Annotated in this window: 49 protein-coding genes and 1 tRNA gene (1 of these 50 running past the window's edge); 38 read left to right on the top strand and 12 right to left on the bottom strand. The window is 74.0% G+C overall.

Features of this window, described 5'->3' with window-relative positions; translation table 11 throughout:
• Nucleotides 1–28: 28 nt before the first annotated feature.
• Nucleotides 29–2,137, bottom strand: coding sequence for a DUF349 domain-containing protein (locus H9624_RS02770; protein WP_251838372.1), 2,109 nt, complete (start codon nucleotides 2,135–2,137; stop codon nucleotides 29–31).
• Nucleotides 2,130–2,915 (bottom strand): peptidylprolyl isomerase, encoded by a 786-nt coding sequence (locus H9624_RS02775; protein WP_251838373.1) that lies wholly within the window; start codon nucleotides 2,913–2,915, stop codon nucleotides 2,130–2,132. The genes H9624_RS02770 and H9624_RS02775 overlap by 8 nt, the downstream gene beginning before the upstream one ends.
• A gap of 151 nt (nucleotides 2,916–3,066) precedes the next feature.
• Between H9624_RS02775 and H9624_RS02780 the strand changes: the two genes are divergently transcribed.
• Genes H9624_RS02780 through H9624_RS02795 form a run of 4 tightly spaced genes read left to right on the top strand, consistent with a single transcriptional unit; the run spans nucleotide 3,067 to nucleotide 8,456 of the window.
• Nucleotides 3,067–3,777 carry an MBL fold metallo-hydrolase gene (locus H9624_RS02780; RefSeq protein WP_251838374.1) on the top strand — a complete coding sequence of 237 codons (711 nt, stop codon included), beginning with the start codon at nucleotides 3,067–3,069 and terminating at the stop codon, nucleotides 3,775–3,777.
• A 38-nt stretch (nucleotides 3,778–3,815) separates the two neighbouring features.
• Nucleotides 3,816–5,141 (top strand): histidine--tRNA ligase, encoded by a 1,326-nt coding sequence (gene hisS, locus H9624_RS02785; protein WP_251838375.1) that lies wholly within the window; start codon nucleotides 3,816–3,818, stop codon nucleotides 5,139–5,141.
• 1 nt (nucleotide 5,142) lies between these two features.
• Nucleotides 5,143–6,888 (top strand): dynamin family protein, encoded by a 1,746-nt coding sequence (locus H9624_RS02790; RefSeq protein WP_251838376.1) that lies wholly within the window; start codon nucleotides 5,143–5,145, stop codon nucleotides 6,886–6,888.
• Nucleotides 6,885–8,456, top strand: coding sequence for a GTPase (locus H9624_RS02795; protein WP_251838377.1), 1,572 nt, complete (start codon nucleotides 6,885–6,887; stop codon nucleotides 8,454–8,456). Before H9624_RS02790 ends, H9624_RS02795 begins: the two co-directional genes overlap by 4 nt.
• 189 nt (nucleotides 8,457–8,645) lie before the next feature.
• On the opposite strand, the gene H9624_RS02800 is transcribed toward H9624_RS02795, so the two are convergent.
• Nucleotides 8,646–10,418 carry a DEAD/DEAH box helicase gene (locus H9624_RS02800; RefSeq protein WP_372435085.1) on the bottom strand — a complete coding sequence of 591 codons (1,773 nt, stop codon included), beginning with the start codon at nucleotides 10,416–10,418 and terminating at the stop codon, nucleotides 8,646–8,648.
• 219 nt (nucleotides 10,419–10,637) lie between these two features.
• Nucleotides 10,638–11,996: an MFS transporter gene (locus tag H9624_RS02805; RefSeq protein ID WP_251838379.1), complete on the bottom strand. Its 1,359-nt coding sequence runs from the start codon at nucleotides 11,994–11,996 to the stop codon at nucleotides 10,638–10,640.
• A gap of 114 nt (nucleotides 11,997–12,110) precedes the next feature.
• On the opposite strand from H9624_RS02805, the gene aspS reads away from it, so the two are divergent.
• Together aspS and H9624_RS16805 are read left to right on the top strand one after the other, a co-directional pair.
• Nucleotides 12,111–13,898 (top strand): aspartate--tRNA ligase, encoded by a 1,788-nt coding sequence (aspS, locus tag H9624_RS02810; protein WP_251838380.1) that lies wholly within the window; start codon nucleotides 12,111–12,113, stop codon nucleotides 13,896–13,898.
• Between the two features lies 1 nt (nucleotide 13,899).
• Nucleotides 13,900–14,634, top strand: a complete 735-nt coding sequence (locus H9624_RS16805) for a GNAT family N-acetyltransferase (RefSeq protein WP_251838381.1) — start codon at nucleotides 13,900–13,902, stop codon at nucleotides 14,632–14,634.
• A 117-nt stretch (nucleotides 14,635–14,751) separates the two neighbouring features.
• On the opposite strand, the gene H9624_RS02820 is transcribed toward H9624_RS16805, so the two are convergent.
• Entirely contained in the window at nucleotides 14,752–17,013 is a 2,262-nt protein-coding gene (locus H9624_RS02820) for an MMPL family transporter (RefSeq protein ID WP_251838382.1), read from the bottom strand.
• A gap of 85 nt (nucleotides 17,014–17,098) precedes the next feature.
• On the opposite strand from H9624_RS02820, the gene H9624_RS02825 reads away from it, so the two are divergent.
• The 17 genes from H9624_RS02825 to nusB all read left to right on the top strand — a co-directional run bounded on the left by H9624_RS02825 (nucleotide 17,099) and on the right by nusB (nucleotide 32,765).
• Nucleotides 17,099–18,559, top strand: coding sequence for a threonine/serine exporter family protein (locus H9624_RS02825; protein WP_251838383.1), 1,461 nt, complete (start codon nucleotides 17,099–17,101; stop codon nucleotides 18,557–18,559).
• Nucleotides 18,560–18,796: 237 nt separating this feature from the next.
• The gene (locus H9624_RS02830; protein ID WP_251838384.1) at nucleotides 18,797–20,134 is read left to right on the top strand and encodes a replication-associated recombination protein A; all 1,338 of its coding nucleotides are present in this window, start codon (nucleotides 18,797–18,799) and stop codon (nucleotides 20,132–20,134) included.
• 460 nt (nucleotides 20,135–20,594) lie between these two features.
• Nucleotides 20,595–21,227 (top strand): 30S ribosomal protein S4, encoded by a 633-nt coding sequence (gene rpsD / locus H9624_RS02835; protein ID WP_152191075.1) that lies wholly within the window; start codon nucleotides 20,595–20,597, stop codon nucleotides 21,225–21,227.
• A gap of 108 nt (nucleotides 21,228–21,335) precedes the next feature.
• Nucleotides 21,336–21,683, top strand: coding sequence for a DUF948 domain-containing protein (locus H9624_RS02840; RefSeq protein WP_251838385.1), 348 nt, complete (start codon nucleotides 21,336–21,338; stop codon nucleotides 21,681–21,683).
• A complete protein-coding gene (locus H9624_RS02845) occupies nucleotides 21,683–21,916 on the top strand; it encodes a hypothetical protein (RefSeq protein ID WP_251838386.1) in 234 nt (77 codons plus the stop codon). Before H9624_RS02840 ends, H9624_RS02845 begins: the two co-directional genes overlap by 1 nt.
• 36 nt (nucleotides 21,917–21,952) lie before the next feature.
• Nucleotides 21,953–24,649, top strand: coding sequence for an alanine--tRNA ligase (gene alaS, locus H9624_RS02850; RefSeq protein WP_251838387.1), 2,697 nt, complete (start codon nucleotides 21,953–21,955; stop codon nucleotides 24,647–24,649).
• Nucleotides 24,646–25,140, top strand: coding sequence for a Holliday junction resolvase RuvX (gene ruvX / locus H9624_RS02855; RefSeq protein WP_251838388.1), 495 nt, complete (start codon nucleotides 24,646–24,648; stop codon nucleotides 25,138–25,140). The genes alaS and ruvX overlap by 4 nt, the downstream gene beginning before the upstream one ends.
• On the top strand, nucleotides 25,137–26,306 hold the full coding sequence (mltG, locus tag H9624_RS02860; protein ID WP_251838389.1) for an endolytic transglycosylase MltG: 1,170 nt from the start codon (nucleotides 25,137–25,139) through the stop codon (nucleotides 26,304–26,306). The genes ruvX and mltG overlap by 4 nt, the downstream gene beginning before the upstream one ends.
• Nucleotides 26,307–26,308: 2 nt before the next feature.
• Complete coding sequence (locus H9624_RS02865) at nucleotides 26,309–27,244, top strand: shikimate dehydrogenase (protein ID WP_307784913.1); 936 nt, start codon at nucleotides 26,309–26,311, stop codon at nucleotides 27,242–27,244.
• A complete protein-coding gene (locus tag H9624_RS02870) occupies nucleotides 27,234–27,821 on the top strand; it encodes a prepilin peptidase (protein WP_251838390.1) in 588 nt (195 codons plus the stop codon). Before H9624_RS02865 ends, H9624_RS02870 begins: the two co-directional genes overlap by 11 nt.
• Before the next feature lie 59 nt (nucleotides 27,822–27,880).
• A complete protein-coding gene (gene aroC, locus H9624_RS02875; RefSeq protein ID WP_251838391.1) occupies nucleotides 27,881–29,092 on the top strand; it encodes a chorismate synthase in 1,212 nt (403 codons plus the stop codon).
• Nucleotides 29,089–29,634 carry a shikimate kinase gene (locus tag H9624_RS02880; protein ID WP_251838392.1) on the top strand — a complete coding sequence of 182 codons (546 nt, stop codon included), beginning with the start codon at nucleotides 29,089–29,091 and terminating at the stop codon, nucleotides 29,632–29,634. Before aroC ends, H9624_RS02880 begins: the two co-directional genes overlap by 4 nt.
• The gene (gene aroB / locus H9624_RS02885) at nucleotides 29,631–30,710 is read left to right on the top strand and encodes a 3-dehydroquinate synthase (RefSeq protein WP_251838393.1); all 1,080 of its coding nucleotides are present in this window, start codon (nucleotides 29,631–29,633) and stop codon (nucleotides 30,708–30,710) included. The genes H9624_RS02880 and aroB overlap by 4 nt, the downstream gene beginning before the upstream one ends.
• 47 nt (nucleotides 30,711–30,757) lie before the next feature.
• On the top strand, nucleotides 30,758–31,375 hold the full coding sequence (locus H9624_RS02890) for a hypothetical protein (RefSeq protein WP_251838394.1): 618 nt from the start codon (nucleotides 30,758–30,760) through the stop codon (nucleotides 31,373–31,375).
• On the top strand, nucleotides 31,372–31,743 hold the full coding sequence (locus H9624_RS02895) for a hypothetical protein (RefSeq protein ID WP_251838395.1): 372 nt from the start codon (nucleotides 31,372–31,374) through the stop codon (nucleotides 31,741–31,743). The genes H9624_RS02890 and H9624_RS02895 overlap by 4 nt, the downstream gene beginning before the upstream one ends.
• Nucleotides 31,744–31,771: 28 nt before the next feature.
• Nucleotides 31,772–32,335, top strand: coding sequence for an elongation factor P (gene efp, locus H9624_RS02900; RefSeq protein ID WP_251838396.1), 564 nt, complete (start codon nucleotides 31,772–31,774; stop codon nucleotides 32,333–32,335).
• 1 nt (nucleotide 32,336) lies between these two features.
• Nucleotides 32,337–32,765, top strand: coding sequence for a transcription antitermination factor NusB (gene nusB / locus H9624_RS02905; protein ID WP_251303245.1), 429 nt, complete (start codon nucleotides 32,337–32,339; stop codon nucleotides 32,763–32,765).
• A 55-nt stretch (nucleotides 32,766–32,820) separates the two neighbouring features.
• On the opposite strand, the gene H9624_RS02910 is transcribed toward nusB, so the two are convergent.
• On the bottom strand, nucleotides 32,821–33,681 hold the full coding sequence (locus tag H9624_RS02910; RefSeq protein WP_251838397.1) for a GNAT family N-acetyltransferase: 861 nt from the start codon (nucleotides 33,679–33,681) through the stop codon (nucleotides 32,821–32,823).
• Nucleotides 33,682–33,909: 228 nt separating this feature from the next.
• On the opposite strand from H9624_RS02910, the gene gltB reads away from it, so the two are divergent.
• The 3 genes from gltB (at nucleotide 33,910) to pyk (ending at nucleotide 41,466) form a co-directional block, all read left to right on the top strand.
• A complete protein-coding gene (gene gltB / locus H9624_RS02915) occupies nucleotides 33,910–38,481 on the top strand; it encodes a glutamate synthase large subunit (RefSeq protein ID WP_251838398.1) in 4,572 nt (1,523 codons plus the stop codon).
• Nucleotides 38,474–39,970, top strand: a complete 1,497-nt coding sequence (locus tag H9624_RS02920) for a glutamate synthase subunit beta (protein WP_251838399.1) — start codon at nucleotides 38,474–38,476, stop codon at nucleotides 39,968–39,970. The genes gltB and H9624_RS02920 overlap by 8 nt, the downstream gene beginning before the upstream one ends.
• Before the next feature lie 71 nt (nucleotides 39,971–40,041).
• Nucleotides 40,042–41,466 (top strand): pyruvate kinase, encoded by a 1,425-nt coding sequence (gene pyk / locus H9624_RS02925; RefSeq protein WP_251838400.1) that lies wholly within the window; start codon nucleotides 40,042–40,044, stop codon nucleotides 41,464–41,466.
• A gap of 118 nt (nucleotides 41,467–41,584) precedes the next feature.
• Here the strand turns inward: pyk and H9624_RS02930 are convergent, their stop codons facing one another.
• A complete protein-coding gene (locus tag H9624_RS02930) occupies nucleotides 41,585–42,295 on the bottom strand; it encodes a hypothetical protein (protein WP_251838401.1) in 711 nt (236 codons plus the stop codon).
• Nucleotides 42,296–42,375: 80 nt separating this feature from the next.
• Between H9624_RS02930 and H9624_RS02935 the strand changes: the two genes are divergently transcribed.
• The gene (locus H9624_RS02935) at nucleotides 42,376–43,233 is read left to right on the top strand and encodes a DUF1353 domain-containing protein (protein WP_251838402.1); all 858 of its coding nucleotides are present in this window, start codon (nucleotides 42,376–42,378) and stop codon (nucleotides 43,231–43,233) included.
• A 68-nt stretch (nucleotides 43,234–43,301) separates the two neighbouring features.
• Here H9624_RS02935 and H9624_RS02940 read toward each other — a convergent pair whose 3' ends face one another.
• The 3 genes from H9624_RS02940 to H9624_RS02950 all read right to left on the bottom strand — a co-directional run bounded on the left by H9624_RS02940 (nucleotide 43,302) and on the right by H9624_RS02950 (nucleotide 45,554).
• Nucleotides 43,302–43,520: a hypothetical protein gene (locus H9624_RS02940; protein ID WP_251838403.1), complete on the bottom strand. Its 219-nt coding sequence runs from the start codon at nucleotides 43,518–43,520 to the stop codon at nucleotides 43,302–43,304.
• Between the two features lie 125 nt (nucleotides 43,521–43,645).
• Complete coding sequence (locus tag H9624_RS16810; RefSeq protein WP_251838404.1) at nucleotides 43,646–44,332, bottom strand: response regulator; 687 nt, start codon at nucleotides 44,330–44,332, stop codon at nucleotides 43,646–43,648.
• Complete coding sequence (locus tag H9624_RS02950; protein ID WP_251838980.1) at nucleotides 44,316–45,554, bottom strand: sensor histidine kinase; 1,239 nt, start codon at nucleotides 45,552–45,554, stop codon at nucleotides 44,316–44,318. The genes H9624_RS16810 and H9624_RS02950 overlap by 17 nt, the downstream gene beginning before the upstream one ends.
• Nucleotides 45,555–45,659: 105 nt before the next feature.
• Between H9624_RS02950 and H9624_RS02955 the strand changes: the two genes are divergently transcribed.
• From H9624_RS02955 to H9624_RS02965, 3 genes are all read left to right on the top strand, one after another.
• On the top strand, nucleotides 45,660–46,373 hold the full coding sequence (locus H9624_RS02955) for a hypothetical protein (protein ID WP_251838405.1): 714 nt from the start codon (nucleotides 45,660–45,662) through the stop codon (nucleotides 46,371–46,373).
• A gap of 76 nt (nucleotides 46,374–46,449) precedes the next feature.
• Nucleotides 46,450–47,331 (top strand): manganese catalase, encoded by an 882-nt coding sequence (locus H9624_RS02960; RefSeq protein WP_251838406.1) that lies wholly within the window; start codon nucleotides 46,450–46,452, stop codon nucleotides 47,329–47,331.
• 80 nt (nucleotides 47,332–47,411) lie between these two features.
• A complete protein-coding gene (locus H9624_RS02965; RefSeq protein WP_251838407.1) occupies nucleotides 47,412–48,593 on the top strand; it encodes an FAD-dependent oxidoreductase in 1,182 nt (393 codons plus the stop codon).
• A gap of 16 nt (nucleotides 48,594–48,609) precedes the next feature.
• On the opposite strand, the gene H9624_RS02970 is transcribed toward H9624_RS02965, so the two are convergent.
• Nucleotides 48,610–48,683, bottom strand: a tRNA-Leu gene (locus H9624_RS02970).
• 185 nt (nucleotides 48,684–48,868) lie between these two features.
• On the opposite strand from H9624_RS02970, the gene H9624_RS02975 reads away from it, so the two are divergent.
• Entirely contained in the window at nucleotides 48,869–49,489 is a 621-nt protein-coding gene (locus tag H9624_RS02975) for an ANTAR domain-containing response regulator (RefSeq protein ID WP_251303383.1), read from the top strand.
• Nucleotides 49,490–49,503: 14 nt separating this feature from the next.
• Here the strand turns inward: H9624_RS02975 and H9624_RS02980 are convergent, their stop codons facing one another.
• Nucleotides 49,504–49,926: a PaaI family thioesterase gene (locus tag H9624_RS02980; protein ID WP_251838408.1), complete on the bottom strand. Its 423-nt coding sequence runs from the start codon at nucleotides 49,924–49,926 to the stop codon at nucleotides 49,504–49,506.
• Here H9624_RS02980 and polA point away from each other — a divergent pair.
• From polA to H9624_RS03015, 7 genes are all read left to right on the top strand, one after another.
• On the top strand, nucleotides 49,925–52,687 hold the full coding sequence (polA, locus tag H9624_RS02985) for a DNA polymerase I (protein ID WP_504740229.1): 2,763 nt from the start codon (nucleotides 49,925–49,927) through the stop codon (nucleotides 52,685–52,687). The genes H9624_RS02980 and polA overlap by 2 nt on opposite strands.
• Before the next feature lie 29 nt (nucleotides 52,688–52,716).
• Complete coding sequence (locus tag H9624_RS02990) at nucleotides 52,717–53,541, top strand: class I SAM-dependent methyltransferase (RefSeq protein WP_251838409.1); 825 nt, start codon at nucleotides 52,717–52,719, stop codon at nucleotides 53,539–53,541.
• A 59-nt stretch (nucleotides 53,542–53,600) separates the two neighbouring features.
• Nucleotides 53,601–54,629 carry a 6-phosphofructokinase gene (locus H9624_RS02995; protein WP_251838410.1) on the top strand — a complete coding sequence of 343 codons (1,029 nt, stop codon included), beginning with the start codon at nucleotides 53,601–53,603 and terminating at the stop codon, nucleotides 54,627–54,629.
• A 174-nt stretch (nucleotides 54,630–54,803) separates the two neighbouring features.
• Complete coding sequence (gene rpsA / locus H9624_RS03000) at nucleotides 54,804–56,306, top strand: 30S ribosomal protein S1 (protein WP_251838411.1); 1,503 nt, start codon at nucleotides 54,804–54,806, stop codon at nucleotides 56,304–56,306.
• A 70-nt stretch (nucleotides 56,307–56,376) separates the two neighbouring features.
• A complete protein-coding gene (locus tag H9624_RS03005) occupies nucleotides 56,377–56,991 on the top strand; it encodes a pyroglutamyl-peptidase I (RefSeq protein WP_251838412.1) in 615 nt (204 codons plus the stop codon).
• A gap of 1 nt (nucleotide 56,992) precedes the next feature.
• Entirely contained in the window at nucleotides 56,993–57,598 is a 606-nt protein-coding gene (gene coaE, locus H9624_RS03010) for a dephospho-CoA kinase (RefSeq protein WP_251838413.1), read from the top strand.
• Between the two features lie 40 nt (nucleotides 57,599–57,638).
• Nucleotides 57,639–57,671, top strand: partial view of a PadR family transcriptional regulator gene (locus H9624_RS03015; protein WP_251838414.1) — the start only. The gene runs 321 nt beyond the window's last position; only the first 33 of its 354 coding nucleotides appear in the window; the start codon lies at nucleotides 57,639–57,641; the stop codon falls past the right edge of the window.

Here is a 57,671-nt window from a genome sequence, read left to right on the forward strand (position 1 = left end):
GTCCATGACGCCGCCGCCTCGCTCGGGCTCAGGCTCCCGCGGAGCGCAGGATCTGGTCCAGCCAGGACTTGCGCGCCTCGAGGGCGGTGGCCGCCTCCTTCTCGGCGCGGGCGTCGCCCGCGGCGCGGGCCTGGGCCAGCTGCTGCTCGAGGGCGTCGATCGCCTCGTAGAGCTGGGCCGCCGCGCCCTCGGCGCGAGCCTTCTTCTCCGGGTCGCTGCGGCTCCAGCGCTCCTGGTCCGCCTCACGGACGGCCTGCTCGACCGCCCGCATCCGGCCCTCGACCCGCTGGACGTCGTTCCGCGGGACCTTGCCCGCCTCGTCCCACTTGTCCTGGATCGGGCGCAGCGCCGCCTTGGCGGCCTCCGGGTCGGTGACCGGGAGCAGTGCCTCGGCCTGCTCGAGCAGCGCGAGCTTCACCTCGAGGTTGGCCGCGTACTCCGCGTCGATCTGGGCGTTCTCGCTCTCGCGAGCCTCGTAAAAGGCCTGCCGGGCAGCGCGGAAGCGCGCCCACAGGGCGTCGTCCTCCTTGCGGCTGGCGCGGCCGGCCGCCTTCCAGCGGTCCATGAGCTCCCGGTAGGCCGCGGACGTGCGCCCCCAGTCGGTCGAGGTGGACAGCGCCTCGGCCTCGGCGATGAGCTGCTCCTTGGCCCGCTTGACCTCCGACTGGGTGGCGTCCAGCTGGGAGAAGAAGTGACCCCGGTTGCGGTCGAAGGTCGTCCGCGCCCGCGAGAAGCGCTTCCAGAGCGCGTCCTCGGTGGGCCGGTCCAGACGCGGCCCCGAGCGCTGGGCCTGCTTCCACTGGTCCAGGAGGGTGCGCAGCTCGTCACCGCTGGAACGCCAGTGGGTGCTGGCCGGGTCCGCGGCGGCGATGGCCTCCGCGCGCTCGACCACGGCGGTGCGCTCCTCGAGCGCCTTGGCCTTGGCAGCCTCGCGCTCCGCGCTGATCTCCTTGCGCCGGGCCGCGGCGCGTTCGCGCAGGACCTCGACGCGGGCACGCAGACCGTCGAGGTCACCGACGGCCGCCGGCTCGGCCAGGGCCTCGATGAGCGTCGTCAGGGTCTGGTCGATCTCCTTGGTCTGCAGCTGGGGCAGCCGGGTCTCGAAGAGGAGCACCTGGGCCTGGAGGTCGAGGAAGCGGCGCACGTAGAAGGCCAGGGCCTCGTCCATGTCCGCACCGGTGTACTGGCCCACCGTGCGCTCCCGGGCGGCCTCCCGCACCCAGACGGTGCCGTCGGGGTCCACCCGGCCCCAGGCGGCCGCCGCGGCGGCCTCCTTGGCGTCGTCGAGGACAGGGGTGACCACGGCCGGCGCGGGCGCGGCGCCCTGCGGCGCGCGGGCCGCGGGCTTGCGCAGCGCCGAGGGCTTGGGCAGCGGCCGCGGGACGGCCGCCGGCCGGGGCGCGGGCGCGGCCGCCTGCGCGGCCTCCGCCTCGATCGTGCCGCCAGGCTCGGCCGTGGCCGGCTCGGCGGACGCGTCGGCCTGCTCGGCGGGAGCCGGTGCCTGGTCCGTGGGAGCCTCCGCCTGCTCTGCGGACGCCTCGGCCTGCTCGGCGGGAGCCGGTGCCTGGTCCGTGGGAGCCTCCGCCTGCTCGGCCGGAGCCTCGGCCTGCTCGGCGGGGGCGTCGGTCGGCTCGGCGGGAGCCTCGGTGGACTCTGCAGCAGCGTCAGCCTGCTCGGGTGCCTCCGCTGCTGCGTCCGCCTGCTCGGCGGGCGCCTCCGCCTGCTCGGTGGGCGCGTCGCGCTGCTCGCCAGGAGCCTCGGCCGGCTCGGACGCCTCGGCCGGTGCCTCCGGCTGCCCGGTGGGGGTGTCAGCGGCTGCGGTCGCCGCCTCCGGCTGCTCGGCCGGTGCCTCGGGCTGCTCGGCGGGGGTGCCAGCGGCTGTGGTCGCCGCCTCGGGCTGCTCGGCCGGTGCCTCAGCCGGCTGCTCGCTGGGAGCAGCGGCCTGCTCGGCAGCCTCGGCGGGGGCCTCGGCCTGCTCGCTGGGGGCCTGGGCCTGCTCGGCCTCCGTCTCCTCGACGGGAGCGTCCTGCGTGGCAGCAGGCGCAGGCGGCAGTCCCCCCTGCTCCGTCAGCGCAACGCTCTCGATCGCGTCCGCTGTCGGCTCGTCCGCGGGGTGCGGGGTCTGCTGCTCAGTCAATGGTCACTCCTTCGATGGTGACGGGAAGGGCCGGCTGCTCAGTGCCCTCGACGGTGCCCGCCGAGCCGACCTGCTGGAGGATGTCCAGCCCTTCGGTCACACGACCGAAGACGCTGTAACCGCCGGCGGTGTCCGACGGAAGTGGGACGTCGGCGAACACCATGAAGAACTGGCTGCCCATCGACTCTGCATTGTTGCTCTGACGCGCCATGGCGAGGGTGCCCGCCGGGTAGACGTCGTCCTCGGGCGCGTTCTCGACCGGCCCGAAGCTGTACCCCGGTCCGCCCGTGCCCGTGGCGGTCGGGTCACCGCACTGGAGCAGGGAGTCGGGAAGCAGCCGGTGGCAGGCGGTGCCGTCGTAGAAGCCGTCACGCGCCAGGCGCAGGAAGTTCGCCGCCGCCTGGGGCGCGTTCTCCCCGTCGATCTCCATCGCGATGTCGCCGGCGCTCGTCTGGATGGTCACGTCCCACGTGCGGCCCTCGGCCTCGGCCGGGTCCGGTGCGGCGTCGTAGAGCTCGGGGTCTGTCGTCGGGAGCGCAGCGGGCGCCTCGGTCGGTGCGGTGGTGGCCGTGTCCGTCGGCTGGGCCTCCGGCTCCTCGGCGTCCGGCCGGTTGATCAGGAGGAGCGCGATGACCGCGGCCACCACGGCGAGGCCGACGATCGTGGCGACGACCATCGTCGTGCGGCGTCGGCGCGCGGCCTTCTCGCGGCTGCGCTTGTCCCAGCTCTCCTGGCGGCGCTTCTGGTACGCGCGCTCCTGCTTGCTGCTGCGGGTCACGAATTCTCCTGGTGGTGGTGCCCGGCGGCACCGCGACGAACGAACGCCGACAAGTCTAGGCGGAACCAGGCCCGGCCGTGACCGTCCTCACGCCCGAGTGCTGCCCGGCTCGTCGGCAGGCGCCCCGGAGACCGCTGGCTAGGGTGGTCGGATGCTCCTCCACGGCCTGCGTTCGCCGGTCTTCGGCACCAACACCCTGGTCCTCGCGGCGGGTGCCGACGGGCCCGCCGTCGTCGTCGACCCCGGCGCCGGCTCCGCACCGCTCGTCCACGACGTGCTGCGCCGTCACGGCCTCCACGTGGGCGCCGTCGTCGTCACCCACGGGCACGCGGACCACCTGTGGGACTGTGCTGCCGTCGCGGGGGAGGCGCCGGTGCTCGTCGGGGCGCAGGACGCCGACCGCTTCACCGACCCGGCCGGCCACCTCGGCGCCGTCGGCGGTGCCTTCGCCACGCTCGCGGGCACACCGTGGCAGCCGGTGCGCGACGTCCGTCCGGTCGGCCCCGGCGCCCACGAGCCCGTCCCCGGCGTCGTCCTCCACGCCGTCGCGGCACCCGGCCACACGCCGGGCAGCACCCTGTGGCGGCTCGACGGCGTCACCGCCCTCACCGGGCCGGCCTTCGCCGAGGCGGGTGTCACCGCCCACGACGGCCCCGTCGTCCTCACCGGCGACGTCGTCTTCGCTGGGTCCGTCGGACGCACCGACCTCCCGGGCGGGGACGAGGCGACGATGCGCCGTACGCTGCGTGAGCTCGCCTCCTCGCTGCCTGCGGACGCCCTCCTCGTGCCCGGCCACGGACCCGCGACGACGACGGCGCGCGAGCTCGCGACCAACCCCTTCATCGCCCGCGCGCTGGCCTGAGCCCGGCCCAGCCGCCGAACCTCACTAGGATCGCTCCCATGGCCCGTCCCACCCCCCTGTCCGGATTCCCCGAGTGGCTGCCCGCCGAGCGCGCCGTCGAGACCCACGTCCTCGACGTCCTGCGCCGCACCTTCGAGCTGCACGGCTTCGCGGGCATCGAGACCCGCGCCGTCGAGCCCGTCGAGGAGCTCCTGCGCAAGGGGGAGACCTCCAAGGAGGTCTACGCGGTCAGCCGCCTCCACGACGAGGGCGGCTCCTCCTCCGAGAAGCGCCTGGGCCTGCACTTCGACCTCACCGTGCCGCTGGCCCGGTACGTCCTCGAGCACGCCGGCAAGCTCGTCTTCCCCTTCAAGCGCTACCAGATCCAGAAGGTCTGGCGCGGGGAGCGCCCGCAGGAGGGCCGCTTCCGGGAGTTCACGCAGGCGGACGTCGACGTCGTCGGATCCGAGACGCTGCCTTTCCACTACGAGGTCGAGCTGCCGCTCGTCATGGCCGAGGCGCTGTCCGCGCTGCCCGTCCCGCCGGTACGCATCGCCGTCAACAACCGCAAGATCGCCGAGGGCTTCTACACCGGCATCGGGCTCACCGACGTCGAGGGGGCGCTCCGCGCCATCGACAAGCTCGCCAAGATCGGACCCGACGCCGTCGCCGAGCTCCTCGAGAAGGACGCCGGCGCCACCCCCGAGCAGGCGCGCCAGGCACTCCAGCTCGCCGCGATCAGCGGCAGTGACGCGGGCGTCGCCGAGCGCGTGCGCGCCCTCGGCGTGAGCACCCCGCTCCTCGAGGAGGGCCTGTCCGAGCTCGTCGCGCTCGTCGAGGCGGCCGAGGAGCGCGTCCCGGGCACCGTCGTCGCCGACCTCTCGATCGCCCGCGGCCTGGACTACTACACCGGCTCGGTCTACGAGACGACGCTCGTCGGGCACGAGGACCTCGGCTCGATCTGCTCCGGTGGCCGCTACGACTCCCTCGCCTCCGACGGCTCGCGCACCTACCCCGGCGTGGGCCTGTCCATCGGCGTGTCCCGGCTCGTCGCGCGCATCCTCGGCGCCGGCCTGGCCACCGCCAGCCGCGCGGTCCCCACCGCCGTCCTCGTCGCCGTCGGCTCGGAGGAGGAGCGCCGCCGCAGCGAGGACGTCGCCGCCGCCCTCCGCGCCCGCGGCATCCCCACCGACGTTGCCCCCACCGCCGCGAAGTTCGGCAAGCAGATCCGACACGCCGACCGGCTCGGGATCCCCTTCGTCTGGTTCCTCGGCGCGGAGGGGCACGAGGTCAAGGACATCCGCTCCGGCGACCAGGAGGCCGCCGACCCCGCGACCTGGACCCCGCCCGCGGAGGACCTCCTGCCCACGGTGCAGCGGACCTGAGATGACCCACGCCTCCGGGGAGCCGCGCGACGACGTCGTCACGCGCCTGCGCACGCTCGACGAGCGGCTCGCGCACACGGCGCTGCCGCTCGCCCTCCCCGGCGTGGAGGAGGCCCGCCGGCTGCAGCGCGGCCTCGTCGACCAGCTGGAGGACTACGTCCTGCCCCGGGCCGAGCGCCTCGACGCGCCCCTGCTCGCCGTCGTCGGCGGCTCCACCGGGGCGGGCAAGTCGACGCTCGTCAACTCCCTCGTGGGCCAGGAGGTCTCGCGCGCGTCGGCGATCCGGCCCACGACCCGGCGCCCCGTCCTCGTCCACCACCCCGACGACGCCGCCTGGTTCACCGGCGACCGCGTGCTGCCCGGGCTCGCCCGTGTGCAGGGCTCGGCACCGGCCGCGCCGCAGGTGGAGGAGGAGCAGCCGATCACCGAGCTCGGCCTCGTCGGGGCCGGGTCCGTCCCGCGCGGCCTCGCCCTCCTCGACGCACCGGACATCGACTCCGTCGTGTCGGCCAACCGCCGCCTCGCCACCCAGCTCCTCGCGGCCGCCGACCTGTGGATCTTCGTCACGACGGCGGCCCGCTACGCCGACGCCGTGCCCTGGGAGCTGCTGCGCGAGGCGGCGGCCCGGCGCGTCGTCGTCACCGTCGTCCTGGACCGCGTGCCACCCGGCACGGCCGGGGAGATCCGCGCCGACCTCGCCGACCGCCTCGAGGCCGAGGGCCTCGCGCACGCGCCGCTCTTCGTCGTCTCCGAGCAGCCCGCAGGGGCGGCGCGCCGCCTGCCCGACGCCGACATCGAGCCCGTGCGCACCTGGCTCACCGGGCTCGTCGCCGACGCCGGCACCCGCGCGAGCGTCGCCCGCCAGACCCTGTCCGGGGCGGTCGCCGGCGTGCTGCGCGGCACCGCCGACATCGCCGGCGCCGCGGACGCCCAGGCCCAGGCCGTGGACGCCCTCACGGCAGCCGCCGTCGAGCACCACGCGGCCGCGTCCCAGGAGGTCATGGCGGCCACCGAGGACGGCACGCTGCTGCGCGGGGAGGTCCTCGCCCGGTGGCAGGAGTTCGTCGGCACGGGGGAGTGGCTGCGGGGCGTGGAGGCCGCCGTCGGCCGCCTGCGCGACCGCGTGGCGGGCTTCCTGCGCGGGCGCCCGCCCACCCAGGCGCGCGCCGAGGAGGCGATCGAGAGCGGGCTCGTCACGCTCGTCGTCTCCGAGGTGGAGCGCGCCGAGCGCGAGACCCGCCGCGCCTGGCAGGGCCTGCCGGGCGGGACCACGGCCCTCGAGGGCCTGCCGCCCCGGCCCGCCGCCGCCGACCGGCCCCGCCTCGCCGAGGAGGTCTCCGCCGAGGTGCGTGACTGGCAGCGCGCCCTCCTCGAGCGGGTACGCGCCGAGGGCGAGGACCGGCGCGTGCGCGCCCGGATGCTCTCCCTGGGCGTCAACGCCTCCGGCGTCACGCTCATGCTCGTCGTCTTCGCCTTCTCCGGCGGCCTCACCGGCATCGAGGTGGGCGTGGCCGGCGGTACGGCCGTCGTCGGTCAGAAGGTGCTCGAGATGGTCTTCGGTGACCAGGCGGTGCGTGAGCTCGCGCGCCACGCGCAGCGCGACCTGGGTGAGCGGGTGGACCGGCTCCTCGAGGAGCACCGCCGCCCCTGGCTCGAGCGTGTCACGGCGCTGGGCGTGGACGCCGGCGCCGGGGACGGGCTCCGCGCGGCCGCCGACGCGGTGCGGTCCATCGAGGGGGGCCGATGAGGCGCCGCTCCCGGGCGCCGCTCCTCGAGGAGCGCGTGAGCGCCCTGACGACGGCCGTGGAGCTGGGCGAGGGCACCGTGCCACCGGCCCGTCTGCGGCCGGCCCGCGAGGTCCTCGAGCGCGCCGGCGCCCGCAGCGCCCTCGCGCCCGGCGTCACCGTCGCGGCCCTGCTCGGTGCGACGGGCTCGGGCAAGTCGAGCCTGTTCAACGCCCTCGTCGGTGAGCCGCTGTCCGCCGTCCACGCACGCCGCCCGACCACCACCCAGCCGCTGGCGGCCGTCTGGGACGCCCCCGGTGCCACCGGCCTCCTCGACTGGCTCGAGGTTCCCGACCGGCGGCTGCGGCCCACCGACCCGGCACTGTCCGGCCTCGTCCTCCTCGACCTCCCGGACATCGACTCCACCCGTGTGGAGAACCGTGCCGTCGCCGCCCGCCTCGCCGAGCGGGTCGACGCCCTCGTGTGGGTCCTCGACCCGCAGAAGTACGCCGACGCCGTCGTCCACGAGGAGTACCTGCGCCCGCTGCGCGAGCACGCGGCCGTGAGCGTCGTCGTCCTCAACCAGGCCGACCGGCTGCCCGCCGACGAGCTGCCCGGCGTCCTCGCCCACCTGCGCCAGGTGCTCGCCGACGACGGGATGGGCGACGTCGAGCTCCTCACCACCTCCGCCCGCACCGGCGCCGGCGTGCCCGAGCTCCGCAGCCGGCTCGCCCGGCTCGCGGGGGAGGGGCGCGCGGCCCGGGAGCGGCTCGAGGCGGACGTGCGCACGGTCGCCGGCAGCCTGCGCGACACCGCCGGCGGTGGGTCCTCGGCGCCGGACGCCGGTGACCTCGTCGACGTGTGCGCCTCGGCGGCCGGGGTGAGGGAGGTCGTCACCGCCGTCGAGCGCTCCTACCGCCGTCGCGCCGGCCGGCACGTGGGCTGGCCGCCGCTGCGGTGGCTGGGTCGACTGCGCCCGGACCCCCTGCGGCGCCTGCACCTCGAGAGCCCCGCGGCCGGTGCGTCGTCGCTGCCCGCGCCGACTCCGGCGCAGGAGGCGGGTGTGCGCACCGGCGTCCACGACCTCGCGTGGGGCGCCACCGAGGGCATGGCCGAGCCCTGGCGGGGCGCGGTCACCCAGCGGACCGAGGACCGGGTGCCGGTGCTCGTCGACGCGCTCGACACCGCCGTCGCCGGCACCGACCTGGGCGCCGAGCACCGTCCGTCGTGGTGGCGGCTGTGGTCGGTGCTCGGGCTGCTCCTGTTCACGACGGCGCTGGCCGGGGCGGCGTGGCTGGGCGCCCTGGCCGTGCTCGGCTACCTCCGCCTGCCGGAGCCCGAGACACCGATGGCCGGGCCGCTGCCCTGGCCGACGGCGCTGCTCCTCGGTGGTCTCGTCGCTGGGCTGCTGCTCGCCCTCGCGGGGCGGCTGCTCGCACGGGTCGGGGCGCGACGCGCGGCCCGGCGCGCCCGCGGTCGCCTGTCCGCCGCCGTCGAGGGCGCGGCCACGCGGGTCATGGTCGAGCCGCTGCGCGCCGACCTGGACCGCTACCGGGAGTTCTCCGCCGCGGTGGAGCTCGCCGCCCGGTAACACCGAGAGCCGGCTGCCCGCGAGACGTCGCTGTCCACCTGCCGGCCTACCCGCGTGTCGTCCGAGCTCCCTCGCCCGCTCAGCCCTGGCTGAGGTGAACCGGGTAGCTCACGGCGCCGCTCCGCCCACCAACGCCGAGAGCCGGCCGCCCGCTGCTGCGGACGACCGGCTCCCAGGGACGCTGACGTGTCAGCGGCGGGGCTTGCGCGGGCCGGGGCCCGTGTCGGGACGGATCTTCAGCGGGCGGCCGGCGACGCGCGCGGCGGCGATGCGCCGGCTCGTCTCCGGGCTCAGCTCCTGGCTGATCTCCACGAGGGAGAAGCTCGGGAAGATGTCGATCTTGCCGAGGTCCTGGCCGCGGAGGCCACCCTCGCCGGTGATGGCCCCGACGATCGCGCCCGCCTGGACGCCGTCGCGGTGGCCGACCTCGACGCGGTAGCGGGTGCCGTTGCCGTCGCGGTGACGCGGGCGGGTGCCGGCGCGGCCGGTGCGCGGGCCGGCGTGACGGTGGGCGTTGTCGCGCCCCTCCTCGAAGGTGGCGCCGACGAACTCGCCGGAGGAGTCGTAACGCTCCTCGCGACGCTGGCGGGGGCCGGAGTCCTCGAAGCCGCGCTCCTCGCGGGGCGCGGGGCCGTCGTCGCCGACGGCGATCGCGAGCAGGGCGGCAGCCATCTCGCGCAGGTCGTGCTCGGACCCGTCGAGGATCTCGCGGTAGAGGTCGAGACGGCCGGCGGCGAGCCGGTCCCCGACCTTGGCGAGCATGGAGTTGGCCCGGTGGGCGGAGACGTCCGCCGGGCTGGGGATGTCGGCCTCCTTGAGGCGGCTGCCCGTCGCGCGCTCGATCTGGCTCAGCTGGCCCCGCTCGCGGGGGGTGAGGAAGGTGAGGGCGCGACCGCTGCGGCCGGCGCGGCCGGTGCGGCCGATGCGGTGGACGTAGGTCTCGGTCTCGCGCGGCACGTCGAAGTTGACGACGAGGCCGATGCGCTCGACGTCGAGCCCGCGGGCGGCGACGTCGGTCGCGACGAGCACGTCGAGCGTGCCCGAGCGGAGCCGGTCGATGAGCTTCTCGCGGTCCTTCTGCGCGACGTCACCGGAGATCGCGGCGGCCTGGATGCCGCGGCCGGCGAGCTCGATGGCGACCTCGTCGGCGGCGGACTTGGTCCGGACGAAGACGATGGCGGCGTCGACGTCGCTGACCGCGAGGACCCGGGCCAGCGCACCGGTCTTGTGACGGAAGGGCACGACGGCGTAGGTCTGCTCGATGTTGCTCACCGTCGAGGACGCCGGGGTGACGCTGACGCGGACCGGGTCGTTGAGGTGGGTGGCGGCCACGCGCTTGATCGCGGCCGGCATGGTCGCGGAGAAGAGGGCGGTGCGGCGGCCGGCGGGGACGCGGGCGGCGATCTGCTCGACGTCCTCGGCGAAGCCCATGCGGAGCATCTCGTCGGCCTCGTCGAGGACGAGGAAGCGCACGTGCGAGAGGTCGAGGCTGCCCTTCTCCATGAGGTCCATGACGCGGCCGGGCGTGCCGACGACGACCTGGGCGCCGTCACGCAGCCCGCGCAGCTGCGGGGTGAAGCTCGAGCCGCCGTAGATCGGCAGGACGGTGAGGCCACGCTGGTGCGAGGCGAAGGTCGCGATGGCGTCGCTCACCTGGAGCGCGAGCTCACGGGTGGGGGCCAGGACGAGGGCCTGCACGGCGCGCAGCTTGGGGTCGACGGCGGCGAGGAGCGGCAGCCCGAAGGCGGCCGTCTTGCCGGTGCCGGTCTGGGCGACGCCGACGACGTCGCGGCCGGCGAGCAGCAGCGGGATCGCCTCGGTCTGGATGCCGGTGGGGGTGGTGAAGCCGAGGTCGACGACCGCGGAGAGCAGGTCGTCGGGGAGCCCGAGATCGGCGAAACCGGTCTCCGGGCGTGCGGGGGCAAGGTCAGTGAGGACAGCAGTCAAGAAAAGACAACCCATCAGATAGCGGAGTGGGGCTTACACGCACGCCAGGCAGGCGACGCACCCTCCGCGATGGGCCCCGACCAGCGACACTTCCGCACGGGACCTGAGGCGGCACATACACACTCCAGGAGCCATCAGACTACCGGCTGGACGGCCTCCGGCGTGGGAGAGGGCGCGGTGACGCTCCGCACACGCACGCGCCCTGCCCGCCGAGAGCCGAGTCCCGCCCCGCGCTCAGCGGTCCCGCGTGCGGGCTCCGGCGGCCGTGGCGAGGAGCCCGACGGCGGTCGCGAGGAGCAGGCCGGCGAGGTAGGCGACCGTGCCGCCGGAGTCGATGAGCGCGAGGACGAGCGCGCCCGAGACCGCCAGCCCGGTGGCCGCACCGAGCGCGTCGGCCACCTGGAGGGAGGCGCTCACTGCCCCGTGCTGCACCGCGGGCGTCAGCCGCAGGGCGAGCACCGTGAGCGCCGGGTAGACCATCCCGATGCCCAGACCGGCCACCGCCGCACCCGGCACCGCGACCCAGGGGCTGAGACCGGGCAGCGCGGCACCCGCCGTCACCAGCGTGCCGGCCGCGAGCACCAGCGGCCCCGCCCAGGCGAGGCGACCCCGGCCGGCGGTCGTGCTCACCCGCCCCTGGACGAAGGCGCCCACCGCCCAGGTGAGGGAGGAGACCGCGACGACGAAGCCGGCCGCCGTCACCGTCCACCCGTACTCGCGCACGAGGAGGAGCGGCAGGAAGGTCTGGCTCGTCATGAACGTCGCGTTGAGCAACGCCCGGCAGGCGACGGCGGCGGGCACACCGCTGCGCAGCCGCACCGTCCCCGACGGCAGCAGCCGCGGGAGCGACACCGCGAGGACGACGACGGCGACCCCCACCGCGGGCAGCGACCACGTCTCCTGCGCGCTCCCCGCCACCTGGAGCACGGCGACGGCGGCACCCGCGGCGGTCGCCGCGAGGACGAGCCCGCGGACGGCGGGCTGCTCCGCCCGCTCCGCGTCGCGGCCGGGCATGTGGCGCAGGAGGGGCGCAAAGGCCAGCGTCACGACGGCCATGAGCGCCGCCGCCCCGAGGAAGACCCAGCGCCAGGAGGCGTGGTCCACGACGAGCCCGGTGAGCGCCGGACCGCCCAGGGCCGGCACCACCCAGGCGGCGGAGAACCACGCGAAGAAGCCCGGCTGGCGGGCGGCCGGGACGATCGCCCCGACGAGCACGTACAGCGGAACGATGAGCAGCCCACCGCCCAGGCCCTGGACACCGCGCCCCACGGCGAGCACCGCCATCGACGGCGCCGTCCCGGCGAGCAGGAGGCCGAGCGGGAAGAGGACGAGCCCGAGCAGGAGGACGGGCCGCGGGCCCCGCACGTCGGCCCAGCGCCCGGCCACGGCCGTCGCGACGAGCTGGGCGGCCAGCGGCGCGCCGGCCGCGACCGGGTAGAGCCGCAGGCCGTCGAGCTCGGCGCTCACGGCGGGCAGGGCGGCGCTGGCGGCGAGGTTCTCGAAGGCGACGATCGTGATGAGCGCGACGGACGCGACAAGCAGCAGCCGCACGAGGTCCGGCGGGGCCGTCACCGGGGCAGGCGTGCGGGTCATCCCCGGATCATCGCCCCTCGGGGACCCGGGGTGGTAGCCGGGCCCGGTGGGCGAACTAGGATTGCCCGAGCGCCCGCCCGTCTAGCGGTGCGCCCGACCAAGGGAAGGATCCTCGTGCTCCGCACTCGCGACGCAGGTTCGCTGCGCTCCGCCGACATCGCCACCACCGTCACCCTCGCCGGGTGGGTGGACCGCCGCCGTGACCACGGCGGGGTCGCCTTCATCGACCTCCGGGACGCCTCGGGCATCGCCCAGGTCGTCATCCGGGACGAGGACGTGGCCCACGAGCTGCGGTCCGAGTTCGTCATCCAGGTCACCGGAGAGGTGTCCCAGCGCCCGGAGGGCAACGCCAACCCCAACCTCGCCACCGGTGAGATCGAGGTGATCGCGAGCGACGTCGTCGTCCTCAACGCGGCCGCCCCGCTGCCCTTCCAGGTCTCCGAGCACGCCGAGGACGCCGGCCAGGTCGGCGAGGAGGCGCGCCTCAAGCACCGCTACCTCGACCTGCGCCGCAAGGAGCCCGCGCACGCCCTGCGCCTGCGCGCCAAGGTCAACCAGGCCGCCCGCCGGGTGCTCGACGACCAGGGCTTCGTCGAGATCGAGACCCCCACCCTCACCCGCTCCACCCCCGAGGGTGCCCGCGACTTCCTCGTGCCCGCGCGCCTGTCGCCCGGCTCCTGGTACGCCCTGCCGCAGTCGCCGCAGCTGTTCAAGCAGCTGCTCATGGTCGCCGGCATGGAGCGCTACTACCAGATCGCGCGCTGCTACCGCGACGAGGACTTCCGCGCCGACCGCCAGCCGGAGTTCACCCAGCTCGACGTCGAGATGAGCTTCGTCGACCAGGAGGACGTCATCGGCGTCGCCGAGCAGGTGCTGCGCGAGCTGTGGGCGCTCATCGGCCACGACATCAGCGCGCCGATCCCGCGGATGACCTTCGCGGACGCGATGGCCCGCTACGGCAGCGACAAGCCCGACCTGCGCTTCGGCCTGGAGCTCACCGAGCTCACCGAGTACTTCGCCGGAACCCCGTTCCGCGTCTTCCAGGCGCCCTACGTCGGCGCCGTCGTCATGCCCGGCGGCGCGAGCCAGCCCCGCCGCCAGTTCGACGCCTGGCAGGAGTGGGCCAAGCAGCGCGGCGCCAAGGGCCTGGCCTACGTCACCGTGGGCGAGGACGGCACGCTCGGCGGCCCGGTCGCCAAGAACATCACCGACGAGGAGCGCGCCGGCCTGGCCGCCGCCACCGGCGCGCAGCCGGGCGACGCGATCTTCTTCGCCGCCGGAAAGCAGAGCGAGGCCCGCGCCCTCCTCGGTGCCGCCCGCCTCGAGATCGGCCGCCGCACCGGGCTCATCGACGAGGACGCCTGGTCCTTCGTCTGGGTCGTCGACGCGCCGCTGTTCAAGCCCACGGGCGAGGACGACGACGTCGCGGTCGGCTCCGGCTCCTGGACCGCCGTCCACCACGCCTTCACCTCCCCGACCCCCGAGTGGATCGACCGCTTCGAGGAGGACCCGGGCAACGCCCTGGCCTACGCCTACGACATCGTGTGCAACGGCAACGAGATCGGTGGCGGGTCCATCCGTATCCACCGCCGCGACGTGCAGGAGCGCGTCTTCGCGATGATGGGGATCGGCGAGGAGGAGGCGCGGGAGAAGTTCGGCTTCCTCCTCGACGCCTTCGCCTACGGCGCCCCGCCGCACGGCGGCATCGCCTTCGGCTGGGACCGGATCGTCGCCCTCCTCACCCGCTCGGAGTCGATCCGCGAGGTCATCGCCTTCCCGAAGTCCGGTGGCGGCTACGACCCGCTCACCCAGGCGCCGGCGCCGATCACCCCCGAGCAGCGCCGCGAGGCCGGGGTGGACGCCAAGCCGAAGAAGGCCGAGCCGGCCGCTCCCACCGCCTGAGGTGGGGCGTCACCTCTTCCTCCGCGCCAACGCCAGCCGCTGGCAGGAGGAGCAGGCCTGGGACGCCGACGGCGCGACGCTCCTGCTCGTGCGGGTGCGCCGCGCCGCCGGTGAGCGGCAGCAGCTCGTGGGCGCGGGCGAGCCGGGCGAGCCGGGCGCGCTCGCGTCCGCGCTCGCCCGCGCCGCCGCCGACGGCGTCCCTCCCGTGCCCTTCGGTCTGCTCACGCGTGGCACGTGGGACCTCGTCCCGGCGGACGCGCGCGAGCGGCTGGGCCTGCGGACCGGGCCGGTGTGGGACTGGATGTGGTCGGCCGCCGTGCCGCCGCTGCAGCCGGGGGAGGAGCACGTGGGCCCGGTGACGGGTCCCGCCGCGGCCGAGGAGGTGCGCGCCTGCCTGTCGCGCGCCAACCCGGACACGAGCGCCGACCCCGCCGACCCGGACCTCGCGTGGTGGGGCTACCGTGACGACGCCGGCGTGCTGCGCGGCGTCGTCGCCGTCAACGCCCCCGAGGGTGGCCCGGTCCACCTCTCGGGCCTCGGCACGGACACGAGCTGGCGCCGCCGCGGCGTCGGCAGCGCGATGATGGCCGCCGTCACCCGCTGGGCGCTCGAGGAGCACCCCCTCGTCCACTACGGCATCTGGACCGACAACGACGCCGCCCGGCGCATCTACACGCGCCTGGGCTACGCCGTCGGCCAGGCGGTCGAGAACGTCGTGAGCAGGCCCACAGACTAGATCCGGCCGGGTCAAGGCGTGACCCTTGCTGGAGCGGAGTGGACTCTCGCGAGGTGCGGGATTTCTGCCGTGAGGGTCGAGAGCCCCGCACCTCGCGAGGAGGCGGCGCCCCAGCCGTCAGTGCGTGAGGCCGATCCGGTCGTGGAGGCGGCGCAGCGGCGCCGGGGCCCACCAGTTCCACTTCCCGAGCACGGTCATCGTCGCGGGGACGAGGAGCATCCGCACGAGCGTCGCGTCGACGAGGACGGTGACCGCCAGCGCGAAGCCCACCTGCTTGATCACCATGAGCTCCCCGGCGACGAAGCCGAGGAAGACGAGCGTGATGATGAGCGCCGCGGAGGTGATGATCCGCCCCGAGCGCTGCAGGCCGTGCTCGACGGCGGCGTCGTTGTCGTGGCCGGCGTCCCAGTACTCCTTGATGCGCGCGAGGAGGAACACCTCGTAGTCCATCGCCAGGCCGAAGCCGAAGGCGACGACGACCACGACGACGTAGGTCTCCAGCCCGCCGATCGGCGTGAAGCCGAGGAGCCCCGACAGGTGGCCCTCCTGGAAGACCCACGTCGTCACGCCCAGCGCCGCGGCGAGGCCGAGCGCGTTGACGAGGACGGCCTTGACCGGGATGAGGACCGAGCCGGTCATGAGGAAGAGGAGGACGACGACGGCGAGCAGGACGAGCCCGCCGGCGAGCGGCAGGCCGTCGGCGACCGCCGCCATGAAGTCGACCTGGTTGGCGGCCTGGCCCACGACCCACGTGGGGAACCCGGGGTCGAGGTCCCGGATCGAGCGGACGACGTCGGTCGCCACCTCCCCGCCGGCGTCGCTGGACGCGATGTCGACGCCGAGGACGACGTGCTCACCGGACTCCGTGGGCGTCGGCTCGCCCACCGCGGTGACGTCGGGGAGCGCGGCGACCTCCTGCGCCCAGGTCTGCGCCGTCGCGACGTCGGTGTCGGCGACGACGAGGACGGGTGGGGTGGTCGCGGCCGGGTAGTCCTCCCCGAGGACGGTGATGAACTCCCGCTGGTCCGAGCTCGCCGGGATGAGGTCGGTCGTGGAGTTCCGCAGCTGCAGCCCGAGCACCGGCGAGGCCAGCACCCCGAGGACGGCGACGACGCCGACGATGACGAGCCACGGGCGCCGGTGGACGCCGCGGGCGAGCCGCGAGAAGACCCCGTCCTCCGGGGCGACGTCACCGAGGCGCCCGAGCAGGCGGTCGAGCGCGGGCACGCGGGACAGGACGGAGGGGCGCTGCAGCCGTCCGCCGAGCAGCACGAGCAGCGCGGGCACGAGGGTGAGGGCGGTGGCGAGCGCGATGACGACGACGGACACGCCGGCCGCGCCGAGCGAGCGCAGGATGTCGGGGGACAGGAGCATGAGGGCGCTGATCGCGACCGCGACCGTCACCGCCGAGAAGGTGACGGTGCGCCCGGCGGTCCGGACCGTGCGGCGCACCGCCTCCTCGACGGCGGCCCGCCCGTGGGCCCGGCGCCGGCGACGGCGCAGCGGCAGGCCGGTGCTCGCGGTCGAGGCGACGACGTCGGCGATCTCCTCCCGGTAGCGGGAGACGATGAGCAGCCCGTAGTCGATCGACAGTCCCAGCCCGAGCACGGTGACGACGTTGACGACGACGGCGTCGAGCTCGATGACCTGGGCGAAGCCGAGGAGTGCGCCGAGCCCGCCGGCGATCGAGGCGAGGGCGCCGACGAGCGGCATGCTCGCGGCGAGGAAGCCCCCGAAGACGACGACCATGACGAGGAGGGACAGCGGCAGCGCGATGGCCTCCCCGCGGGCGAGGTCGGCCTCCACCCGGTCGGTGACCGCCGACACGACCAGCTCGGTGCTCGACACGATGCCACGGGCCTCCGGTGCGGCGTCGGACAGCTCCGCCGGGACCTCCGCGAGGCGGTCCTGCACGGCCCTGCGGGCCGCACCGCCGTCGTCCAGGCCCGGCTCGAGCTCGGCGATGAGGAGGAACCCGTCAGCCGAGGTGGAGACGAGGGAGGCGACGAGCGGGTCCTGCGGCCCCTCGGGGGCGAGGAACGGGTCGATGACCCCGGCGACGCCGTCGAGGCCCTCGACGTCCTGGCGCACCGGGATGAGGGCCGCGGCGAGGCCGGCGGACACGTCGGGGTCCTCGAGGTCGGTGCCCTGGACGAGCAGCGTCACCTCCTCGCCGTCCTCGGCCGACGACGAGAGGATGTCGCGGCCCTCCTGGCTCTCGGCCCCTGGCACGCGCGGCTCGCCGGAGTGGAGGCTCGGGAAGAGGCCGTCGCCGACCGCCCCGAGGGCGAGGGCGAGGCAGGACACGACGAGGACCGCCCACACGGCGAGCGTCGTTCGGGGGCGACGGATGACGCCGCGGGCAAGTGCATCGAACACGGCGGTCAGTCTCTCACCGTGGACGCCGTCACAGCGGCCGGTGGGCGCTCGTCCCGTGACGGTCCGGTGCCGTAGCGTCGGAGTCGTGGCGACGACTCCCGAACCCGACACCGCTTCCCACGGCCCGCCGCGCGCAGCGGGCCACGTCCGCCGTGAGTCGATCCTCCGTGAACGCGCCCGGCGCGTGGTGGCCGGCAGCGGTCCGCCCACCCTCGCCCTGTCCGCGCGTCGCCGGCAGTCCGACCTCGCCGCGGAGACCGAGCGCTCGGTCCTCGACCTCGTCCTGCGGGTGGGCGAGGCGATGATCGCGACGGGGGCTCCTGTCGCCGACGTCACCGCCGCGCTGCTGCGTCTGGCCGCCGCCTTCGGCGTCACCAACTGCCACGTCGACATCACCTTCATCTCGATCTCCGCGTCCATCGACCGCGACGACGACCCCATCACCAAGATGCGGGTCATCAACGTCCGCACCTCGGACTACAGCCGCCTCGCCGACCTCTTCGCCATGGTCGACGCCGCGGCCGCGGGCAGGCTGCCGCTCGAGCGCGCCCACGCGCGGCTGGAGGAGGTCCTCGACTCCCCGCACCCCTACCGCCGCTGGGTCGTCACCCTCGCGCTGGGTGTCATGGCCGCCGGCGTCGCGGGGCTGCTCGGCGGTGGGTGGCAGGTGGCCATCGTCGCCGCCGGCACGACGGCCCTCATCGACCGCGTGCTGCGGGTGCTGCGCCGCTGGGGCCTGCCCTACCTCTTCCAGCAGGCCATGGGCGCCGGGATCGCGACGCTCGTGGCGATCGCCCTGCTCTGGGGGCAGGACACCTTCGGCTGGGACCGGGCGCTGCTGCCGCCGTCGCTCGTCGTCGCCTCGGGGATGGTCGTCCTCCTCGCCGGGATGCAGCTCGTCGGCGCCGCCGAGGACGCGATCTCCGGGTACCCGCTCACCGCGGCGGCGAAGTCCTTCGAGGTGGCGCTCTACACGGTGGGGCTCGTCGTCGGGATCGGCTTCGTCCTCGACCTCGGACGGCGGCTGGGGGTGCCGCTGTACATCGGCGACGTCTTCGGCAACGCGCCGCCGGGGCTGGTGCAGATCGTCTGCGGCGGGGTCATCGCGGGTGCCTGGGCGGTCGCGTCGTACACGCGGGCCTCGAACATCTGGCTCATCTCGCTCGTCGGCGCGGTCGCGGCCGGGGTGTACTACGCCGTCGACGCCCTGTGGCTCGGGCCGGCCGGAGCCGCCTTCTTCGCCGCGCTGCTCGTCGGCCTGCTGGCCGGTGTCATCGGGGACCGTGGACGCCTCCCCAGCCTCGTCGTCTCGGTCTGCGGCGTCACCCCGATGCTGCCGGGCCTGTCGATCTACGCCGCGATGTTCGACTTCATCGAGGGCGGCGACGTCATCGGCGGCGGGCAGCTGGCGATTCGGGCGCTGTCGGTGGGCCTCGCGCTGGCCGCCGGCGTCACGCTGGGGGAGTTCCTCGCCTCCCCGCTGCGCTCGGAGATGGACCGGTGGGAGCGCCGCGTCCGCAGCCGCGCCCGCGGCGCCCGCATCTGACCCGCGCCCCCTCCCTCCCTCCCTCGCCGAGAGCTGGATCCCGCCCGGTCGGCGGTGAGTCCCCCGCCCCTTCCCTCGCCGACAGCTGGATCCCGCCCGGTCGGCGGTCCGTCCCCGTCCCGTCCCTCGCCGACAGCCGGATCCCGCCGGCCGGCCTTCCGTCCGCGGTACCTCCCTCGCCGGCAGCGGGATTCCTCGCCGACGCTCCCACCCGACGACGCGACGTAGGCTCCGGTCGTGGACCTCTTCGACTCCGTGGGCGCCGACGACGCCGGCACCCCCGCCGCCCGTCCGGACGCGCCGCTCGCCGTGCGGATGCGTCCCGCCTCCCTCTCCGAGGTCGTCGGCCAGGAGCACCTCCTCAAGCCGGGCGCCCCGCTGCGGCGGCTCGTCGAGCCGGGCGGCAGCTCGCGCGCGTCCTCGGTCATCCTCTGGGGACCGCCGGGCACGGGGAAGACGACGCTGGCCTACCTCGTCGCCCAAGCCTCGGGCCGCCGCTTCGTCGAGCTCTCCGCAGTGACGGCCGGCGTCAAGGACGTCCGGCAGGTCGTCGAGGACGCCCGGCGCCGGCTCGTGAGCACGGGCGGGGAGACCGTCCTGTTCATCGACGAGGTCCACCGCTTCTCCAAGACCCAGCAGGACGCCCTCCTGCCGTCGGTCGAGAACGGCTGGGTCACCCTCGTCGCGGCGACCACCGAGAACCCGAGCTTCTCGGTCATCTCCCCGCTCCTGTCCCGCTCCCTGCTCCTCACCCTCCAGCCGCTGGAGGAGCAGGACATCCGCGCGCTCGTCGCGCGGGCGCTGGCTGACGAGCGCGGCCTGGCCGGCCGCTACGAGCTCGCCGGCGACGCCCTCGACCACCTCGTCCGGCTCGCCGGCGCCGACGCCCGTAAGGCGCTCACCATCCTCGAGGCCGCCGCCGGCGCCGCGGACGACGCCGGCACCATCGACCTGCCGACCATGGAGCGGGCCATCGACGTCGCGGCCGTCCGCTACGACCGCGACGGCGACCAGCACTACGACGTCACCAGCGCCTTCATCAAGTCGATGCGGGGCTCAGACGTCGACGCCGCGCTCCACTACCTCGCCCGGATGATCGTCGCGGGGGAGGACCCCCGGTTCATCGCCCGCCGCATCGTCATCGCGGCCGCCGAGGAGGTCGGCATGGCCGACCCGACGGCGCTCCACACCGCCGTCGCCGCCGCGGAGGCCGTCGCCTTCATCGGGATGCCCGAGGGCGGCCTCGTCCTGGCCCAGGCCGTCGTCCACGTCGCGACCGCACCCAAGTCCAACGCCTCCTACCGCGCGATCGGCGAGGCCATCGCCGACGTGCGCGCGGGCAAGGCCGGGCCGGTCCCGCCGCACCTGCGCGACTCGCACTACGCGGGCGCGAAGAAGCTCGGCCACGGCACCGAGTACGTCTACGCCCACGACGTCCCCCACGCCATCGCCTCCCAGCAGTACCTGCCCGACGAGCTCGTCGGGCGCCGGTACTACGAGCCGCGCCCGCGCGGAATGGAGCGGGACATCGCGACCCGCCTCGAGCGCATCCGCGACATCCTCGGCCCGGCCTGAGCGCCGTCGACGCCTCCGCCCACCCGTCCCGTTCCTTCCCGCCGACAGCTCCCTTGTTCCTCCGTAACAACTCAGCTCTCGACGAGGGGGAGGTGCGGCTCTCGACGAGGGGGAGGTGCGGCTCTCGACGCGGGGGAGCTGCGGATCTCGACGCGGGGAAGGTGCGGACCCAGACGGCGGTGCCCCAGCCCACCGGCCCCGTTCCTTCGCGCCGACAGGTCACGTGTTCCTCCGTAACAACTCAGCGCTCGACGCGGGAGGGGACGAACGCAGACGGCGGGGGGGCAGGGCGCCGGGTGCGGCGGAGGTCACAGGAGGGGTCCGCTGGGCGTGGGGAGGCGCTGGTAGTCTTGTCCGGTTGCCTTCGGGCAGCCACCTGGGGTCCCAGCCTTCGATGGTCGGCCCCGCGCGAGGGGAGTCCTCCCGCTCGCGTGACGTCACAACGACAGGAAGTACACGCATGAGCAAGAACAACCAGGCACGGTCGCGCCGCCAGGTGCGCCTGTCCCGCGCCCTCGGCATCGCGCTGACCCCCAAGGCGGTCAAGCACTTCGAGAAGCGTCCCTACCCGCCCGGCGAGCACGGCCGCGCCCGTCGTCGGACCGAGTCCGACTACGCCGTCCGTCTCAAGGAGAAGCAGCGTCTGCGCGCGCAGTACGGCCTGCGCGAGGCCCAGATGACCCGCGTCTTCGAGGAGGCGCGCAAGGAGTCCGGCCTGACCGGTGAGTCGCTCGTCGAGCTGCTCGAGATGCGTCTGGACGCCCTCGTGCTCCGCGCCGGCTTCGCCCGCACGATCGCCCAGGCCCGCCAGGCCGTCGTGCACCGCCACATCCTCGTGGACGGCAAGCTCGTCGACCGCCCCTCCTTCCGCGTGAAGCCGGGCCAGGTCATCCAGGTCAAGCCGAAGAGCCAGACCATGACGCCCTTCCAGATCGCCGCCGCCGGTGCGCACCGCGACGTCCTGCCGGACGTCCCGGGCTACCTCGACGTCGCGCTGGAGAAGCTCCGGGTGCAGCTCGTCCGTCGCCCCAAGCGCGACGAGGTCCCCGTCACCTGCGACGTGCAGCTGGTCGTCGAGTACTACTCGCGCTGACCCACCCCGCTCGACACTGCGCCCCGGGCGCCGGCCACGCCGGTGCCCGGGGCGCGGACATTTCCGGGTAGCCTCTCCGCAGCACCCGCCTGACCAAGGAGCCTGCAGATGAACATCGGCGACATCGCCGGGATCGTGGCAGCCGTCGCGTTCCTCGCGCTCGTGGCTTTCCTCGCCGTCCCCCTCCTCAAGGTCGGCAAGGTGCTCGACGCCGCGACGGACTCGGTCCGTGAGATCACGGCCCACACCCTGCCCGTCGTCGACGAGGCCGCCGCCACCATCGCGGCGAGCAACGCCCAGCTGGCCAAGGTCGACGCCGTCACCACGGCCGCGACCGAGGTCTCCCAGAACGTCTCGGCGCTCACGACGCTCGTCTCCGCCACCGTCGGTGGCCCGCTCATCAAGGTGGCCGCCTTCTCCTACGCCGTGCGGCGGGCGTTCCGGCGGGGCGCCTGATGCGTCGCACCGCCGTCGTCGGCCTCACGGTCCTCGCCGTCGTCGTGCTCGCCACCCCGGCCGTGCGCCGCGGTGTGGGCGCCCGGCTCGAGTCCGTCGCCGACGGCGTCCGGGCACGCGTCGCCGGCTTCCGCACCGACTACGCCGACCGTGAGGCCGAGCTGCGCGAGCGCCTGCTGCCCGACGACGCCGTCGTCGAGGCCGCGGCCCGCGCCCGCGACGACCGCCACTGACACTCCGTCCCTCCCGACCCTTCCCCCGAGGTCCCATTGCGCACCGCCGAGATCCGCTCCCGCTGGCTCGAGTACTTCGCCAAGCACGACCACCACATCGCGCCGAGCGTGCCGCTCGTGTCGCCGGACCCGTCGATCCTCTTCACGATCGCCGGCATGGTGCCGTTCATCCCGTACATCGTCGGGACGCAGGAGGCGCCGTGGCCGCGTGTGGCCTCGGTCCAGAAGTGCCTGCGCACCAACGACATCGAGAACGTCGGGCGCACGACGCGCCACGGCACGTTCTTCCAGATGAACGGCAACTTCTCCTTCGGTGACTACTTCAAGGAGGGGGCGATCGGCTTCGCCTGGGACCTCCTCACCACCTCCCAGGCCGACGGCGGCTACGGGCTGGACGGCGACCGCCTGTGGGTGACCACCTGGGACCAGGACACCGAGGCCCACGCCGCCCTCAAGCAGATCGGCGTCGACGAGCGGCACATCGTGCGCCTGCCGCGCGAGGAGAACTTCTGGGACACCGGCCAGCCCGGCCCGGCCGGCCCCTGCGCGGAGTTCCACTACGACCGCGGCCCGGAGTTCGGCCCCGAGGCCGAGGGCGGCACGGTCGACCCCGGTGGTGACCGCTACCTGGAGATCTGGAACCTCGTCTTCGACCAGTTCCTCCGCGGCGAGGGCACCGGCAAGAGCTACCCGCTGATCCGCGAGCTCGAGCAGAAGAGCATCGACACCGGCGCCGGCCTCGAGCGCATCGCCTACCTGCTCCAGGGCAAGGCGAACATGTACGAGACCGACGAGGTCTACCCGCTCATCGCCACGACCCAGGAGCTCACCGGCCGCCGCTACGGCGCCGACGGCGAGGACGACGTGCGGATGCGCATCGTCGCCGACCACGTCCGCTCGGCCCTCATGCTCATCGGCGACGGCGTGCGCCCGGGCAACGACGGCCGCGGCTACGTGCTGCGCCGCCTCATCCGCCGCGCGGTGCGCTCCGTGCGCCTCCTCGGCGTGGACGAGCCCGTCCTGCCGGAGCTGCTGCCCGTGGTCAAGGACGCGATGGCGCCCTCCTACCCGGAGCTCGAGCGCGACTTCGCGAGCATCAGCGACGTCGCCTACGGCGAGGAGGAGGCCTTCCGCCGCACCCTCGTCGCCGGCACGACGATCCTCGACTCCGCGGTGGGCCGCGCCAAGGCCGCCGCCGGTGGCGCCGGCCGCCCGCAGCTGCCCGGTACCGACGCCTTCGCGCTCCACGACACCTACGGCTTCCCCATCGACCTCACCCTCGAGATGGCCGCCGAGCAGGGCGTGGCCGTCGACGAGCAGGGCTTCCGGGACCTCATGGCCGAGCAGCGTGAGCGCGCGCGCGCCGACGCGCTGGCGAAGAAGTCCGGCCACGTCGACCCGGCCCACTACCGCGAGCTCCAGGACCGCCTGGGCGGCAGCACGCTCTTCCTCGGCTACACCGACACGACGGCGGAGGCCCGGCTCGTCGGCCTCCTCGTCGACGGCCAGCCGGTACCGACCGCGACGGCGCCCGCGGACGTCGAGGTCGTCCTCGACCGCACGCCCTTCTACGCCGAGGCCGGCGGCCAGCTCGCCGACCAGGGCTCCATCCGCCTCCAGGGCGGCGGGATCGTCACGGTCGACGACGTCCAGGCGCCGGTCAAGGGCCTCGTCGTCCACCGTGGCCGCCTCACCGAGGGCACCGTGACGCTGGACGAGACGGGTGTCGCGAGCATCGACACCGCGCGCCGCACGGCGATCGCCCGCGCCCACTCGGCCACCCACATGGTCCACAAGGCGCTGCACGAGTCGCTCGGCGAGCAGGCCACCCAGGCCGGCTCGGAGAACGCCCCCTCCCGCCTGCGCCTCGACTTCCGGCACGGCGCCCAGGTGCCCGCCGCCGTCGTCGGGGAGATCGAGGAGCGCGTCAACAGCCAGCTCGCCGAGGACCTCGAGGTCACCGACGAGGTCATGGACATCGAGGACGCCAAGGCGTCCGGCGCGATGGCGCTCTTCGGTGAGAAGTACGGCTCGCGGGTGCGCGTCGTGTCGATCGGCGGCGACTGGTCCAAGGAGCTGTGCGCCGGCACCCACGTGCCGCGCACCGGCAACATCGGCCGGGTCACGCTGCTCGGCGAGTCCTCCATCGGCTCGGGCGTGCGCCGCGTCGACGCCCTCGTCGGGGCCGGCGCCTACGGCTACCAGGCCCGTGAGCACGCGCTCGTCGGCCAGGTCACCAGCCTGCTCGGCGGCCGCCCCGAGGAGCTGCCCGAGCGCGTGTCCTCCCTCATGGCCCGCCTCAAGGCCGCCGAGAAGGAGCTCGCCGTCGTCCGGCGCCAGCAGCTCCTCGCCGGCGCCGGCACGCTCGCCGACTCCGCCCAGGACGTCGACGGCACGCTCGTCGTCGTCCACGACGCCGGTGAGGTCGCCGGGGGAGACGACCTGCGCACCCTCGTCCTCGACGTCCGGGGGCGGCTCGGGGACGCCCGTCCCGCCGTCGTCGCCGTCGCGGGCACGAGCAACGGCCGCCCGGCGGTCGTCATCGCGACGAACGCCGCGGCACGCGAGGCGGGCCTGCGGGCCGGCCAGCTCGTGCGCGGCGCCGCCGGCCGCCTCGGCGGTGGCGGTGGCGGCAAGGACGACGTCGCGCAGGGCGGTGGCACCGACCCGGCAGCCGTCCCGTCCGCTCTCGCCGGCGTGCTGGACGACGTGCGGGGCGTGGTCGCTCGATGAGTGACCAGGCCTCGGCCTTCGTCCGTGGCGTCCGCGTGGGCGTCGACGTCGGTGCGGTGCGGGTCGGTCTGGCGCGCAGCGACGCCGACGGGCTGCTCGCCACCCCGGTCGAGACCGTGACCGGTGAGCGACCCGCCCAGCTGCGGCGCATCGCCGAGATCGTCCGCGACCTGGGGGCCACGGCCGTCGTCGTCGGCCTGCCCCGGCAGCTGTCCGGCGCCGAAGGGCATGCTGCCGCGCTGGCGCGGGAGTACGCTGGGGAGCTGGCGCGAGCGTGCGACCCCGTGCCCGTCAGGCTCGTCGACGAGCGGCTGACGACCGTCAGCGCCCACCAGGCGCTGCACCGGTCGGGCCGACCGGGGCGACGCCACCGGGCGGTGGTCGACCAGGTCGCCGCCGTCATGATCCTCCAGGCAGCCCTGGACCAGGAGCGCCGGACAGGTCATCCGGCGGGGGAGCTCGTCGACCACGGAATGGAGGCAGAGGCGTGAGCGACCTCTTCGACCAGGCCCTGCTGGCCGATGAGCCCGAGCCCCGCTCGTCCGTCGAGCGGCGCTCCGCACGACGCGACCGCGCCGAGCGCAAGCGTCGCCGTCGGCGGCGCACCGCCGTCGCCGTCGTGCTCAGCCTGCTCCTCGTCGCCGCCCTCGCGGTCGGCGCCTTCCTCGTCCTGCGCCCGCTCTTCGACGGCTCGGACACCCCGGCCGCCGAGGACTACCCCGGCCCCGGCTCGGGCAGCGTGCCCGTCGTCATCGACGAGGGGGCCACCGGCGCCGCGATGGGCGCCACGCTCGTCGAGGCCGGCGTCGTCGCCTCCGAGCAGGCCTTCGTCCAGGCCTTCAGCGCCAACCCGGACGCGGCGCAGATCCAGCCCGGCACCTACGAGCTCATGGAGCAGATGCGGGCCGAGGACGCCGTCAACGCCCTGCTCAACCCCGCGAACAAGTCCGAGCTGCGGATCACCGTCCCCGAGGGCTGGCGCGCCGAGCAGATCTACGAACGCATCGCCGGCGTCGCCCAGATCCCCCTCGAGGAGGTCGAGGCCGCCGCCGCGGACCGCGAGGCCATCGGCCTGCCCGAGCAAGCCGCGGAGAACCCCGAGGGCTGGTTCGCCGCCGCGACGTACACCCTCGAGCCGGACGCCGGTGCGACCGACATCCTCGCCGCGATGGTCGCGCAGACGAAGAGCACCTTCGAGTCCCTCGACGTGCCCGCCGACGAGCAGCACGACGTCCTCACGCGTGCCTCGATCATCGAGCACGAGGTCAACCGCGACGAGGACCGCGGGAAGGTCGCGCGGGTGCTGGAGAACCGGCTGCAGAACTGCAGCGACGACGGTCTCATCGGCATGGACTCGACGATCAACTACGGCCTGGGACGCTCCGGTGGTGTGCCCGAGCGCTCGGAGCTGGACAACGCGGACAACCCGTACAACACCCGGATCCACCCCGGCCTGCCGCCCACCCCGATCGGCGCCCCCGGCGTCGCGGCCATCGAGGCCGTCCTCGACCCGCCCGAGGGGGACTGGTGCTACTTCGTCACCGTCAACCTCGACACCGGCGAGACGCGCTTCACCGGTGACTACTCCGAGCACCTGCAGAACCAGGAGCTCTTCCGCGAGTGGCTGGCGACCAACCCCACCGACGACGAGGGCTGAGCGTGAGCGGCGGTGAGCCGGGCGGCCCCGCGCTGCCCACCTACGACGTGCACCCGGCCGGCGCGCTGCCGGCCGGGGCGCGGCGGGCCGCCGTCCTCGGCAAGCCCGTCGGCCACTCCCTGTCACCCGTCCTCCACGGCGCCGCCTACGCGGCCCTGGGGATCGAGTGGGTCTACGGGCTCGCGGAGGTCGACGCCGACGAGCTGGGCGGCGTCGTCGCCTCCCTCGACGGCGAGTGGGCAGGCCTGTCGCTCACCATGCCCCTCAAGCACGTCGCCCTCGAGGTGGCCGACGTCGTCGACCCGCTCGCCGAGGTCGTCGGCGCGGTCAACACCCTCATCGTCCAGCCCGGCCCCGGGCGTGGGCTCGTCGTCGGGGCCAACACCGACGTCCACGGCGTCGTCGCCGCCCTGCGCGAGGCGTCCGGCCGGGAGGGCTGGCGCCCGAGCGGCGCCGTCGTGCTCGGGGGAGGGGCCACCGCCGCCTCGACCCTCGCGGCCCTCGCCGAGCTCGGCATCACCGACTCCCTCGTCCTCGTCCGCAACCCGGCCCGGGCCGGTGCGCTCCAGCGCGCGGCCCACCGGATGGGCGTCCACGTCACCCTGCGCCGCTGGTCCTCGGTGGAGCAGGCCGCCGACGCCGTGACCTCTGCCGACGTCACCGTCTCCACCCTGCCCGCGGGCGCGGGGGACGAGCTCGGGGACCACCTCGCCACCGTGGGCGGCACGAGCGGGCGCGTCCTCCTCGACGTCGCCTACGACCCCTGGCCCAGCCGCCTGGCCGCCGGCTTCACCGCCGGGGGCGGCACCGTCGCGCCGGGCTGGGCGATGCTCCTCCACCAGGCCGCCGAGCAGGTGCGCCTCATGACCGGACGCCCGGCCCCGCTCGAGGCGATGCGGACGGCGCTCACCGGCGCCCTCGCCCGCCGTGGCGGCTGAGCCGGCCGCCACCGCACGCTGGTGGCAGGCCCCCGGCGTGCTGGCCGGGGCCTGCGCCGTCGCCGTCGCGCTCACCCTGCTCCTCCACGGGTGGCGCGCCGACCTGCCGGCCGCGCTCGTCCTCGCCGTCGCCGGGGTCCTCCTCGCCGCCGAGGACCTCGCGAGCCACCGCCTGCCCAACGCGGTCCTCGCGCCGACCGCCGTCGTGCTCACGCTCCTGCTCGTCGTCGCCGCGCTCGTCACAGGGGCGTGGGACGCGCTGCTGCGCGCGGTCCTCGCGGCCGCGGCCTGCGGCCTGGGCTACCTCCTGCTGGCGCTGCTGCGCCCGGCGGGCCTGGGGATGGGCGACGTCAAGCTCGGGGCGCTGCTCGGGGCCTGGCTCGGGTGGCTGGGCTGGGGCGCCGTCGTGCTCGGGGCGATCGCCGGCTTCGTCCTCGGCGGCCTCGCGGGGCTCGTCCTCATCGTCGCCGGGCGCGCCACGCGCACGACGGCGATCGCCTTCGGTCCGTGGATGCTCCTCGGTGCCGCCGTGGCCGGTGCCGTCACCGTGCGCCTGGGCCCCGTGCTCGGCCTGTGAGCGCGCCGCCTGACGGACGCCAGGCAGGCGTGTCGGCGGGGCGTGGCAGGATGCCAGGCATGCGTTGGTTGACAGCAGGGGAGTCCCACGGCGAGGCCCTCGTCGGCGTGGTCGAGGGTGTGCCGGCAGGCGTGGCGATCACCACCGAGGAGCTGCGGGCGGTGCTCGCCCGGCGCCGGCTCGGCTACGGCCGCGGGGCCCGGATGAAGTTCGAGCAGGACGAGGTCCGGCTCCTGGGCGGGGTGCGTCACGGCCGCACGATGGGCGGGCCGGTCGCCATCGAGATCGGCAACTCCGAGTGGCCCAAGTGGCAGACCGTGATGTCGGCCGACCCCGTGGACCCCAGCCTCCTCGAGGTGGACGCCGGCACCGGGGACCAGCGGGAGATCGCCCGCAACCGGCCCCTCACCCGGCCCCGGCCCGGTCACGCGGACCTCGTCGGCATGACGAAGTACGCCCTGGACGACGCCCGTCCGGTCCTCGAGCGCGCCAGCGCCCGAGAGACCGCCACCCGCGTGGCCCTCGGTGCTCTCGCCGCCGCGGTCCTCGAGCAGGTCGCCGGGGTGCGGCTCGTGTCCCACGTCGTCGCCGTCGGTCCCGTCGACGTGCCCGACGACGCGCCCGTGCCCGGGCCCGACGACGTCGCCGCGCTCGACGCCGACCCGATCCGCTGCTTCCACCCCGCGACCTCGGCCGCGATGGTCGAGGAGATCGACGCGTGCCGCAAGGACGGCGACACCCTCGGCGGGGTCGTCGAGGTGCTCGCCTACGGCCTGCCGCCCGGCCTGGGCTCCTTCGTCCACGGCGACCGCAAGCTCGACTCGCGTCTCGCGGGCGCCGTCATGGGCATCCAGGCGATCAAGGGCGTCGAGGTCGGGGACGGCTTCCGCACCGCCCGACGCCGCGGCTCCGTCGCCCACGACGAGATCGTCCGCGAGGCCGACGGCGTGCACCGCACCACCAACCGCGCCGGCGGCGTCGAGGGCGGCATGAGCAACGGCGAGGTGCTGCGCGTGCGCGCCGCGCTCAAGCCCATCTCCACGGTGCCCCGCGCCCTGCGGACCATCGACGTGTCCACCGGTGAGGCCGCCACGGCCATCCACCAGCGCTCGGACGTCTGCGCGGTGGCCCCGGCCGCCGTCGTCGCCGAGGCGATGGTGGCCCTCGTCCTCGCCGAGGCGCTGCTGGAGAAGACCGGCGGCGACTCCGTGGCCGAGTGCTCCCGCAACCTCGCGGCCTACCTCGAGTCGATCCCGGAGGGCATGCGATGAGCGGGCCCGCCTCCCGTGCCCGCGTCGTCCTCGTGGGCCCGCCCGGTGCGGGCAAGTCCACGGTCGGCCAGGTCCTCGCGCGGCTGCTCGGCGTCGAGCTCCTCGACACCGACGACGCCGTCGAGCGCCGCGAGGGCCGCACCATCAGCGACATCTTCATCGAGGACGGCGAGCCGCACTTCCGCACGCTCGAGCACGCCGAGGTGCTGCGGGCGCTGGCCGAGCACGACGGCGTCGTGGCGCTGGGCGGGGGAGCGGTCGAGCACCCCGACACCCGCGCCGCCCTGCTCTCGGTGCCCGTCGTCTACCTCGAGGTCTCCATGGCCAAGGCGCTGCCGCGCGTCGGCCTGTCCGGCGCGCGCCCGCTGCTCGTCGAGAGCCCCCGCGCCCGGTGGAAGGCCCTCATGGACTCTCGCCGCCCGCTGTACCGGGAGGTCGCCGGCCTCGTCGTCGACACCGACACCGAGCCCGTCGAGCGGCTCGCCACCCTCGTCGCCGAGGCGCTCGAGCGCGGCGACCTGCGCCCGCGGAGCGAGGCGTGATCGAGGCGCGCGTGCCCGTCCGGGCCGAGCACGAGTACGAGGTCGTCATCGGCCGCGGCCTGGACCGTGAGGTGGCCGCCGCCGTGGGCGGCGAGCCGCGGCGTGTGCTCCTCGTCCACCAGGCCCCGCTCGCCGAGCGGGCGGGGCGCCTCGTCGCCGCCCTGGAGTCCGCGGGGCACGAGGTGCACCCCGCGCTCGTGCCGGACGGTGAGCAGGCCAAGACGGCCGCCGTCCTCACCGAGCTGTGGTCACGGCTGGGCCGGGCCGCCTTCACCCGTCAGGACCTCGTCGTGGGGCTGGGCGGGGGAGCGGCCACGGACCTCGCCGGCTTCGTCGCGGCCTCCTGGCTGCGCGGGGTCGCCGTCATCCACGTGCCCACGACCCTCCTCGGCATGGTCGACGCCGCCGTCGGCGGCAAGGCCGCGATCAACACCCCCGAGGGCAAGAACCTCGTCGGTGCCTTCCACTCCCCGCGCGCCGTCGTCTGCGACCTCGCCACCCTCGCCACCCTCCCGCCCGAGGACCACGCCGCCGGGCTGGCGGAGGTCGTCAAGGCCGGGTTCATCGCCGACCCCCGCATCCTCGAGCTCGTCGAGGCGGACTCCGGTGCCGCCGCGCGTGACGCGGGCTCCGACGTGCTGGCCGAGCTCGTCCGCCGCGCGGTCGAGGTCAAGGCGGAGGTCGTCTCGGAGGACCTCCGCGAGGCCGGGCGCCGCGAGTTCCTCAACTACGGGCACACCCTGGCCCACGCGATCGAGCTGAGCGAGGACTTCCGCTGGCGCCACGGGGACGCCGTGGCCGTCGGCATGGTCTTCGCCGCCGAGCTCGGCCGGGCCGCCGGACGGCTGCCCGACGCCGACGTCGCCCGGCACCGGGACGTGCTGCGCTCCCTCGGCCTGCCCACCGCCTACCGCCAGGACCGCTGGCCCGAGCTCCTCGAGGCCATGGGCCGCGACAAGAAGTCCCGCGGCGCCACCCTCCGTTTCGTCGTCCTCGACGGCATCGGCCGACCCGGTCGCCTCGAGGGCCCGGACCCCGCCCTGCTCGAGCGCGCCTACGCCGCCCTCGCTCCGTGAAAGGCTGAACCCTTGATCTGGTCGCATCAAGCATCTAGCCTTGTGTCATGTTCGTCATGACGGCCGACCAGAAGGCCAGCCGCAGCCGCGGGGACGCCGTGCCCGGGCTTCTCGACGCCGTCGCCGAGTGGCGCGGGCGGCAGTCGGCCGACCCCTTCGTCCTGCCGGTCGAGCGGACCGTGGGCGACGAGGTGCAGGGGGTGCTCGCCGACCCGCACGCCGTCGTCGGCCTCGTCCTGCTGCTCCAGCGGCTGGGCGGGTGGAGCGTGGGCGTCGGTGCCGGCCCGGTCGTCGAGCCGCTGGCCGAGTCCGCGCCCGCCAGCGCCGGGGAGGCCTTCATCCTCGCCCGCGCCGCCGTCGAGCGGGCCAGGGGGCGCTCGGTGAGCGTGCCACTCGCCGTCGACGGCGTGGCCACGGGCGCCGCGGAGGAGGCCGAGGCCCTGCTCCAGCTGCTCGCGGCCGTCGTGCGCCGCCGCAGCGACGCCGGCTGGGAGGTCGTCGACCTCCTCGCCGGGGGCGGCACCCAGCGCGCGGCCGCGGAGCGGCTCGGGATCAGTGCGCAGGCGGTGAGCCAGCGCCTGGACGCCGCCCTGTGGCAGGAGGAGGTGCGGCTGCACCCGCTCGCCGCCCGGCTGCTGACCGCCGCCGAGGGGGTGGCCGCGTGAGCTGGGCCGGAGCCGGGGTCGTCGTCGCGGCGCTCGTCGTCTCCGTCCTCCTCGGGCGGGTGGTGACGGGCCTGGTGCTGCGCCGCGTGCAGTCCAGCCCGCCCGCGAACGGGGTGCTGCGGGGCGGCACCTGGATCGGGATGCTCGAGCGTGCGGCCATCACCGGCGCCGTCCTCGCCGGCTTCCCCGAGGGCGTCGCCGTCGTCCTCGCGGTCAAGGGCCTGGGCCGCTACCCGGAGCTGCGCGAGAGCCACCCCGACAAGGTGAGCCCCGCCGCCGAGCGCTTCATCATCGGCACGCTCATCTCCTACACCTGGGCCGGGGCGTGCGCCGTGCTGGGTCTGTGGGCGCTCGACGCGCTAGGCTGACTGCCGCTCTCTCGAAAGGAAGACCTCAGTGGCCACCACGAACGACCTCAAGAACGGCATGGTGCTCGTCATCGACGGGAACCTCTGGTCCGTCGTCGAGTTCCAGCACGTCAAGCCCGGCAAGGGCCCCGCCTTCGTGCGCACCAAGATCAAGAACGTGCTCTCCGGCAAGACGATCGACCGGACCTTCAACGCCGGCGTCAAGGTCGAGACCGCCACGGTGGACCGCCGCGACATGCAGTACCTGTACCAGGACGGCACGGACTACGTGTTCATGGACACGTCCACCTACGACCAGATCCTCATCGGCGCCGACATCGTCGGTGACGCCGCCAACTTCCTCCTCGAGGGGCAGATGGCGACCGTCGCCACGCACGAGGGCCGGGTGCTGTACATCGACCTGCCCGCGTCCGTGGTCCTCGAGATCACCTACACCGAGCCGGGCCTCCAGGGCGACCGCTCCTCGGCCGGCACCAAGCCCGCCACCGTCGAGACCGGCTACGAGATCCAGGTGCCGCTCTTCCTCGAGCAGGGGACCAAGGTCAAGGTCGACACGCGCACCGGGGACTACCTCGGTCGCGTGAACGACTGACATGGCCGCACGCACCAAGGCGCGCACCCGCGCCGTCGACGTCCTCTACGAGGCCGACCAGCGCGCGCTGGCCGGGTGGGACATCGAGCTGCGCGAGCTGCTCGCCCAGCGCCTGCAGCACACCGCGGCGCAGACCGCGCTGCCGCAGTACTCGGTGGAGATCGTCGAGGGCGTGGCGGACCACGCCACCGAGATCGACGAGCTCATCACCACCTACGCCCAGGAGTGGACACTCCCGCGCATGCCCGCCGTCGACCGGGCCATCCTGCGCCTGGGCGTGTGGGAGCTGATGTTCAACGACGACGTGCCGGGTGCCGTCGCCGTCGACGAGGCCGTGGCGCTGGCCACCAAGCTGTCGACGGACGACTCCCCGCGTTTCGTCAACGGCCTCCTCGGCCGCATCCTCCAGCTGGAGGCGGGCGGCCGCTGAGCCGTGACCGGAGCCGGGCCCCGAGGGGCCCGGCTCCTGCCGTCCCTGCCGACGGTCAGCGTGCCGGACGCACGAGACGGACGTTGCGGGCGTACGGGCGGAACCCCACCGCCTCGTAGGTGGCGCGGGGCGCAGGGTCCGCGGCACCGTCGCGGGCGCACACCCGGGCGTGGGTGGCCCCGAGCTCGACCGCGGCGCCGAGCACGGCGAGCACGCAGGCACGCGCGAGCCCCCGGCGGCGGAACCGCGGGTGGGTGCCCACCGGCTCGAGGGCGAGCACGCCGCTGCGCTCGTCGAGCCAGCCGAGCGCGGCAGCGGCCGGCGTGCCGTCGGGCGCGACGACGAACCGGTCGAGGGCCGCGCGGTAGGACGGGTGCGCCATGACCGCCTGGTAGGTGGCGGCGGTCGGCTCGGGCGTGGCGAAGGCGGCACGGTGGAGCCCGGCCCGGGCGTCCCCGTCCTGCACCCCGGCCACCGCGCGCAGGACGTAGCCGGGAGGCAGGGGCGCCGGCGGTGAGGCCGCCGCCAGGCGGCGCCGCAGGTGGAGGAAGCTCGGCGCGTCGTCGTCCGGGGAGTAGCCCCGGGACAGCAGGACCTCGAGCAGGGAGCTCTCGCGGTCGAGCACGGTGACCGCGAGGTCGTGGCCGGCCGCGCCGTCCTCGAACCAGTCGAGCACGGCGGAGACGAGCCCGTCGTGGCCGGTGTCGGCCTGGAGGTCGAGGCGCCCCGGGGCCGTCGACCGCGCCCACGCGACGGTCCGGCCGCCGGCGCGCCAGGTCGCCGTGCGCCAGCCGGCGGCCCCGGGTCCGGTGGCGCGCCAGAGCCAGGCCAGCTCGCCCGGGTGCCAGCGGCTCGACCAGCTCCACAGGCGACCCGCCAGCTCCTCGGCAGCGGCGGGGTCCGCGCCCTGCGTCATCTCGCTCCTCACGTCCACCTCCGTGCTCGACGTCTTCCCACGAGGCCGGGTCTGTGCACAGAATGCTGCCCCGGGCGGTGCCACGTGCATCGTCCAGCATGCAAGACAGCGAGCGTGTCGGCGGCCGATGAGTTCACCATCGGGTCACCGGGGAGTAAAGTTCCCGCTCGCTGGGTCAACGGCGCCCCACTTCTGGTCAAGACAGTCACGGAACAAGGGGAAAGCACCATGGGCCCGATCCACGGAACCACGCCGCAGCCGGGGGCGCCGCCGCGCCAGGGTCTCTACGACCCCGCGTACGAGCACGACGCCTGTGGCGTCGCCTTCGTCGCCACGCTTCGTGGGACCCCGGGCCGCGACATCGTCGACGCGGCCCTCACGGCCCTCGCGAACCTCGACCACCGCGGGGCCGTCGGCGCCGAGCAGGACACCGGCGACGGCGCCGGCATCCTCCTCCAGGTGCCCGACGCCTTCCTCCGCGCCGAGCTGCCGTTCGCGCTCCCGGAGCCTGGCCACTACGCCGTCGGCCTGGCCTTCCTCCCCGGCGGCAACGGGGCGTCGACCGAGCGTGCCGCCGCCGTGGCCACCGTCGAGCGCATCGCCGCCGAGGAGGGCCTGCGGGTCCTCGGCTGGCGCGAGGTGCCCGTCGTCGAGCACCTCGTGGGCCAGATGGCCCGCTCGACGATGCCCGCCTTCCGCCACCTCGTCGTCGCCGACGCGGACGGCGAGCGCTCCGGCGTCGCGCTGGACCGCCTCACCTACCGGCTGCGCAAGCGTGCCGAGCACGAGCTCGGTGTCTACTTCGCCTCGCTGTCCTCCCGCACGCTCGTCTACAAGGGCATGCTCACCACCGAGCAGCTCGCGAGCTTCTTCCCGGACCTCGGCGACCCCCGCCTCGTCAGCTCCCTGGCGCTCGTCCACTCCCGGTTCTCGACGAACACCTTCCCGTCGTGGCCGCTCGCGCAGCCCTTCCGCATGGTGGCGCACAACGGGGAGATCAACACCGTGCGCGGCAACCGGAACTGGATGGGCGCGCGCGAGGGCGTCGCGTCGAGCGAGCTGCTCGGCGACCTCGAGCCGCTGCTGCCGGTGTGCCCGCCGGGCGCCAGCGACTCCGCGTCCTTCGACGAGGTGCTCGAGCTGCTCCACCTCGGTGGCCGCTCGCTGCCCCACGCGGTCCTCATGATGATCCCCGAGGCGTGGCAGAACCACGCCGAGATGGACGAGGCCCGCCGCGCCTTCTACGAGTACCACTCGACGATCATGGAGCCCTGGGACGGGCCGGCGGCGATGACCTTCACCGACGGCACCCTCATCGGCGCCGTCCTGGACCGCAACGGCCTGCGCCCGGCCCGCTACGTCGTCACCGAGGACGGCCTCGTCGTCCTCGCCTCGGAGTCCGGCGTCCTCGACATCGACCCCGCCACCGTCGTCCGCAAGGGCCGTCTCGAGCCGGGCCGCATGTTCCTCGTCGACACCGCCGCCGGGGCGGTCGTGGACGACGACGCACTCAAGGACGAGCTCGCGGCCGCCGCCCCCTACGGCGACTGGCTCGCCGAGCACACCCTCCACCTCGCCGACCTGCCCGACCGGGAGCACGTCCTGCACTCGAGGTCCTCGGTGGGGCGCCGCCAGCAGGTCTTCGGGTACAGCGACGAGGAGCTGCGCATCCTCCTCGCGCCCATGGCCCGCACCGGCGCGGAGGCGCTCGGCTCGATGGGGACCGACACGCCCGTCGCCGTCCTGTCCACCCGGCCGCGGATGCTCTTCGACTACTTCGCCCAGCAGTTCGCCCAGGTGACCAACCCGCCCCTGGACGCGATCCGCGAGGAGCTCGTCACGTCGCTGGGCGGCGCGATCGGGCCCGAGCCGAACCTCCTCGCCGAGGACCCCGAGCACGCCCGCAAGCTCGTCCTGCCCTTCCCGACGATCGACAACGACCAGCTCGCCAAGGTCGTCAACGTCGGCAGCGCGCGCGCCGGCAAGGGGCTGCGCTCCGTCGTCGTCTCCGGCCTCTACCCGGTGGCCGGCGGGGGAGCGGCGCTCGAGCAGCGCCTCGAGGAGATCTTCGCCGAGGTCGACGAGGCGATCGAGGGCGGGGCGAGCTTCATCGTCCTGTCCGACCGTCACTCGACGGCGGCCCTCGCCCCGATCCCCTCGCTCCTCCTCACCGCCGCGGTGCACCACCACACGCTGCGCCGCCGCACCCGGACCAAGGTGAGCCTCCTCGTCGAGGCCGGGGACGTGCGCGAGGTCCACCACGTGGCCCTCCTCATCGGCTACGGCGCGGCCGCGGTCAACCCCTACCTCGCGATGGAGAGCGCCGAGGAGCTCGTCCACACGGGCGTCGTCACCGGGCTCACCCCGGAGCAGGCCGTCTCCAACGTCATCCGCGCCCTGGGCAAGGGCGTGCTCAAGGTGATGAGCAAGATGGGGATCTCCACGGTCTCCTCCTACCGCGGCGCACAGGTCTTCGAGTCCCTCGGCCTGTCCCGCGAGCTCGTCGCCCGCTACTTCACCGGCACCCCCGCCCCGCTCGACGGCGTCGGCCTGGACGTCCTCGCGGCGGAGGTCGCCGCCCGGCACGCGACCGCCTACCCGCCGTCCGGCATCTCGCCCTCCTCCCGCGAGCTGCGGACCGGCGGGGAGTACCAGTGGCGCCGCGACGGCGAGCCGCACCTCTTCGACCCGGAGACGGTCTTCCGGCTCCAGCACGCCACCCGCAGCCGCCGGATGGACGTCTTCCGCGACTACACCCGCCGGGTGGACGAGCAGGCCGAGCGGCTCATGACCCTGCGCGGGCTGTTCCGCCTGCGCGAGCGTGCGCCCATCCCGGTGGACGAGGTCGAGCCGATCAGCTCGATCGTCAAGCGCTTCTCCACCGGCGCGATGTCCTACGGCTCGATCTCCGCCGAGGCGCACGAGACCCTCGCGATCGCGATGAACTCCCTCGGCGCGAAGTCGAACAGCGGTGAGGGCGGGGAGGACACCGACCGGCTCCACGACCCGCGGCGCCGCTCGGCGATCAAGCAGGTCGCCTCGGGCCGCTTCGGCGTCACCGCGGACTACCTCACCAGCGCCGACGACATCCAGATCAAGGTCGCGCAGGGCGCCAAGCCCGGCGAGGGCGGGCAGCTGCCCGGCACCAAGGTCTACCCGTGGGTGGCCGGGACCCGGCACTCCACCCCGGGCGTCGGGCTCATCTCCCCGCCGCCGCACCACGACATCTACTCGATCGAGGACCTCGCCCAGCTCATCCACGACCTCAAGAACGCCAACCCCGACGCGCGGGTGCACGTCAAGCTCGTCAGCGAGGTGGGCATCGGCACGGTCGCGGCCGGCGTCGCCAAGGCGCACGCCGACGTCGTCCTCGTCTCCGGCCACGACGGCGGGACGGGGGCCAGCCCGCTCACCTCACTCAAGCACGCGGGCGGGCCGTGGGAGCTCGGCCTGGCCGAGACCCAGCAGACCCTCATCGTCAACGGCCTGCGCGACCGGATCACCGTCCAGACCGACGGGCAGCTGAAGACCGGCCGCGACGTCGTCATCGCGGCCCTGCTCGGCGCGGAGGAGTACGGCTTCGCGACGGCGCCGCTCGTCGTCGCCGGCTGCATCATGATGCGCGTGTGCCACCTGGACACCTGCCCGGTCGGCATCGCGACGCAGAACCCCGAGCTGCGTGAGCGCTTCACCGGCAAGGCCGAGCACATCGTCGCCTTCTTCGAGTTCATCGCCCAGGAGGTGCGCGAGCTGCTCGCCTCCCTCGGGCTGCGCTCGCTCGACGAGGCGGTGGGCCGGGTCGACCTGCTCGACACGGACGAGGCCGTCGGGCACTGGAAGACCGCCGGGCTGGACCTCTCGCCGATCCTCGCGGACGTCGACCCGGCACCCGGCACCGCCCGCCGCCGGATCCGCGCCCAGGACCACGGCCTGGAGAAGAGCCTGGACGTCACCCTCATCGAGCGGGCCCGCCCCGCCCTCGACGACGGCACCCCGGTCCGCCTCGACCTGCCGGTCCGCAACGTCAACCGCACCGTCGGCACGCGGCTGGGCCACGAGGTCGTCAAGCGCCACGGGGCGGCCGGCCTGCCCGACGGCACGATCGACATCACCCTGCGCGGGACCGCCGGCCAGTCCTTCGGCTCGCTCCTGCCGCCGGGGATCACGCTGCGGCTGCTCGGCGACGCCAACGACTACGTCGGCAAGTCGCTGTGCGGCGGGCGCGTCGTCGTCCGGCCGGAGGAGGAGTCGCGGCTCGTCGCCGCGGACAACACCATCGCCGGCAACGTCATCGGCTACGGCGCGACCTCCGGGGAGCTGTTCCTCTCCGGACGCGTCGGTGAGCGCTTCTGCGTGCGCAACTCCGGCGCGACCGCCGTCGTCGAGGGCGTCGGTGACCACGCCCTCGAGTACATGACCGGTGGCACCGTCCTCGTCGCCGGGCCCACCGGCCGCAACCTCGGCGCGGGCATGTCGGGTGGCACCGCCTACGTGCTCGACCTCGACCGCGGGCGGGTCAACGCGCCCGCCGTGGCCGACGGCGAGCTCCTCCTCGTCGAGCTCGACGCCGAGGACCGCTCGATCGTCCTCGACCTGCTCCGCCGCCACGAGGAGCACACCGGCTCCGCCGTGGCAGCCGAGCTCCTTGCCGACGCAGACGCCGCGTGCGCCCGCTTCACCAAGGTCCTGCCCAGCCGCTTCGCGGCCGTCTCCGCCGCCCTCGCCGACGCCGCCCAGGAGGGCCTGGACGCCGGTTCCCCGGACGTGTGGAGCACCATCCTGGAGGTGTCCAATGGCTGACCCCCGTGGTTTCCTGACCTACCGCGAGCGCGAGCTGCCCGCCCGCCGCCCCGTCCCGGTGCGGATCCTCGACTTCCGTGAGGTCTACGAACGGCGGCAGGAGGACGCCCCGGCGCTCGTCCGCCAGGCCACGCGCTGCATGGACTGCGGCGTGCCGTTCTGCCACGCCGGCTGCCCGCTGGGCAACCTCATCCCGGAGTGGAACGAGCTCACCCGCCGCGAGGACTGGGAGGCGGCGATCAGCCGGCTCCACGCGACGAACAACTTCCCGGAGTGGACCGGCCGCCTGTGCCCGGCCCCCTGCGAGAGCGCGTGCGTCCTGGGCATCAACCAGCCCGCGGTGACGATCAAGAACATCGAGCAGTCCATCGCGGACACCGCCTGGGACCAGGGCCTCGTCACGCCCCAGGTGCCGGAGCGGCAGACCGGCCGGACGGTCGCCGTCGTCGGCAGCGGCCCGGCCGGCCTGGCCGCGGCGCAGCAGCTCACGCGCGCCGGCCACACGGTCGCCGTGCTCGAGCGGGACGACCGGATCGGTGGCCTGCTCACCTACGGCATCCCGGACTTCAAGATGGAGAAGGTCCAGGTGGACCGCCGGGTGGCGCAGATGGAGGCCGAGGGCACGATCTTCCGCCCCGGCGTCGACGTCGGCACCCAGATCACGGGCGAGGAGCTGCGCGAGCGGTACGACGCCGTCGTCCTCGCGCTCGGTGCCACGGTCCCGCGCGAGGTGCCGGTCCCTGGCCGGGACCTCGGCGGCATCCACGTCGCGATGGACTACCTCGTCCAGTCCAACCGCGTGGTGGCCGGCGACGACGTCCCGGACCAGGTGACGGCGGCCGGCAAGGACGTCGTCATCATCGGCGGCGGCGACACCGGCTCTGACTGCTTCGGCACCGCCCGCCGGCAGGGCGCCCGGTCGGTCACCCAGATCGACATCAACGTCCGCCGCGGCGAGGACCGCGCACCGGGGGAGCCGTGGCCGATGGACCCGCGAGTCTTCACGGTCTCGACCTCCCACGAGGAGGGCGGCGAGCGCATCTTCGGCACCGCCACCCTCGAGTTCGTCTCCGACGGCAGCGCCGGCCCCGACCAGGTCACGCACATCCGGATGGTCGAGGTCGTCCGGCACGCCGACCGCTCCACCACCCCCGTCGAGGGCACCGAGCGGCTCATCCCCGCGCAGCTCGTCCTCATCGCCATCGGCTTCGAGGGCGTGCCCCGCGGCGGGCTCGTCGACCAGCTCGGCGTGGCCGTCGACGACCGCGGGCGTGTCGTCCACGACGAGATGTTCGCCACGTCCGTGCCCGGCGTCTTCGTCGCCGGCGACGCCGGCCGCGGGCAGTCGCTCATCGTCTGGGCCATCGCGGAAGGCCGGTCCTGCGCGGCAGCGGTGGACCGCTACCTCGACGGCGGCAGCGGCCTGCCCGTCCCGGTGACGGCGTCCAGCGCCCCGCTGGGTGCCGGGATCGCGAGCCTCGGCGCCTAACCCAGCGAGAGGGGCGTTCGCCGGTCGAACGTCCCTCTCGCGAGGACGAATCGGGCTATAGGCTGGTCACCATGCGTAGAGCAAAGATCGTGTGCACCCTCGGCCCGGCGACAGAGTCGGCCGACCAGATTCAGGCGCTCGTCGATGCCGGCATGGACGTGGCCCGGATCAACCGAAGCCACGGCTCCGCTGCCGAGCACGAGGTCGTCTACAACCGCGTCCGGGACGCCGCCCAGGCCTCCGGCCGCGCCGTCGCCGTCCTCGTCGACCTGCAGGGGCCGAAGATCCGCCTCGGGCGGTTCGTCGAGGGGGAGGTCGAGCTCAGCGAGGGCCAGACCTTCACCATCACCACCGAGGACGTCCCCGGCACCGCGGAGATCGCGTCGACCACGTACGCCGGCCTGCCGGGTGACTGCACCCCCGGTGACCGCATCCTCATCGACGACGGCCGCGTGGCCGTGCGGATCCTCGAGGTCGACGGCCCCCGCGTCGTCACCCGCGTCGAGGTCGCCGGCCCCGTCTCCAACAACAAGGGCCTCAACCTGCCCGGCGTCGCCGTCAGCGTCCCGGCCCTGTCCGACAAGGACAAGGAGGACCTGCGCTGGGCGCTGCGCCTCGGCGCCGACGTCATCGCGCTGTCCTTCGTCCGCTTCGCCGCGGACATCGACGACGTCCACGCGATCATGGACGAGGAGGGACGCCGCGTCCCCGTCGTCGCCAAGATCGAGAAGCCGCAGGCCGTGGAGAACCTCGTCGAGATCGTCGACGCCTTCGACGGCATCATGGTCGCCCGTGGCGACCTCGGCGTCGAGCTCCCGCTCGAGGAGGTCCCGATCGTCCAGAAGCGGGCCGTCGAGCTCGCCCGCCGCAACGCCAAGCCGGTCATCGTCGCCACCCAGGTGCTCGACTCGATGATCTCCAGCCCGCGCCCCACCCGCGCGGAGGTCTCCGACTGCGCCAACGCCATCCTCGACGGCGCCGACGCGGTCATGCTGTCCGGTGAGACCTCGGTCGGCCAGTTCGCGATCGAGTCCGTCCGCACGATGGCCCGCATCGTCGAGCACACCGAGGAGGAGGGCCGCGAGCGCATCGCGCCGCTGGGCACCACCCCGCACACCCGCGGTGGCGTCATCACCAAGGCCGCCGCCGAGATCGGCGAGCTGCTCGGCGTGAAGTACCTCGTCACCTTCACCCAGTCGGGTGACTCCGCGCGCCGCATGTCGCGGCTGCGCTCCTCGATCCCGCTGCTCGCCTTCACCCCGCTCACGGCCACGCGCAGCACCCTCGCGCTGAGCTGGGGCGTGCAGACCTACGAGGTTCCCGAGGTCGCCCACACCGACGAGATGGTCGCGCAGGTGGACAAGGTCCTCACGAGCTCGGGCCTGGCCGAGGACGGCGACCGCATCGTCATCGTCGCGGGCATGCCCCCGGGCCAGGTCGGCAGCACGAACTCCATCCGGGTCCACAAGGTCGGCGAGCTGCCCAGCTCGAACTGACCGGCGGTCGCCCACCGACTGCACGCTCAGCCCCGCCGGGTCCGCCCGGCGGGGCTGAGTCGTCCCACGACGACGGCGGGGGACCGGCGCCGACGACGGCGTGGCCCCGGCGGACGGGTCAGGCGGTGGTCGCCCCGCCGGTGGCGGGCGGGGCGCCGAGCGCCCCCGCGATCCGCTGCTCGACGGCGTCGGTGGCGGCGGTGGGCAGGACGACGAGTCCCTCGAGCTCACGCGTGGTGCGGCGGTAGGCGGACTGGCGCTCGGCCTGGCCGGCTGCGGGGTCCTCGGCGAGGGCGAGGAAGCGCTTGGCGCGCGCGAGGGCCTGCTGCTCGCTGGGCGAGAAGTCCGAGGTGCGCCGCCGCCGCGCCTCCTGCTCGGCGCGGTCGAAGGCGGTCTCGTAGTGGCGCACCGCCTCCCGGTAGGCGGCGAGGTCGGCGGGCTCGCTGAGGAGCTGCTCCGGGTCCTCGGGCCGCGCGGCCTCGGCGTCGCGCCGTGCGCGGTGGAAGTCGACGGTGAGCGGCTCGCGCATGTCGGTGATGAGCGGGTAGTCGATGAGTGCGGCGACGTCGAGCTCGTAGCGCAGCCAGCGGGCGTTGACGGCGTCGTGCCGGGCGATCGTGCGCTCCACCTCGGTCCGGGTGGCGGTGGCCTGCTCGGCCGCCGCAGCGCGGGCGCCGTACTTGATCCGGGCCAGCTCGAGCCGGTCACGGCGGCGCCGCTCGTCCCACTTGCGCACGTTCTTGCCGACGGCACTCACCGAGCCGCCGAAGGCCGCCCCGAGCGGGAAGACGAGCCACCAGTAGTCGCCGACGAACTCGAAGAAGCTCACGCTCGGGAGTCTAGCGACGGGGTGCCCGGGTGGATGTCGGTCCCCGGCCGTAGCCTCGGCAGGAGAAGGGGGGTGAGGGCATGCCGTTCGTGAGGGAGCGCGAGGGACGGTGGCGCACGTGCCCGACTGTGGACCTGCGTCAGCTGGCCGGGAGCGGGCGTACCCGCTTCGAGGTCCTCGAGGAGTTCGGCTACACGCAGCTGCCCCCGGACGGGCGTGACGCCACCGGCCCCACCTGGTCGCGCGCCGCCGTCGAGCACGTCGTGCCGGCCGGCTTCGTCACCGACCTCGCCTCGGTCCCGTCGGTCCTGTGGGGCGTCATCGCGAGCTACGGCCGTCAGACCCTGCCGGCGGTGCTCCACGACACGCTCTACGCCGCCGCTCGGACCGCACGGGCCACGAGAGCGAGGCGCCTGCGCCGGCAGGCGGACACGCTCTTCCGCGCCACCCTCCGGGCCACGGGGGCCGGGCCGGTGCAGGAGTGGCTCATGTGGGCGGGCGTGCGGGGCTTCGGGAGCCCGGCGGTCGTCGTGCCGCTCGTCGTGCTCGGGGTCGTCCTGCTCGGGGTGGGCGTCCTCGCGCTGGGCGGCGGGCTGACGGCACCGTCGATCGCGCTGGCGGCGGTCGTGGCGGCGCTGGTGGCGCTCCTCGCCGCCGTCGTCGTCACGAGCGTCGAGGAGGGCGCTGACGGGCGTGCGCGTCTGCGTCCGGCCAGCCTGGGGCCCCTGCTCGGGGCGTGTGCGCTCGTGCTCGTCGCGGCGGCGCCGGTCGTCGTCGTCATCGTCGTCACGACCGTCGTGCGCGTCGTCGTCGAGCTGGGGGAGAGGCCCGTGGCCCACCCCGGGCGCCCCGTGGAGGAGACGGCGCCGACGGCGCGGATCACGTGGTCACCGCTGCTCGCCCGGGTGCCCGCACGTGCGGAGCCGCCGCCGGACTGACCGCGGGTCAAACGGCATGACCGCGGCGCCGGTCTCCCGGCTCCGCGGTCATGGAACGTGTCAGCGACTCAGATGCGGCACCAGAGCCACCACGGGACCGCACCGCAGAAGGAGATCTGCGGGGTGATCTCGCTGCCGCCCGGCGTGGACACCACGGGCTGGGTCACGACGGGCTGGGAGGTGCCGGGGAGCTCGTGGCTACCGGGCACGGACGCTGCCGCCGGTGCCATGGTCAGGCCGATGACCGCCAGGGCCAGGGCCGACGTGCGGGCGATGGTGGTCTTCATCAGAACCTCAGTTTCTGGTGATAGGGGTGGAGGTTTCCACATCGTCCCCGTCCAACGTCGTGGCAGTCATCCTTCGAAAGTAGGAAGAGGGTCCCTCAGGAGGATGAATTGTGGTCAGGTGCCGATCAGCGCACCAGGCGCCGTTCGTAGGCGTACACGACGATCTCGAGCCGGGAGCCGACCCCCATCTTTCGCATGATTGACGAGACATGTGTCTTGACGGTCGTCTCGGCGACGAAGAGCTCCTCGGCGATCTGCCCGTTGGAGCGACCGCGGCAGAGCAGCTCGAGCACCTCGTGCTCGCGGGAGGACAGCCCGATGTCCGAGGCCTCGGAGGAGCTCGGGGTGCGCAGCAGGTAGTTGTCGATGAGCCGGTCGGTCGGACCGGGGGAGACCACCCGGTTGCCGCTGTGCGCGCGGCGGATGGACTGGACGAGGTCCTGGGGGCTGGTGTTCTTGAGGAGGAACCCGGCGGCGCCGGCGTCGAGCGCCTCGAGGAGGAACTCGTCCTCGTCGAAGGTCGTGAGGAGCACGATGCGCAGGTTCGGGAACTCCTTGCGGAGCTGGACCGTCGCCTCGATCCCCGTCATCGTCGGCATCTGGATGTCCATGATGACGAGGTCCGGGTCGTGCGTGCGGACGAGGTCGCGGACCTGCGACCCGTCCTCGGCGGTCCCGACGACGTCGATGTCGTCCGCCGTCGCCACATAGCTCTGGAGCGTGGTGAGGACCATGGGGTCGTCGTCCACGAGGAGCACGCGGATCGTGGCCTTGTCGGTGGGTCCTGCGACACCCTCAGTGCTGTGCGGCACGCTCTACCTGTCCTTCACTCGCGGAGCTGATCGTCGGGATGGAGGCCTGGATGATCCATCTCCCATCATGATGACGTACGACGAGGCTGCCCCCGACCGCCTCGACACGTTCGCGCACGCCGATGAGCCCCACGCCGGAGCTGAGCGCACTGTCCGCCTCGGCCCCCTCGCGCGCGTCGTTGAGGAACAGGGCCCGGGTCTCGACGTCGGTCCGCTCGATCATCACGGTGCACGGCGCACCAGGGCGGGCGTACTTGGCCATGTTCGCCGTGCACTCCTGGATGACGCGCACGAGAGCGGTGCGGACGGAGAAGGGCAGGGGGAGGTCGACGTGGTCCTCGACGTGCACCTGGAGGGAGTGACCGGCCCGTTCGAGCGAGGCGCGGGCGTCGTCCAGCGCGCGCTGGAGGGTGGGCGCGGCGGCGGCGATCGCGGCAGGGACGTTCTCCGTCCCCGAGCGCCGGTCGCTGCCGTCCTCGGCCCGCAGGATCTTGAGCACTCCGCGCATGCTGACGACCGACTGGCGACCGATCGCGATCGCGTGATCGATCTCCTCGAGCACCTTCGGGTCCTGGATGCCCGTGAGCTTGGCTCGCTCGAGCGCCATGATGATCGAGGTGATGTCGTGGATCGAGGTGTCGTGCAGCTCCCGCGCGAGGTCACGACGCTGGCGGGTGAGCTGGGCAGCGGACGTGCGTTGGATGCGGTCGACGGAGCTGGAGAGGAAGCGCACCCCCTCACCGAGCAGGCAGGGGACGAAGAAGACGACGAGCCAGGACGCGACGTCCGCGAGCGGCAGGTCGGTGGGCTGCACCGTGGTGAGGATCGTGATGACGGTGGCGACGTACACGTACCCGATCGGCCGTGGACGGACGGCGATGAGCACACCGGTGGTGACGACGGACGTGACGATGGTGAGCGAGAACGGGTGCACACCGATGAGCAGCTCGGCCATGACGAGCGGGATCGAGAGGGCGGCCGCCACCACCGGCCACCGCCCCAGTCCGTAGAGGATGACGATGGCCGCCACCTGGACGACGGTGAGGCCGGTGGGGAGGTTGTCGACCTCGCTGATGTACAGCTCCCACACGAGCAGGCAGGTGACGCCCACGTAGAGCAGGACGCGGGCGCGCGCGGCCCAGCGCCTCTTCGTGTCGGGCTCCCGGCCGAGGCGGGAGGCGGCACGCGCGGTCGCCGTGCTGAAACGTCCTCTGAGGTCCATCACGGCGAATGGTTCCACACCCGGGTGCCGCGCGGTGAGAGTTTCCGCGTACCGCGGGCGGGCGGTGCGGGTGCGCGCCGCGGCCGGGACGTCGATCCTGGGCCGATGGCACCACGAGTCCCCAGCCCCGTCCCCGCCACCGTCGCACGGGCGGCCGCCGCGGCGGGCGGACAGCTCGCCGGCGTCGCGCTAGGCGCCTTCGGCCGGGTGCGGCGCGGCAAGCCGCTGCACCCGCGCGGCACCGTCCACGAGGCGGTCCTCACGGTATGGGGCGCCGAGCGCCCGTGGCAGGTCCCGCTCCTCGACGAGGCGGGCGAGCACCACGGGGTCGTCCGCGTCTCCCGTGCCGCGGGGCTGCCACCGCCCCTGCCCGACGTCCGAGGGCTGGCGCTGCGCCTGGAGGAGCCGACGGGAAGGGTCGACCTGCTCCTGTCGACCACCGGCGTCGGGCCCCTCACGCGCTTCGTCCTGCTCCCGCGGCTCACCGAGCGCCGCCCGATGACAACGCTCCTCCCGGTCCGCACGCCCACCGGCCCGCTCCTCCTGCGCCTCACCCCGGTCGCGTCCGGCGCGGCCGCCCGGACGTGGCTGCTGGCCGCGGCCCGCGGCAGCGGCCCCTGGGAGCCCGTGGGCCGCCTCGTCGCGACCACCCGGCCGGTGCGCCCCGACCCGGACCCGCCGCTGCGCTTCGACCCCGTCCGCCACCTGCCCGCGGGCGTGAGCCAGTACCCGTGGGTGCGGCTCGCGCGCGACCCGTCCTACGTCCGCTCGCGGCAGTGGTCCCCGCCGTCGCGCTGGCGTCCCCGTCAGGGTGCGTGACGCCCACGACGGCGTGATAGTGGGCAGGCCATGACCAGGCTCACACCGCCGACCGGGCGACTCATGAGGAGGCAGGATGTTCTTCCACAAGCAAGAGCTGCAGTTCAAAGCCACTCCCGACAAGCCGGACGCCGTGTACGCCCGCAAGCTCCAGGAGGTGCTCGGCGGTCAGTACGGTGAGATCAGCGTCGCGATGCAGTACGCCTTCCAGGGCTGGAACATGCACATCCCGGGCAAGTACCGCGACCTCGTGTTCGGCATCGGCGCCGAGGAGTTCGGCCACGTCGAGATGCTCGCCGTCATGATCGCCCAGCTCCTCGAGAAGTCCCCGCTCGGGATCACCGCGGACGCCGTCCAGTCCGACCCGACCGTCGCCGCGGTCATCGGCGGGACCGACGTCCAGCACGCCATCGTCGCGGGAGCCGGCGCCCGGCCCGTGGACTCGAACGGCAACCCCTGGCAGGGCTCGTACATCACCGCGAGCGGCAACCTCCTCGCCGACTTCACGGCCAACGCGAACGCCGAGATGCAGGGCCGCGTCCAGGTCGCCCGGCTCTACCACATGACCGACGACTCCGGTGTGCGGGACATGCTCGCCTTCCTCCTGGCGCGCGACACGATGCACCAGAACCAGTGGCTGCGCGCGGTCGAGGAGCTCAAGGCCGACGGTCTGGAGGAGCTGCCGACCCCCAGCAACTTCCCGCAGAAGAAGGAGCACACCGAGGTGTCCTACCAGTACCTCAACTTCTCCGACGGTGAGCACGCCAAGGACGGCAGCTGGGCCTCGGGCCCGTCGATCGACGGCAAGGGTGAGCACACGTACCACGACGGCCCGACGACGTCGGCGCCCATGCCGCCGCCCACCCGCCCGGACGCGCGGCTCTACGGCACCACCGACCTGCCGAACGCCGTCGAGAAGATCGCCGGCACCGTGCAGGACAAGCTGCACCGCGAGTAGGGCCGCCCACCAGCGATGGACCGGACCGGGCCACCTGCGGGTGACCCGGCCCCCCTCAGCACCCGAGGACAGGAGCACCCATGACCAGGCAGCACGACGTCGTCGTCGTCGGCGGAGGCAACGCCGGCATCTCCCTGGCGGCACGCCTGCGCCGGCTCGGGTGCCCCGACGTCTGCGTCGTCACGCCCGACCAGGACCACCTCTACCGCCCGCTGCTCAACTTCGTCGCGGGTGGTCAGGCGCCCTTCGACCGGCTCACCCGGCCGATGCGGGACGTCCTCCCCGAGGGCTGCACCTGGGAGGCGAGCCCCGCGGTGTCCGTGGACGCCGACGCGCGTGAGGTGACGCTCGCGTCCGGCACCCGGCTGGGCTACACGGACCTCGTGCTCGCCCCCGGCCTCGAGCCCGACATCGCGGCGACCCCGGGCCTCGGCGAGGCCATGGACCTCGGCTGGTCACGCACCTCCTACCTGCGCGACACGGTCGAGGCCACGTGGGACGCGATCCGCGGGACCGAGAGCGGACGCGTCGTGTTCACCGTCCCGCCCGAGCCGGCACCGGCGGGCGGGACCGCCCTCAAGCCGCTCTTCCTCGCCTGCGACCTCTGGCGCGCCCGCGGCGTCCTCGGCAGCATCGACGTCCACCTCGTCACGCCCTACGACGCCGTCCTCGACCTGCCCTTCGTCGACCGCCACCTCGAGCCGGCGCTCGAGCGCTTCGGCGTCACCGTCCACCACCGGGCGACCGTCGCGGGCGTCGACGCCCGCGGCCGGACCGTCACGGTCGCGAGCGACAACGGCACGCGGGACCTCGACGACGTCAGCTGGGCCTCGGTGGTCCCGCACTACCGGGCACCCGAGTGGGTGCGGCCCTTCGCGGGGGAGCACCCCGCCGGGCTCGTCGACGTCGACCCGGAGACCCTCGCGCACCGCAGCGTCCCGCGCCTGTGGAGCCTGGGCGACGTCGCCGACACCGGCACCCGGCCCTCCGGCGGAGCGCTGCGCCGCCAGGTGGCGATCCTCGCCGACAACGTTCAGGCAGCGCGCACCGGCCGGCCGCTCCAGCGCTACGACGGCTACACGGTCATCCCGATCACCGTGGACCGTCGCCGGCTGCTCCTCGCCGAGTTCGACCGTCACGGCACGCCCGCGCCGAGCATCAGCGCGGTCGACCTCACGGTCCCGCGCCGGCCGCTGTGGTTCTTCGACCGCTACGTCGAGCCGGTCGTCTACTACCGGCGCCTGCTCAAGGGCAAGGTCTGAGCCCCACGCGCATCGGTGCCCCGGGCGGGACTCGAACCCGCACTGTGCTGATTTTGAGTCAACCGCCTCTGCCAATTGGGCTACCGGGGCGAGCGCACCGTCACCCTAGCGGGCGCGTCTCCCACGGCCCAACCCGGCCCGAGTGTGGAGAAGATGCGGAGGATCACTGATCCGTCGGGGTGCCGCCGGGCAGTCGAGGCGGGCGGGCGAGTAGTGTTGTCGCCGTGAGTGAGAACAACGAGGCCGGCCCGGTCGAGGCTGCCACTGCCGATGACATCGTCCTGCCCGTCCGCGAGGACGTGCCGAAGGCTCCCGAGGGGGACGCGCGCCGCGTCGTCGTCGCCGAGGACGAGACGCTGATCCGTCTCGACATCGTCGAGACCCTCAAGGAGGCCGGCTTCGACGTCGTCGGTGAGGCGCCGGACGGGGAGACCGCGGTGCGGCTCGTCACCGAGCTCGAGCCCGACGTCGTCGTCATGGACGTCAAGATGCCCGGGATGGACGGCATCTCGGCGGCCGAGAAGATCATGGCCGACCGCACCTGCGCCGTCGTCATGCTCACCGCCTTTTCCCAGGCCGAGCTCGTCGAGCGGGCCCGTGACGCCGGTGCGATGGCCTACGTCGTCAAGCCCTTCACGACGGCGGACCTCCTGCCGGCGCTCGAGATCGCCATCTCGCGCTTCCAGGAGATCAGCTCCCTCGAGTCGGAGATCGCCGACCTCAACGAGCGCTTCGAGACCCGCAAGCGCGTCGACCGCGCCAAGGGCCTCCTCATGACGAAGATGGGGCTCACCGAGCCCGAGGCGTTCCGCTGGATCCAGAAGACCTCGATGGACCGCCGCCTCACCATGCGTGAGGTCGCCGACGCCGTCATCGACCAGGTCGGCGCCAAGTAGTCGCCGTCGGCCGCCTACGTGCGGTCGACGAGCATGCACGTGAGACGGGCGGTGCACACGCGCCGCCCGTCCTCGTCGGTGATGGTGACGTCGTAGGTCGCCAGCCGCCCGCCCAGGTGCAGCGGCGTGGCGACGGCGGTGACGAAGCCGGAGCGGACCGCGCGGTGGTGCGTGGCGCTGAGGTCGACGCCGACCGCGCCCCGGCCCGCCCCGGCGTGGAGCGTCGCCGCCACGGAGCCGACCGTCTCGGCCAGAGCAGCCGACGCACCGCCGTGGAGCAGGCCGACGACCTGCGTGTTGCCCTCCACCGGCATCCGCGCCGAGACGTGCTCCGGGCTCGCGGTGAGGAACTCGATGCCGAGGCGCTCGGTGAGCGTGCCCAGGCTGCCGACGGAGTCCTGGAGGCGCGCGAGGAGGTCGGGGTCGGTGCTCGTCATGGGCCCAGCCTGCCACGCCCCCGGGCGCCCTCCGGCTCGCCGCTGGAGCGCGGTGTCGGTGCCGCCACTTAGGGTTGGGGGCGTGAGCACGAGCACCGACCGCCCCCGCCTCCTCGTCGTCGACGGCCACTCCATGGCCTTCCGCGCCTTCTACGCACTGCCCGTGGAGAACTTCTCGACGACGACCGGCCAGCCGACCAACGCCGTCTTCGGCTTCACGTCGATGCTGATCAACCTGCTGGCCGCGGAGGAGCCCACGCACATCGCCGTCGCCTTCGACGCCGGGCGCACCACCTTCCGCACCGAGCAGTACAGCGAGTACAAGGCCACCCGCGACGCGACCCCCGAGCCCTTCCGCGGGCAGGTCGCCCTCATCGTCGAGGTGCTCGACGCCATGGGCATCCCGCACCTCACCAAGGAGGGCTTCGAGGCGGACGACATCATCGCCACGCTCGCCACGCAGGGCGCGGCGGACGGCCTGGACGTGCTCGTCATCTCCGGTGACCGCGACACCTTCCAGCTCGTCCGGGAGGACGTCACCGTCCTCTACCCGGTCAAGGGCGTCTCCTCGCTCGCCCGGATGACCCCGCAGGCCGTGCTCGACAAGTACGGCGTGCCGCCCGAGCGCTACCCGGACCTCGCCGCCCTCGTCGGTGAGACGAGCGACAACCTCCCCGGCGTGCCCGGCGTGGGACCGAAGACGGCCGCCAAGTGGATCGGCGCCTACGACGGCCTCGAGGGCATCCTCGCGCGTGCCGAGGAGGTGACCGGCAAGGCCGGGCAGTCGCTGCGCGACAACCTCGAGCAGGTGGCCCTCAACCGCAAGCTCAACCGCCTCCTCACCGACGTCGAGCTCCCGGTCAAGGTGGACGACCTCAGCCGCAAGGCGGTGGACCGCGAGGCCGTCCATTCGGTCTTCGACGCCCTCGAGTTCGCCGTCCTGCGCGAGCGGCTCTTCGCCAGCCTGCCGGCCGAGGCGGCCCCCGCGGCCGACCAGGGCGTCGAGGTCGACGTCACCGCCCTGGGGCCGGGGGAGCTCGCCGGCTGGCTGGAGGCGCGCCGCGGCCGGCTGCTGGGACTCGAGGTCACCGGGACCTCCGCTCAGGGGACCGGGGACGCGTGGGCACTGGCCCTCGCCGACGACGCCACGTCCGCCGCCACGCTCGACCTCACCTCGATCACGCCGGAGGACGACGCCGTCCTCGCGGCGTGGCTCGCCGACCCCGCCGCACCGAAGACCCTCCACGACGCCAAGGCGGCGGCCCACGCCCTGTCGGGGCGCGGCCTCACCCTCGAGGGCATCGCCTTCGACACCGCCGTGGCCGCCTACCTGTGCCGCCCCGACCAGCGCCGCTACGACCTCGCCGACCTCACGCTGCGCCACCTGCGCCGCGAGCTCGTCGCCGAGGAGGACGCCGGCGGCCAGGGCATGCTCGTCCTGGACGACTCCGCCGCCGGGCGGCAGGCCGGGGTGCGCGCCGTCGCCGTCCGTGACCTCACCACCGTCCTCCAGGGCGAGCTCGAGGACCGCGGCGCCGGCCACCTCCTCGCCGACCTCGAGCTGCCCGTCCTCGGGGCCCTCACCCGCATGGAGCGCGCCGGGATCGCGGCGGACCTCGAGTACCTCCGCGAGCTCGAGGACCGCTTCGGCAACGCCGTCGAGGACGCGGCCGCCGCCGCGTACGGCGTCATCGGTCACGAGGTCAACCTCTCCTCCCCGAAGCAGCTCCAGGAGGTGCTCTTCACCGAGCTGGAGATGCCGAAGACGAAGAAGACCAAGACCGGCTACACGACCGACGCCGACGCCCTGGCCGACCTCTTCGCCAAGACCGAGCACCCCTTCCTCGCCCACCTGCTCGCCCACCGTGACGCGATCCGGCTGCGGCAGACGGTCGAGGGGCTCCTCCGCTCGGTCGCCCCGGACGGCCGCATCCACACGACCTTCCACCAGACGATCGCGGCCACCGGCCGGCTCAGCTCGACCGACCCCAACCTCCAGAACATCCCGGTGCGCACCGAGGAGGGCCAGCGGATCCGCCGCGGCTTCGTCGTCGGCGAGGGCTTCGCCACCCTGCTCACCGCGGACTACTCCCAGATCGAGATGCGCATCATGGCGCACCTCTCGGGGGACCCCGGCCTCATCGACGCCTTCCGCAGCGGGGAGGACCTCCACTCCTACGTCGGCTCGCGCGTCTTCGAGGTGCCCACCGACCAGGTGACGAGCGCGATGCGGGCGAAGATCAAGGCGATGAGCTACGGCCTGGCGTACGGCCTGTCCGCCTTCGGGCTCTCGCGCCAGCTGCGCATCGAGGTCGGTGAGGCGCGCACGCTCATGGACGACTACTTCGAGCGCTTCGGCGGGGTGCGCGACTACCTCGCCGGGGTGGTCGACGAGGCGCGCCGCACCGGGTACACCGAGACGATCATGGGCCGGCGGCGCTACCTGCCCGACCTCACGAGCGACAACCGCCAGCGCCGCGACATGGCCGAGCGGATGGCGCTCAACGCGCCGATCCAGGGCAGCGCCGCCGACATCATCAAGGTCGCGATGGTCGAGGTCGAGCGGGGCCTCCACGCCGCCGGCCTCAGCTCGCGCCTGCTGCTCCAGGTCCACGACGAGCTCGTCCTCGAGGTCGCGCCGGGGGAGGAGGAGACCGTCGAGGCGCTCGTCCGGGAGCGGATGGCCGCCGCCGCCGAGCTCCAGGTCCCCCTCGACGTCTCCGTCGGCCACGGCCGCTCCTGGCACGAGGCCGCCCACTGAGGGCCGGCGGTGACCGGGATGACACGGGCATGAGCGGGGTGGGCTTCTGGGAGGTCGACGCGGCCGCCGCGGCGCGCGCGAACGGCCGGTGGTGGAGCGAGAACGCCGCCGAGTACCTCGACGAGCACGGCGCCTTCCTCGGCGACGCCGACTTCCGCTGGTGCCCGGAGGGGCTGCGCGAGGAGGAGGCCGGCCTCCTCGGGGATGTCAGCGGCCTGCGGGTGCTCGAGGTCGGCGCCGGCGCCGCCCAGTGCTCGCGCTGGCTCGCCGGGCGGGGCGCCGAGGTGCTCGCCACCGACATCGCCCCCGGCATGGTCGCCGCCTCCGCCGAGCTCGACCGGCGCACCGGCAGCCGCGTGCCCGCCGTCGTCGCCGACGCCCGCGCCCTGCCCCTGGCGGACGCCAGCGTCGACCTCGCCTTCACCTCCTTCGGCGCGATCGCCTTCGTCCCGGACGCGGCCCGCATCCACGCCGAGGTCGCCCGCGTGCTGCGCCCGGGCGGCCGCTGGGTGTTCGCCGTCGTTCACCCCGTGCGCTGGGTCTTCCCCGACGACCCCACGTCCGGCGGCATGCGGGTGCTGCGCTCGTACTTCGACCGCACCCCGTACGTCGAGACCGACGACGCCGGCGCGCCGCTCTACGCCGAGTACCACCGCACGCTGGGGGACCACGTCCGGGAGGTGACGGCCGCGGGCCTCGTCGTCGACGACGTCGTTGAGCCGGAGTGGGAGGAGGACAACCTCCAGGTGTGGGGCGGGTGGGGTCCGCACCGGGGCCGCTACGTGCCCGGGACCGCCATCTTCGTCACCCACCGGGGACCTTCGGCGGTGAGCACGCCCGGCGGTAGTCGTTAGGGTTGACGGTGGTCCCGGCGCCCCGCGCCATCCCCACCCCCACACCCAGGAGCCCACACGTGCGAATCGGTCTGCTCACCGGCGGCGGTGACTGCCCCGGCCTCAACGCGGCGATCCGGGCGGTCGTCAAGCGCGGGCTGGGGGAGTACGGGCACTCGATCATCGGCTTCCGCAACGGGTGGAAGGGCGTCGCCGAGGGCGACGTCATGCCGCTCACGCGTCACGACATCCGCGGCGTCCTCGACACCGGTGGCACGCTGCTCGGCACCGCCCGCTACCACCCGCACTCCGCCGACGGCGGCCTCGACGCGGTCCGCGCCACCCTCGAGGCGGAACGGATCGAGGCACTGATCTGCATCGGCGGTGACGGCACCCTCCACGCGGCGAGCAAGGTCGCCGAGGAGACGGGCACCAAGATCGTCGCGATCCCCAAGACGATCGACAACGACGTCGCCGGCACGGACCGCTCGATCGGTTTCGACACGGCCGTCCACATCGCCACCGAGGCCATCGACCGCATCCACACGACCGCGGAGAGCCACAACCGCGTCATGGTCATCGAGCTCATGGGCCGCTCCGCGGGGTGGATCGCCGTCCAGGCCGGGATCGCCGGCGGCGCGGAGGTCGTCCTCACCCCCGAGGAGCCCTTCGACATCGACAGGGTCACCCGCTACCTCAAGCACCGGCACCGGGCCCACGCCTCCTTCTCGATCGTCGTCGTCGCCGAGGGTGCCGTCCCGGCCCAGGGCAGCTCGATGGAGTGGGAGACGAAGTACGGCAAGTTCGGCGAGATCGTCTCCGGAGCCATCAGCGAGCGGGTGGCCGAGGAGATCGCCGCGCGCACCGGGTTCGACACGCGGGTCACCGTCCTCGGCCACGTCCAGCGCGGCGGCACGCCGCTGCCCTCGGACCGCATCCTCGGCTCCCGCTTCGGCGTCGCCGCCGTCGACGCCCTCCAGCAGGGCCGCACGAGCGTCATGACGGCGCTGCGCGGCGAGGAGGTCGTCCTCGTGCCCCTCGAGGAGGTCGCGGGGAAGGCCAAGCCGGTCCCGGAGGAGCTCATCCGGGTGGCCAACGCGCTGGCCTGAGCGATTCTTGTCCCCGCCGGTCGGGACGAGTAGGATCACCCGAGGTGACGTGTGCTCGCGGCTGGCGACACCTTGGTGGACGGAGCTCCGCTGGGCGTGTGGTGGGTCGCGCGGTGTGCGAGCCGACAACCCATATCCGCACTATTCCCTGTCCGCATCGGAGTCCGTAACTCAATGACCATCACTACGCCCACTCAGCCGACTGCCCCGCAGGTCGCGATCAACGACATCGGGTCGGCCGAGGAGCTCCTCGCCGCTATCGACGAGACCATCAAGTACTTCAACGATGGAGACATCGTCGAGGGCACCGTCGTCAAGGTCGACCGGGACGAGGTCCTCCTCGACATCGGTTACAAGACCGAGGGCGTCATCCTCTCCCGCGAGCTGTCGATCAAGCACGACGTCGACCCCGACGAGGTCGTCTCCGTCGGTGACCAGATCGAGGCGCTCGTCCTCCAGAAGGAGGACAAGGAGGGCCGGCTTCTCCTGTCCAAGAAGCGCGCGCAGTACGAGCGGGCCTGGGGCACGATCGAGAAGATCAAGGAGGAGGACGGCGTCGTCACCGGCACCGTCATCGAGGTCGTCAAGGGTGGCCTCATCCTCGACATCGGCCTCCGTGGCTTCCTCCCCGCCTCGCTGGTCGAGATGCGCCGCGTGCGCGACCTGCAGCCCTACGTGGGCAAGGAGCTCGAGGCCAAGATCATCGAGCTCGACAAGAACCGCAACAACGTCGTGCTCTCGCGTCGTGCGTGGCTCGAGCAGACCCAGTCCGAGGTCCGCTCCACCTTCCTGCAGACCCTGCAGAAGGGCCAGGTCCGCCAGGGCGTCGTGTCCTCGATCGTCAACTTCGGTGCGTTCGTCGACCTCGGCGGCGTCGACGGTCTCGTCCACGTCTCCGAGCTGTCCTGGAAGCACATCGACCACCCGAGCGAGATCGTCGAGGTCGGCCAGGAGGTCACCGTCGAGGTCCTCGACGTCGACATGGACCGCGAGCGTGTCTCCCTGTCGCTCAAGGCGACGCAGGAGGACCCGTGGCAGGCCTTCGCCCGCACCCACGCGATCGGGCAGGTCGTCCCCGGAAAGGTCACCAAGCTCGTCCCCTTCGGCGCCTTCGTGCGTGTCGAGGACGGCATCGAGGGCCTCGTCCACATCTCCGAGCTGGCCGTGCGCCACGTCGAGGTGCCCGAGCAGGTCGCGAAGGTCGGTGACGAGGTCTTCGTCAAGGTCATCGACATCGACCTCGAGCGTCGCCGGATCTCGCTGTCCCTCAAGCAGGCCAACGAGGGCGTCGACCCGAGCAGCGACGACTTCGACCCGTCGCTCTACGGCATGGCCGCGGAGTACGACGAGCAGGGGAACTACAAGTACCCCGAGGGCTTCGACCCGGAGACCAACGAGTGGCTCGAGGGCTACGACACCCAGCGCGAGGCCTGGGAGGCTCAGTACGCCGAGGCCCACTCCCGCTGGGAGGCCCACAAGCAGCAGGTCGCCGCTGCGATGGAGGCCGACGTCGAGGCGTCGACCACCACGAGCTCCAGCTCGAGCTCCAGCTCCAGCAGCTCCTCCGCCGGCGCCGGTTCGGCCACGTCCTACACCTCGGCCCCGGTCGAGGCGGCAGGCACGCTGGCCTCTGACGAGGCGCTCGCCGCGCTTCGTGAGAAGCTCACCGGTAACTGACCTGAGCACCCAGCGGCCCGTCACCCGAGAGGGTGGCGGGCCGCTGGCCTGTCTTCGTTAGGCTCGGCCGGTGCCTACCGTCCTCGTCACCGGCTTCGGCCCCTTCTCCGACCACGCGGACAACCCCTCCGCCCTCGCCGTCGACGCCCTCGCCCGCGAGTGGTCGGCGCCCGACGGCGTCACGGTCGTCACCGAGACCCTGCCCGTCTCCTTCGCCCGCGCGACCGAGCGCGTCGCTGCGCTCGTCGCCGAGCACCGGCCCGCCGTCGTCCTCGGCGTCGGGCTCGCCGCCGGGCGGGACAGGATCTCCCTCGAGCGCGTGGCCCTCAACCTCTGCGACGCGCGCATCCCCGACGTCGACGGCGCCCAGCCGGTCGACGTCCCCGTCCTGCCGGGCGAGCCGCTCGCCCGCCCCGCGACGCTGCCCGTCAAGGCGGCCCTCGCTGCCGTGCGGGCCGCCGGCCTGCCGGCCGAGCTGTCCCTCTCCGCCGGTTCCTACGTGTGCAACGCCGTCATGTACGCCGCACTGGCGGCGGTGCCCGAGGGCGTGCCCGCCGGCTTCGTCCACGTGCCTGCCGCCGACGTCGTGCCCGTCGCCGACGTCGTCACCGCCCTGGGCCTCGTGCTCGACACCGTGCTCGCCGACCCGGTGGACGTCGTCGTCCCCGGCGGCAGGGAGGACTGAGGTGCTCCGTCTCGGCCTCACCGGAGGCATCGGTGCCGGCAAGTCGACGGTGGCCCGCGAGCTCGAGCGGCTCGGCGCCGTCGTCGTCGACGCCGACGCGATCGCTCGCGAGGTCGTCGCGACCGGCACCACCGGGCTGGCGGCGGTCGTCGCGGAGTTCGGGGAGGAGGTCCTCACCGCGGACGGCGCCCTCGACCGCGCGGCGCTCGGGCGCGTCGTCTTCGCCGACCCGGCCGCGCGTGCCCGCCTCGAGGAGATCACCCACCCGCTCATCGCCGCCGAGACGGCGCGCCGGGTGGTGGACCTGCCGCCGGGAGCCGTCGTCGTGCACGACGTCCCCCTCATCGTCGAGCGCGGGCTGGCCGACCGCTACGACCTCGTCGCCGTCGTCGGTGCCGACGAGGACGTGCGCCTGGAACGGCTGGTCCGCGACCGGGGCATGTCGCGCGAGGACGCGCTCGCCCGGATCGGTGCCCAGGCCACCGACGCCGAGCGGCGGGCCGTCGCCGACGTCTGGCTCGACAACTCCGGCAGCCCCGAGGAGCTGCTCGCGCAGGTGCGCCGGCTGTGGGAGGAACGGCTCCTCCCCGAGGCGCGACGGCGGTAGGTCTTGTGGGTGTACCTAGGTACGTGCTGTACTTAGGAACGTGACCGACGCATCCGAGTCCCGCTGGCCCGCC

Origin of the sequence: Oceanitalea stevensii (assembly GCF_014837105.1) — a bacterium.
In the GTDB taxonomy this organism is placed as follows: Bacteria; Actinomycetota; Actinomycetes; order Actinomycetales; family Actinomycetaceae; genus Oceanitalea; species Oceanitalea stevensii.

Bases quoted from the DNA above. Each gene is read 5' to 3' on its own strand.
- H9624_RS02780 (WP_251838374.1), top strand. From the start codon at position 3,067: ATGCTCCTCCACGGCCTGCGTTCGCCGGTCTTCGGCACCAACACCCTG.
- hisS (WP_251838375.1), top strand. From the start codon at position 3,816: ATGGCCCGTCCCACCCCCCTGTCCGGATTCCCCGAGTGGCTGCCCGCC.
- H9624_RS02790 (WP_251838376.1), top strand. From the start codon at position 5,143: ATGACCCACGCCTCCGGGGAGCCGCGCGACGACGTCGTCACGCGCCTG.
- H9624_RS02795 (WP_251838377.1), top strand. From the start codon at position 6,885: ATGAGGCGCCGCTCCCGGGCGCCGCTCCTCGAGGAGCGCGTGAGCGCC.
- H9624_RS02800 (WP_372435085.1), bottom strand. From the start codon at position 10,418: ATGGGTTGTCTTTTCTTGACTGCTGTCCTCACTGACCTTGCCCCCGCA.
- H9624_RS02805 (WP_251838379.1), bottom strand. From the start codon at position 11,996: ATGACCCGCACGCCTGCCCCGGTGACGGCCCCGCCGGACCTCGTGCGG.
- rpsD (WP_152191075.1), top strand. From the start codon at position 20,595: ATGAGCAAGAACAACCAGGCACGGTCGCGCCGCCAGGTGCGCCTGTCC.
- H9624_RS02840 (WP_251838385.1), top strand. From the start codon at position 21,336: ATGAACATCGGCGACATCGCCGGGATCGTGGCAGCCGTCGCGTTCCTC.
- H9624_RS02845 (WP_251838386.1), top strand. From the start codon at position 21,683: ATGCGTCGCACCGCCGTCGTCGGCCTCACGGTCCTCGCCGTCGTCGTG.
- ruvX (WP_251838388.1), top strand. From the start codon at position 24,646: ATGAGTGACCAGGCCTCGGCCTTCGTCCGTGGCGTCCGCGTGGGCGTC.
- aroC (WP_251838391.1), top strand. From the start codon at position 27,881: ATGCGTTGGTTGACAGCAGGGGAGTCCCACGGCGAGGCCCTCGTCGGC.
- H9624_RS02880 (WP_251838392.1), top strand. From the start codon at position 29,089: ATGAGCGGGCCCGCCTCCCGTGCCCGCGTCGTCCTCGTGGGCCCGCCC.
- H9624_RS02890 (WP_251838394.1), top strand. From the start codon at position 30,758: ATGTTCGTCATGACGGCCGACCAGAAGGCCAGCCGCAGCCGCGGGGAC.
- nusB (WP_251303245.1), top strand. From the start codon at position 32,337: ATGGCCGCACGCACCAAGGCGCGCACCCGCGCCGTCGACGTCCTCTAC.
- H9624_RS02910 (WP_251838397.1), bottom strand. From the start codon at position 33,681: ATGACGCAGGGCGCGGACCCCGCCGCTGCCGAGGAGCTGGCGGGTCGC.
- gltB (WP_251838398.1), top strand. From the start codon at position 33,910: ATGGGCCCGATCCACGGAACCACGCCGCAGCCGGGGGCGCCGCCGCGC.
- H9624_RS02920 (WP_251838399.1), top strand. From the start codon at position 38,474: ATGGCTGACCCCCGTGGTTTCCTGACCTACCGCGAGCGCGAGCTGCCC.
- pyk (WP_251838400.1), top strand. From the start codon at position 40,042: ATGCGTAGAGCAAAGATCGTGTGCACCCTCGGCCCGGCGACAGAGTCG.
- H9624_RS02935 (WP_251838402.1), top strand. From the start codon at position 42,376: ATGCCGTTCGTGAGGGAGCGCGAGGGACGGTGGCGCACGTGCCCGACT.
- H9624_RS02940 (WP_251838403.1), bottom strand. From the start codon at position 43,520: ATGAAGACCACCATCGCCCGCACGTCGGCCCTGGCCCTGGCGGTCATC.
- H9624_RS02950 (WP_251838980.1), bottom strand. From the start codon at position 45,554: ATGGACCTCAGAGGACGTTTCAGCACGGCGACCGCGCGTGCCGCCTCC.
- H9624_RS02955 (WP_251838405.1), top strand. From the start codon at position 45,660: ATGGCACCACGAGTCCCCAGCCCCGTCCCCGCCACCGTCGCACGGGCG.
- H9624_RS02960 (WP_251838406.1), top strand. From the start codon at position 46,450: ATGTTCTTCCACAAGCAAGAGCTGCAGTTCAAAGCCACTCCCGACAAG.
- H9624_RS02965 (WP_251838407.1), top strand. From the start codon at position 47,412: ATGACCAGGCAGCACGACGTCGTCGTCGTCGGCGGAGGCAACGCCGGC.
- polA (WP_504740229.1), top strand. From the start codon at position 49,925: ATGGGCCCAGCCTGCCACGCCCCCGGGCGCCCTCCGGCTCGCCGCTGG.
- H9624_RS02980 (WP_251838408.1), bottom strand. From the start codon at position 49,926: ATGACGAGCACCGACCCCGACCTCCTCGCGCGCCTCCAGGACTCCGTC.
- H9624_RS02990 (WP_251838409.1), top strand. From the start codon at position 52,717: ATGAGCGGGGTGGGCTTCTGGGAGGTCGACGCGGCCGCCGCGGCGCGC.
- rpsA (WP_251838411.1), top strand. From the start codon at position 54,804: ATGACCATCACTACGCCCACTCAGCCGACTGCCCCGCAGGTCGCGATC.